The 57,034-nt window shown below is 69.1% G+C and carries 53 protein-coding genes and 2 pseudogenes (2 of these 55 only partly in view); 24 read left to right on the top strand and 31 right to left on the bottom strand.

The genetic code is table 11. The features are described 5' to 3' along the window. On the bottom strand, nt 1-818 hold the 5' portion of the coding sequence (locus Q0653_RS05785) for an MFS transporter (protein WP_298943394.1). The gene continues 574 nt to the left of window position 1, outside the view; only the first 818 of its 1,392 coding nucleotides appear in the window; its start codon is at nt 816-818; its stop codon lies beyond the left edge, outside the window. 148 nt (nt 819-966) lie between these two features. Between Q0653_RS05785 and Q0653_RS05780 the strand changes: the two genes are divergently transcribed. The 6 genes from Q0653_RS05780 to Q0653_RS05755 all read left to right on the top strand — a co-directional run bounded on the left by Q0653_RS05780 (nt 967) and on the right by Q0653_RS05755 (nt 7,227). Further along, on the top strand, nt 967-2,712 hold the full coding sequence (locus Q0653_RS05780) for a DEAD/DEAH box helicase (RefSeq protein ID WP_298943392.1): 1,746 nt from the start codon (nt 967-969) through the stop codon (nt 2,710-2,712). A 17-nt stretch (nt 2,713-2,729) separates the two neighbouring features. Continuing rightward, nucleotides 2,730-3,062, top strand: coding sequence for a hypothetical protein (locus tag Q0653_RS05775; RefSeq protein WP_298943390.1), 333 nt, complete (start codon nt 2,730-2,732; stop codon nt 3,060-3,062). 276 nt (nt 3,063-3,338) lie between these two features. Next, on the top strand, nt 3,339-5,201 hold the full coding sequence (dnaK, locus tag Q0653_RS05770) for a molecular chaperone DnaK (protein ID WP_298943388.1): 1,863 nt from the start codon (nt 3,339-3,341) through the stop codon (nt 5,199-5,201). 9 nt (nt 5,202-5,210) lie between these two features. Further along, nucleotides 5,211-5,795, top strand: a complete 585-nt coding sequence (locus Q0653_RS05765; protein WP_298741231.1) for a nucleotide exchange factor GrpE — start codon at nt 5,211-5,213, stop codon at nt 5,793-5,795. A 14-nt stretch (nt 5,796-5,809) separates the two neighbouring features. Next, a complete protein-coding gene (locus Q0653_RS05760) occupies nt 5,810-6,802 on the top strand; it encodes a DnaJ C-terminal domain-containing protein (protein WP_298943386.1) in 993 nt (330 codons plus the stop codon). A gap of 5 nt (nt 6,803-6,807) precedes the next feature. Continuing rightward, nucleotides 6,808-7,227 (top strand): MerR family transcriptional regulator, encoded by a 420-nt coding sequence (locus tag Q0653_RS05755; protein ID WP_298740872.1) that lies wholly within the window; start codon nt 6,808-6,810, stop codon nt 7,225-7,227. Nucleotides 7,228-7,464: 237 nt separating this feature from the next. On the opposite strand, the pseudogene Q0653_RS05750 reads toward Q0653_RS05755, so the two are convergent. The 13 genes and pseudogenes from Q0653_RS05750 to Q0653_RS05690 all read right to left on the bottom strand — a co-directional run. After that, nucleotides 7,465-7,881: pseudogene (locus tag Q0653_RS05750) on the bottom strand (DUF2252 family protein); the annotation flags it as partial. 338 nt (nt 7,882-8,219) lie between these two features. Next, nucleotides 8,220-9,164: an NAD(P)/FAD-dependent oxidoreductase gene (locus Q0653_RS05745; protein ID WP_298943383.1), complete on the bottom strand. Its 945-nt coding sequence runs from the start codon at nt 9,162-9,164 to the stop codon at nt 8,220-8,222. Further along, a complete protein-coding gene (locus tag Q0653_RS05740) occupies nt 9,161-10,519 on the bottom strand; it encodes an FAD-dependent oxidoreductase (RefSeq protein WP_298943381.1) in 1,359 nt (452 codons plus the stop codon). Before Q0653_RS05740 ends, Q0653_RS05745 begins: the two co-directional genes overlap by 4 nt. A 73-nt stretch (nt 10,520-10,592) precedes the next feature. Next, nucleotides 10,593-11,411 (bottom strand): uroporphyrinogen-III C-methyltransferase, encoded by an 819-nt coding sequence (gene cobA / locus Q0653_RS05735; RefSeq protein ID WP_298943380.1) that lies wholly within the window; start codon nt 11,409-11,411, stop codon nt 10,593-10,595. Continuing rightward, nucleotides 11,408-12,292, bottom strand: a complete 885-nt coding sequence (locus Q0653_RS05730) for an ABC transporter permease (RefSeq protein WP_298943379.1) — start codon at nt 12,290-12,292, stop codon at nt 11,408-11,410. The genes cobA (Q0653_RS05735) and Q0653_RS05730 overlap by 4 nt, the downstream gene beginning before the upstream one ends. Continuing rightward, nucleotides 12,282-13,136, bottom strand: a complete 855-nt coding sequence (locus tag Q0653_RS05725; RefSeq protein WP_298943377.1) for an ABC transporter ATP-binding protein — start codon at nt 13,134-13,136, stop codon at nt 12,282-12,284. Before Q0653_RS05725 ends, Q0653_RS05730 begins: the two co-directional genes overlap by 11 nt. 26 nt (nt 13,137-13,162) lie before the next feature. Further along, nucleotides 13,163-14,458: a GTP-binding protein gene (locus Q0653_RS05720; protein ID WP_298943375.1), complete on the bottom strand. Its 1,296-nt coding sequence runs from the start codon at nt 14,456-14,458 to the stop codon at nt 13,163-13,165. Continuing rightward, entirely contained in the window at nt 14,458-15,375 is a 918-nt protein-coding gene (cysD, locus tag Q0653_RS05715) for a sulfate adenylyltransferase subunit CysD (protein ID WP_298943373.1), read from the bottom strand. Before cysD ends, Q0653_RS05720 begins: the two co-directional genes overlap by 1 nt. Then, complete coding sequence (locus Q0653_RS05710) at nt 15,372-16,115, bottom strand: phosphoadenylyl-sulfate reductase (RefSeq protein ID WP_298740854.1); 744 nt, start codon at nt 16,113-16,115, stop codon at nt 15,372-15,374. The genes cysD and Q0653_RS05710 overlap by 4 nt, the downstream gene beginning before the upstream one ends. After that, nucleotides 16,112-17,812, bottom strand: a complete 1,701-nt coding sequence (locus Q0653_RS05705; protein ID WP_298943910.1) for a nitrite/sulfite reductase — start codon at nt 17,810-17,812, stop codon at nt 16,112-16,114. The genes Q0653_RS05710 and Q0653_RS05705 overlap by 4 nt, the downstream gene beginning before the upstream one ends. A 229-nt stretch (nt 17,813-18,041) precedes the next feature. Next, on the bottom strand, nt 18,042-18,125 hold the full coding sequence (locus tag Q0653_RS05700) for an SHOCT domain-containing protein (protein WP_298741227.1): 84 nt from the start codon (nt 18,123-18,125) through the stop codon (nt 18,042-18,044). After that, nucleotides 18,104-18,412: a DUF6325 family protein gene (locus Q0653_RS05695; RefSeq protein WP_298740852.1), complete on the bottom strand. Its 309-nt coding sequence runs from the start codon at nt 18,410-18,412 to the stop codon at nt 18,104-18,106. The genes Q0653_RS05700 and Q0653_RS05695 overlap by 22 nt, the downstream gene beginning before the upstream one ends. Before the next feature lie 24 nt (nt 18,413-18,436). Beyond that, a complete protein-coding gene (locus Q0653_RS05690; RefSeq protein WP_298943370.1) occupies nt 18,437-19,027 on the bottom strand; it encodes a hypothetical protein in 591 nt (196 codons plus the stop codon). A gap of 115 nt (nt 19,028-19,142) precedes the next feature. Between Q0653_RS05690 and Q0653_RS05685 the strand changes: the two genes are divergently transcribed. From Q0653_RS05685 to Q0653_RS05650, 8 genes are all read left to right on the top strand, one after another. Continuing rightward, entirely contained in the window at nt 19,143-20,339 is a 1,197-nt protein-coding gene (locus Q0653_RS05685; protein ID WP_298943908.1) for a glycosyltransferase, read from the top strand. 1 nt (nt 20,340) lies between these two features. Next, nucleotides 20,341-21,426 (top strand): glycosyltransferase, encoded by a 1,086-nt coding sequence (locus Q0653_RS05680; RefSeq protein ID WP_298943368.1) that lies wholly within the window; start codon nt 20,341-20,343, stop codon nt 21,424-21,426. A 199-nt stretch (nt 21,427-21,625) separates the two neighbouring features. Next, nucleotides 21,626-22,594: a helix-turn-helix domain-containing protein gene (locus tag Q0653_RS05675; protein ID WP_298943366.1), complete on the top strand. Its 969-nt coding sequence runs from the start codon at nt 21,626-21,628 to the stop codon at nt 22,592-22,594. Nucleotides 22,595-22,755: 161 nt separating this feature from the next. Continuing rightward, nucleotides 22,756-25,329 carry a nitrite reductase large subunit NirB gene (gene nirB, locus Q0653_RS05670; protein WP_298943364.1) on the top strand — a complete coding sequence of 858 codons (2,574 nt, stop codon included), beginning with the start codon at nt 22,756-22,758 and terminating at the stop codon, nt 25,327-25,329. Continuing rightward, nucleotides 25,326-25,697 (top strand): nitrite reductase small subunit NirD, encoded by a 372-nt coding sequence (gene nirD, locus Q0653_RS05665; protein ID WP_298943362.1) that lies wholly within the window; start codon nt 25,326-25,328, stop codon nt 25,695-25,697. The genes nirB and nirD overlap by 4 nt, the downstream gene beginning before the upstream one ends. Before the next feature lie 2 nt (nt 25,698-25,699). Then, the gene (gene cobA / locus Q0653_RS05660; protein WP_298740838.1) at nt 25,700-26,935 is read left to right on the top strand and encodes a uroporphyrinogen-III C-methyltransferase; all 1,236 of its coding nucleotides are present in this window, start codon (nt 25,700-25,702) and stop codon (nt 26,933-26,935) included. Next, nucleotides 26,932-28,062 (top strand): uroporphyrinogen-III synthase, encoded by a 1,131-nt coding sequence (locus Q0653_RS05655; protein WP_298943359.1) that lies wholly within the window; start codon nt 26,932-26,934, stop codon nt 28,060-28,062. Before cobA (Q0653_RS05660) ends, Q0653_RS05655 begins: the two co-directional genes overlap by 4 nt. Next, nucleotides 28,059-28,781: a CbiX/SirB N-terminal domain-containing protein gene (locus Q0653_RS05650; protein ID WP_298943357.1), complete on the top strand. Its 723-nt coding sequence runs from the start codon at nt 28,059-28,061 to the stop codon at nt 28,779-28,781. Before Q0653_RS05655 ends, Q0653_RS05650 begins: the two co-directional genes overlap by 4 nt. Nucleotides 28,782-29,148: 367 nt before the next feature. On the opposite strand, the gene Q0653_RS05645 is transcribed toward Q0653_RS05650, so the two are convergent. After that, complete coding sequence (locus tag Q0653_RS05645) at nt 29,149-30,042, bottom strand: formate/nitrite transporter family protein (RefSeq protein ID WP_298943355.1); 894 nt, start codon at nt 30,040-30,042, stop codon at nt 29,149-29,151. 211 nt (nt 30,043-30,253) lie between these two features. Between Q0653_RS05645 and Q0653_RS05640 the strand changes: the two genes are divergently transcribed. Then, on the top strand, nt 30,254-32,461 hold the full coding sequence (locus Q0653_RS05640; RefSeq protein ID WP_298943353.1) for an AAA family ATPase: 2,208 nt from the start codon (nt 30,254-30,256) through the stop codon (nt 32,459-32,461). A gap of 26 nt (nt 32,462-32,487) precedes the next feature. Next, nucleotides 32,488-33,339 (top strand): UbiA family prenyltransferase, encoded by an 852-nt coding sequence (locus Q0653_RS05635; RefSeq protein ID WP_298943351.1) that lies wholly within the window; start codon nt 32,488-32,490, stop codon nt 33,337-33,339. Here the strand turns inward: Q0653_RS05635 and Q0653_RS05630 are convergent. The 4 genes from Q0653_RS05630 to Q0653_RS05615 all read right to left on the bottom strand — a co-directional run bounded on the left by Q0653_RS05630 (nt 33,332) and on the right by Q0653_RS05615 (nt 36,969). Further along, nucleotides 33,332-34,462: an NAD(P)/FAD-dependent oxidoreductase gene (locus Q0653_RS05630; RefSeq protein WP_298943349.1), complete on the bottom strand. Its 1,131-nt coding sequence runs from the start codon at nt 34,460-34,462 to the stop codon at nt 33,332-33,334. The genes Q0653_RS05635 and Q0653_RS05630 overlap by 8 nt on opposite strands. Continuing rightward, on the bottom strand, nt 34,459-35,181 hold the full coding sequence (locus tag Q0653_RS05625; protein ID WP_298943346.1) for a methyltransferase: 723 nt from the start codon (nt 35,179-35,181) through the stop codon (nt 34,459-34,461). The genes Q0653_RS05630 and Q0653_RS05625 overlap by 4 nt, the downstream gene beginning before the upstream one ends. Further along, nucleotides 35,178-36,320: a type III polyketide synthase gene (locus tag Q0653_RS05620; protein ID WP_298943344.1), complete on the bottom strand. Its 1,143-nt coding sequence runs from the start codon at nt 36,318-36,320 to the stop codon at nt 35,178-35,180. Before Q0653_RS05620 ends, Q0653_RS05625 begins: the two co-directional genes overlap by 4 nt. Before the next feature lie 67 nt (nt 36,321-36,387). Beyond that, on the bottom strand, nt 36,388-36,969 hold the full coding sequence (locus Q0653_RS05615) for a nitroreductase family protein (protein WP_298740819.1): 582 nt from the start codon (nt 36,967-36,969) through the stop codon (nt 36,388-36,390). Nucleotides 36,970-37,144: 175 nt separating this feature from the next. On the opposite strand from Q0653_RS05615, the gene rraA reads away from it, so the two are divergent. Further along, nucleotides 37,145-37,609: a ribonuclease E activity regulator RraA gene (gene rraA, locus Q0653_RS05610; protein ID WP_298943341.1), complete on the top strand. Its 465-nt coding sequence runs from the start codon at nt 37,145-37,147 to the stop codon at nt 37,607-37,609. A 100-nt stretch (nt 37,610-37,709) separates the two neighbouring features. Then, a pseudogene (locus tag Q0653_RS05605) lies at nt 37,710-37,832 on the top strand (VOC family protein); the annotation flags it as partial. A 78-nt stretch (nt 37,833-37,910) separates the two neighbouring features. On the opposite strand, the gene Q0653_RS05600 reads toward Q0653_RS05605, so the two are convergent. The 4 genes from Q0653_RS05600 to Q0653_RS05585 form a co-directional block, all read right to left on the bottom strand. Continuing rightward, nucleotides 37,911-39,002, bottom strand: coding sequence for an ABC transporter permease (locus Q0653_RS05600; protein ID WP_298943339.1), 1,092 nt, complete (start codon nt 39,000-39,002; stop codon nt 37,911-37,913). Then, on the bottom strand, nt 38,999-39,883 hold the full coding sequence (locus tag Q0653_RS05595) for an ATP-binding cassette domain-containing protein (RefSeq protein ID WP_298740813.1): 885 nt from the start codon (nt 39,881-39,883) through the stop codon (nt 38,999-39,001). The genes Q0653_RS05600 and Q0653_RS05595 overlap by 4 nt, the downstream gene beginning before the upstream one ends. Nucleotides 39,884-39,979: 96 nt before the next feature. After that, complete coding sequence (locus Q0653_RS05590; RefSeq protein WP_298943336.1) at nt 39,980-40,642, bottom strand: response regulator transcription factor; 663 nt, start codon at nt 40,640-40,642, stop codon at nt 39,980-39,982. Then, nucleotides 40,639-41,898 (bottom strand): sensor histidine kinase, encoded by a 1,260-nt coding sequence (locus tag Q0653_RS05585; protein WP_298943334.1) that lies wholly within the window; start codon nt 41,896-41,898, stop codon nt 40,639-40,641. The genes Q0653_RS05590 and Q0653_RS05585 overlap by 4 nt, the downstream gene beginning before the upstream one ends. A 137-nt stretch (nt 41,899-42,035) precedes the next feature. On the opposite strand from Q0653_RS05585, the gene Q0653_RS05580 reads away from it, so the two are divergent. Beyond that, a complete protein-coding gene (locus Q0653_RS05580; protein ID WP_298943332.1) occupies nt 42,036-43,376 on the top strand; it encodes a hypothetical protein in 1,341 nt (446 codons plus the stop codon). Between the two features lie 13 nt (nt 43,377-43,389). On the opposite strand, the gene Q0653_RS05575 is transcribed toward Q0653_RS05580, so the two are convergent. The 3 genes from Q0653_RS05575 to Q0653_RS05565 all read right to left on the bottom strand — a co-directional run bounded on the left by Q0653_RS05575 (nt 43,390) and on the right by Q0653_RS05565 (nt 47,331). Further along, nucleotides 43,390-44,229 (bottom strand): exodeoxyribonuclease III, encoded by an 840-nt coding sequence (locus Q0653_RS05575; RefSeq protein ID WP_298943330.1) that lies wholly within the window; start codon nt 44,227-44,229, stop codon nt 43,390-43,392. Nucleotides 44,230-44,380: 151 nt separating this feature from the next. Further along, nucleotides 44,381-45,802, bottom strand: coding sequence for a Re/Si-specific NAD(P)(+) transhydrogenase subunit beta (gene pntB, locus Q0653_RS05570; RefSeq protein ID WP_298943327.1), 1,422 nt, complete (start codon nt 45,800-45,802; stop codon nt 44,381-44,383). Continuing rightward, nucleotides 45,799-47,331: a Re/Si-specific NAD(P)(+) transhydrogenase subunit alpha gene (locus Q0653_RS05565; RefSeq protein ID WP_298943325.1), complete on the bottom strand. Its 1,533-nt coding sequence runs from the start codon at nt 47,329-47,331 to the stop codon at nt 45,799-45,801. Before Q0653_RS05565 ends, pntB begins: the two co-directional genes overlap by 4 nt. Before the next feature lie 85 nt (nt 47,332-47,416). On the opposite strand from Q0653_RS05565, the gene pyrE reads away from it, so the two are divergent. After that, a complete protein-coding gene (gene pyrE / locus Q0653_RS05560; RefSeq protein WP_298943323.1) occupies nt 47,417-47,992 on the top strand; it encodes an orotate phosphoribosyltransferase in 576 nt (191 codons plus the stop codon). Between the two features lie 241 nt (nt 47,993-48,233). Here pyrE and Q0653_RS05555 read toward each other — a convergent pair whose 3' ends face one another. Continuing rightward, nucleotides 48,234-48,413 (bottom strand): hypothetical protein, encoded by a 180-nt coding sequence (locus tag Q0653_RS05555; RefSeq protein WP_298740797.1) that lies wholly within the window; start codon nt 48,411-48,413, stop codon nt 48,234-48,236. Between the two features lie 112 nt (nt 48,414-48,525). Further along, nucleotides 48,526-49,335: an HAD-IIA family hydrolase gene (locus Q0653_RS05550; protein ID WP_298740795.1), complete on the bottom strand. Its 810-nt coding sequence runs from the start codon at nt 49,333-49,335 to the stop codon at nt 48,526-48,528. A 41-nt stretch (nt 49,336-49,376) separates the two neighbouring features. Here Q0653_RS05550 and Q0653_RS05545 point away from each other — a divergent pair, with 41 nt between their 5' ends. Beyond that, nucleotides 49,377-50,330, top strand: coding sequence for an SDR family NAD(P)-dependent oxidoreductase (locus Q0653_RS05545; protein ID WP_298943320.1), 954 nt, complete (start codon nt 49,377-49,379; stop codon nt 50,328-50,330). Nucleotides 50,331-50,335: 5 nt separating this feature from the next. Here the strand turns inward: Q0653_RS05545 and Q0653_RS05540 are convergent, their stop codons facing one another. Together Q0653_RS05540 and Q0653_RS05535 are read right to left on the bottom strand one after the other, a co-directional pair. Continuing rightward, nucleotides 50,336-50,974, bottom strand: coding sequence for a metal-dependent transcriptional regulator (locus Q0653_RS05540; protein ID WP_298943318.1), 639 nt, complete (start codon nt 50,972-50,974; stop codon nt 50,336-50,338). 8 nt (nt 50,975-50,982) lie between these two features. After that, entirely contained in the window at nt 50,983-52,275 is a 1,293-nt protein-coding gene (locus tag Q0653_RS05535) for an Nramp family divalent metal transporter (protein WP_298943316.1), read from the bottom strand. A 235-nt stretch (nt 52,276-52,510) separates the two neighbouring features. On the opposite strand from Q0653_RS05535, the gene Q0653_RS05530 reads away from it, so the two are divergent. Next, nucleotides 52,511-53,185 carry an RNA methyltransferase gene (locus Q0653_RS05530; RefSeq protein WP_298943315.1) on the top strand — a complete coding sequence of 225 codons (675 nt, stop codon included), beginning with the start codon at nt 52,511-52,513 and terminating at the stop codon, nt 53,183-53,185. 132 nt (nt 53,186-53,317) lie between these two features. Here Q0653_RS05530 and Q0653_RS05525 read toward each other — a convergent pair whose 3' ends face one another. After that, nucleotides 53,318-54,637: an MATE family efflux transporter gene (locus Q0653_RS05525; protein WP_298943314.1), complete on the bottom strand. Its 1,320-nt coding sequence runs from the start codon at nt 54,635-54,637 to the stop codon at nt 53,318-53,320. A 55-nt stretch (nt 54,638-54,692) separates the two neighbouring features. On the opposite strand from Q0653_RS05525, the gene Q0653_RS05520 reads away from it, so the two are divergent. Further along, nucleotides 54,693-56,498 carry a lipase family protein gene (locus Q0653_RS05520; RefSeq protein ID WP_298943313.1) on the top strand — a complete coding sequence of 602 codons (1,806 nt, stop codon included), beginning with the start codon at nt 54,693-54,695 and terminating at the stop codon, nt 56,496-56,498. Nucleotides 56,499-56,543: 45 nt separating this feature from the next. Beyond that, on the top strand, nt 56,544-57,034 hold the beginning of the coding sequence (locus Q0653_RS05515; RefSeq protein ID WP_298943311.1) for a M13-type metalloendopeptidase. It continues 1,483 nt past the right edge of the window; only the first 491 of its 1,974 coding nucleotides appear in the window; it begins with the start codon at nt 56,544-56,546; its stop codon lies beyond the right edge, outside the window.

Raw genomic sequence — 57,034 nt, 5'->3', positions numbered from 1 at the left:
AGCTTTTTGAGCGTGCCGAACAAGACGCCGTAGGAGGCGAAGAATCCGACCCTGCTCGACCGTGCGCGGGCCGGGATCTCGGGCACCCGGAGAAGCACGGGGATCGCGAAGACGCCGAACCAGACGGCCGAGGCGAGCACAGCGAGGCGGATGTGCAAGCCGCCCTCGGTCGTGATCCCGAGCGGGCCGGGGCTTGTGACGAGTCCGATGAAGCCGACGAGCAAGATGATGAGCAGCACGATGCCGCCGACGTACCCCATCCCCCAGCCGAAGCCCGAGACGCGGCCCATATTCTCGCGTGTCGAGACCTGCACGAGCATCGCGTTGTAGTTGACACCGGCGAACTCGAAGAAGATGTTGCCGACGGCCAGCAGCGTCGCGCCGAGCACGAGGTAGCCGGGGGAGCCTTCGACGAAGAACATCGCGGCCATCGAGAGCACGACGACGCCCGTGTTGATCGCGAGCCAGAGCTTGCGTCGTCCGGAACCGTCCGAGCGCTGTCCGAGGACGGGTGCGAGGACGGCGATCAGGATGCCGGCGTTCATCAGCGCGACGCCGATGAACGAGGCGTTGCCGGCCTGCGCCGCCACGAGGGCCGGGTTCTTCTCGTCATCGCCGGCTGCGGCCACGATCTCGGGATCGATGAAGTACGTGCTCGACAGATACGTGCTGAACACGAACGTCGTCACGACGGCGTTGAAGGCGGCCGATCCCCAATCCCACAGCGCCCACGCCAGGACGCTGGGTCTGCGGGTGACGGTGGCGCGGCCTCCGGTAGCGGCGAGAGCGTCGGGGGCGGGTTGATCGGGCAGCGACATGTTCGTCACGCTAGGTCCCTTCGGTGAACGTCCGGTGCACACGTACCGGGGCTGCGCCGCCACGTCGCGACGCGTCATCAGACTAGAGGCGCGCGGGCGTTTCGCCGCTGAAGCGGTGCCGAGGGGGTCGGACCAGTACCGTGGTGCTATGGCATCTGACAGCACTCCCGACTCCGCCGAGGCCGAAACGACCGGCTTCGCCGACCTCGGGCTCGATCCCGCCGTCCTCAAGGCACTGAAGGACGTCGGCTATGAGACGCCTTCGGCCATCCAGGCCGCCACCATTCCGCCGCTGCTCGCGGGCAAGGACGTGCTCGGCACGGCCCAGACCGGTACCGGCAAGACGGCCGCGTTCGCGCTGCCGATCCTTTCGCGACTCGACTTGGCGCAGAAGACCCCGCAGGCACTCGTGCTCGCCCCCACGCGCGAGCTCGCGCTCCAGGTGTGCGAGGCGTTCGAGAGCTATGCGTCGCACCTGCGCGGCGTGCACGTGCTTCCGGTCTACGGTGGACAGGCCTACGGGCAGCAGCTGTCGGCTCTCCGTCGTGGTGTGCACATCGTCGTCGGCACCCCCGGCCGCATCATGGACCACCTCGCCAAGGGCACGCTCGATCTCACCGAGCTCAAGTACCTCGTCCTTGACGAGGCCGATGAAATGCTCAAGATGGGCTTCGCCGAGGATGTCGAGACGATTCTCGCCGACACCCCCGTCGAGAAGCAGGTCGCGCTCTTCTCTGCGACCATGCCCGCGCAGATCCGCCGTCTGGCAGGCACGTATCTGAAAGATCCGGAAGAGATCAACGTCAAGTCGAAGACCTCGACCGCGACGAACATCACACAGCGCTACCTGATGGTCTCGTACCCGCAGAAAGTCGATGCGCTCACCCGCATCCTCGAAGTCGAGAACTTCGAGGGGATGATCGTCTTCACCCGCACGAAGAACGAGACCGAGACGCTCGCCGAGAAGCTCCGCGCCCGCGGCTACACGGCCGCCGCGATCAACGGCGACGTCGCGCAGGACAAGCGCGAGCGCACCGTCAATCAGCTCAAGGCGGGCAAGCTCGACATCCTCGTGGCGACCGATGTCGCCGCGCGTGGTCTGGATGTCGACCGCATCAGCCACGTCGTGAATTTCGACCTTCCCATCGACACCGAGTCGTACGTCCACCGCATCGGCCGCACCGGTCGCGCGGGCCGGACGGGCGACGCGATCAGCTTCGTCACGCCGCGTGAGCGTCGCATGCTGACCTCCATCGAAAAGGCCACCCGCCAGCCCCTCACCGAGATGCGGCTGCCGAGCGTCGATGACGTCAATGCCACTCGCCTCACCCGTTTCGACGACGCGATCACCGCGGCGCTGGCCGAGACCGAGCGCGTCAACCGCTTCCGCGACATCATCGCCCACTACGTCGAACATCACGACGTGCCCGAGGGGGATGTTGCCGCGGCGCTGGCCGTCGTCGCGCAAGGCGAGACGCCGTTGCTGTTGGATGCCGACGCGCTCAAGGCCGCGGCCCGCGAAGACCGCGATGCCCGCGACCGCGATCGCGCCGAGCGCGGCGACCGTGATGACCGTCCGCGTCGCGATGACCGCCGAACCGGCGGGGGAGCGACCGCAACGTACCGTATCGAGGTCGGACGTCGGCACAAGGTCGAGCCGCGCCAGATCGTCGGCGCACTCGCAAACGAGGGCGGCTTCCGTCGTGAGGACTTCGGCGCGATCCAGATCCGTCCGGACTTCTCCCTGGTGGAGCTCCCCGCCGACATTTCCCACGACACGCTGCGGCGCCTCGAGGGCACACGCATCAGCGGACGCCTGATCGAGCTCAAGCCCGACAAGTTCCAGCGGTCGGCCAAGCGCGTCGAGCGTCCGAACCAGCGCCCCCGCGACTGACGTCGGCAGCGGCGGCGATGGCTGATCCCACCGGGGCGACCCGCCGGATCGACCTCCGTCTGCACAAACCCCGGCTGGCACTGTTCGCGGGCGTCCGCCCGACGCTCGTGGTCGCCGGCCGGGGTCAGCCCGTGCAGTGGGGCGCCGGCACGTGGCAGGTTCCCGCGGGGGAATCCGTCGTCGTCGGCGTCTATCTCTACACGCGCCTGTGGTACTTCGGCCGTGCGGAGGTGACGCTGCGGCCCGAGCACACCGGGGTGCTCGTCTACCGGGCGCCAGTGCTGCCCTTTGGGCGCGGGAGCCTGGTGATTGCCTCGAGCGATCAGCGGACGCTTCCTGAGGAGATGTGAGTTCTTGAGGAGCACTTCGCCGCATCCGGTCCTCGGGTCGCGACATCTCCTCGGCAAGCCACGCGGTGCAAGCGTGCTGTCGTCGAGCGAGGGAGCGCAGCGACCGAGACGAAACGGAGGCGCGCGTGACGGCATCCTGGAAAGTTGATATGAGCCGTATCAACTTCACTTGACACGGCACCCCGACGTGCGTATCTTGGATTTCGGACGAACTTGAGTCACCACGACTCAATGTCCGAAGACTTCTCCAGATCCGTTTCACGAAAGGAAACACACATGGCACGTGCAGTGGGTATCGACCTCGGTACGACGAACTCCGTTGTCTCTGTCCTCGAGGGCGGCGAGCCGAAGGTCATCGCCAATGCCGAAGGATTCCGCACGACCCCCTCGGTGGTCGCGTTCACGAAGGACGGCGAGGTGCTCGTCGGCGAGACCGCCAAGCGCCAGGCCGTCACCAACGTCGACCGCACGCTGACCTCGGTCAAGCGTCACATGGGCACCGACTGGAAGACGCAGCCGATCGACGGCAAGCAGTACACGCCGCAGGAGATCTCGGCCCGCATCCTCCAGAAGCTGAAGCGCGACGCCGAGGAGTACCTGGGCGACTCCGTGACGGATGCCGTCATCACCGTTCCCGCGTACTTCAACGACGCCGAGCGTCAGGCCACGAAGGAAGCCGGCGAGATCGCGGGCCTCAACGTCCTGCGCATCATCAACGAGCCGACCGCCGCAGCCCTCGCCTACGGCCTGGACCGCGGCAAGGAAGACGAGCTCATCCTCGTCTTCGACCTCGGTGGCGGCACATTCGACGTCTCGCTGCTCGAAGTGGGCAAGGACGACGACTTCTCGACCATCCAGGTGCGCTCGACCGCCGGCGACAACCGCCTCGGCGGCGACGACTGGGACCAGCGAGTCGTCGACTACCTGATCAAGCAGTTCAAGGACACGACCGGTGTCGACGTCTCGAACGACAAGATCGCGCTGCAGCGCCTCAAGGAGGCTGCCGAGCAGGCGAAGAAGGAGCTCTCCAGCTCCACGTCGACCTCGATCAACCTCCCGTACCTGTCGCTGACCGACTCCGGCCCCGTCTCGTTGTCTGAGACGCTGACCCGGGCGAAGTTCGAGGACCTCACCAAGGACCTGCTCGACCGCACCAAGAAGCCGTTCGCAGACGTCATCCGCGAGGCCGGCATCAAGGTCGCCGACATCGACCACATCGTGCTCGTCGGTGGATCGACGCGTATGCCCGCCGTCGCTGAGCTCGTCAAGAGCGAGACCGGCAAGGACGCGAACAAGGGTGTCAACCCGGATGAGGTCGTCGCCGTCGGCGCGGCCCTCCAGGCTGGTGTCCTCAAGGGTGAGCGCAAGGACGTTCTGCTCATCGACGTCACTCCCCTCAGCCTCGGCATCGAGACCAAGGGTGGCATCATGACCAAGCTCATCGAGCGCAACACCGCCATCCCGACCAAGCGGAGCGAGACCTTCACGACCGCCGACGACAACCAGCCGTCGGTCGCGATCCAGGTCTTCCAGGGCGAGCGTGACTTCACGCGCGACAACAAGCCGCTGGGCACGTTCGAGCTGACCGGCATCGCGCCGGCGCCTCGCGGCATCCCCCAGGTCGAGGTCACGTTCGACATCGACGCGAACGGCATCGTCCACGTGTCGGCGAAGGACAAGGGCACCGGCAAGGAGCAGTCGATGACCATCACCGGCGGTTCGTCGCTGGCGAAGGACGACATCGAGCGCATGGTGCGCGAGGCTGAGGAGCACGCTGCCGACGACAAGAAGCGTCGCGAAGCCGCCGAGGTTCGCAACCAGGCCGAGACCCTCGCCTACTCGATCGACAAGCTGATCAAGGACAACGAGGACAAGCTCCCCGAAGACGTGAAGACCGAGGTCCAGGCCGACGTCGACGCACTGAAGACCGCGCTCGCGGGCGAGGACGACGACGCCGTGAAGACCGCGTTCGACAAGCTCAACGCGTCGCAGGGCAAGCTCGGCGAAGCGATCTATGCCTCGTCGCAGGCTGAGCAGGCTCCGGATGCCGGTGCCGAGCAGCCCGCCGATGACGCGGCCCCGTCTGACGAAGACGTGATCGACGCGGAAGTCGTCGACGACGAAGACGAGAAGAAGTAAGAGAATCGGATCATGACGAAGGACTTCGAGAACGAAGTCCCCGGTGATGAGGGGTCGGAAGCGAACGCTTCCGGCCCCGACTCGCAGGGGGAGACGAACGGCGACGACGGGCTCACGGTCGAGGACATCCTCGATGCGACCCAGACCGATGAAGCGGCCGTGGCCGACGCATCCGAAGAAGACCGCGATCTGTTGCTGGACCTCAAGCGCCTGCAGGCCGAGTACGCCAACTATCGGCGGCGTACAGAGGAGCAGCGCGAGGTCGAGATCGAGCGCGCCAAGGGCTCGGTTGCAAAGGGTCTGCTGCCCGTGCTCGATGACCTCGACCGCGCCGACAAGCACGGTGACCTGACTGAGGGCTCACCGCTCGCGGTCATGGCGGACAAGCTCCGCGCGGTCGTCGCGAAGCTGGGCGTCGAGACGTACGGCGCGGCGGGTGACGCGTTCGACCCGCAGCAACACGAAGCGATCTTCCAGGCACCGACACCCGGTGTGGAGACCGCGACGATCCTCGAGGTCGTCGAAGTGGGTTACCGGCTCGGTGGGATCGAACTGCGTCCGGCGAAGGTCGTCGTGGCCGTTCCGGCCGAATAGTCGGGAGGAATCACATGGCCAGCCAAGACTGGTTCGACAAGGATTTCTACAAGACGCTGGGCGTCAGCAAAGACATCACCGATGCCGAGTTGAAGAAGACCTACCGCAAGCTCGCGCGCACGTATCACCCCGACCAGACGCAGGGCGATGCGAAAAAGGAAGCGAAGTTCAAAGAGATCAGCGAGGCCTACTCGGTGCTCTCCGACAAGGAACAGCGCGAAGAGTACGACCAGATCCGGGCGATGGGTGCGGGCAATGCACGTTTCCAGGCGCCGGGATCGGCCGGTGGCGGGTTCGAGGACGTGTTCAGCCGGTTCGGTCAGGGACGTGGCGCTCCGGGCGGTCAGCAGGCCGATTTCGACGACCTGTTCGCGATGTTCGGTCAGCAGGGCGGGGGCTTCGGCTCCGGCCGGTTCGGCCAGTCGACCGGCGGCTTCCGAGGCAACGGCGGACCGCAACGCGGCGCCGACGTCACCGCACGGACAACGCTCGACTTCCAGACCGCGGTGCGGGGAGAGACCATCAGCCTCGCGGGCGAAGACGGCAAGCCGTTCAAGGTGAAGATCCCTGCGGGGGTCGCCGACGGGCAGAAGATCCGCTTGCGTGGCCGTGGTCGGCGCTCGCCCGATGGTGGGGAGTCGGGTGACATCGTCGTGAGCGTGTCGGTGCGTCCGCATCCGGTCTTCACACGCGACGGGCTGAACCTGCGGGTGACCGTGCCGGTGACCTTCACCGAAGCGGCGCTCGGCGCCACGATCGAGGTGCCCACGCTCGGCGGAGAACCGGTGAAGCTCCGGGTCGCGCCGGGTACCCCGTCGGGCCGCGTGCTGCGGGTCAAGGGCCGCGGCGTCGAGACGTCCAAGGGCACCGGAGACCTCCTCGCCGAGGTTCAGGTGGCCGTCCCGTCGCATCTGGACGATGCGGCACGCGCCGCTCTCGAGCGGTTCCACGAGCTGGAGCCGGCCGAGAACCCGCGCGCCGACCTGATGGCGAAAGCGCGCGAGTAGTGGTCATGGCCGACGAGGTGGACGAGGAGACGCCGATCTTCGCGATCACGGCTGCGGCCGAGCTGTCGGGGATGCATCCGCAGACCCTCCGGCAGTACGACCGCCTCGGCCTCGTCGTGCCCGGCCGCACGCAGGGCGGATCACGCCGCTATTCGCTGCGCCATGTGAAGCAACTGCGCGAGGTCGCGGCGTTGTCGGCCGAAGGCATGAGCCTGCCGGCGATCTCGCGTCTGATCGAGCTCGAGAACGAGAACCGTGCGCTCCGGCGCCGGATCGCACAGCTCGAGACCCGGGTTCGGGAAGAGCTCGAACAACGGTCACGGGTGTTCGCGGCCGGGGCCAGCGGCTCGGTGGTCTCGGTCCGCCACGGCACGCGCGTGCGCCGGGCGACCGAGGTCGTGCTCTGGCGCCCTGAGCAGGACTGACTCTCGGGAGCGTCCTCGCCGGCCGCCGGGAAACAGGTGGCGCGATCGACGGCATCCGCCGCCCCCGGCGGGCAGAATGTGCCACCTACTCTGGTCGGCCGACGCCCCGGAGCGGGAGATGAGGCTCGCGACGCCGGGTGGGACGTCTTGCCGGCCGTGCTCGACCAGGACGCTCGGCCCCGCCTGCTTGACCTGCAGAAGCAGCGGATGACCGCCGGCATCCTGAAGCACGGTGATCTAGCACCGGGTGCCGACGCTCCCGACGCCGACCACGCGCCGCACGGTGTCGGACGGGGTGAACTGCTGCAGCAGCAGCCGGATATCGGCGTTCGTGGTCAGGCGGTACGCGTCGATTGCCGCCTGCACGCGCGCGGCGAGGTCGGGTTCGAGGTGCGTCATCGTGGGCGGGGTCTCGATGAAGCGCAGGAGGCCATCATCGCCCCGCTCGGTGAGTCTGCGCACGGCGCGCTCGCCGGTGCGCTTCTGCGCATCGCGCAGGGCCGCCTTCACGACGTCACGACTGCGCTTGTCGAGTGCCTTGTTGCGCCCGGTCACTTCGTAGTGCGGGAAGTAGCGTTCGAGGGGGCTCCGCGCGACGGCCGTCGCCATCGCCCGGGCGTAGGTGCTCACGGCGCCGCGAGCGGCCGCATCCGTGACACGTTCATCGCGCGCGGATGCTTGTCACGCGATCACGATGCTCGTCACGAGACGTTTGAGATCCGACCGGCTCGATGAGCTCGCACGCCTGGGATGGCGCGTCATCCGAGTGAACAAGTCCCATCGAGGGCCCGCTCGCACGCGGCAACTTGCCCGCACCCGCGAGGCCCTCCTGGCCCGCGGGTGGCAGCCTGGCACCCCGTCGTCGTGACGGCTCCCCGGGCGCGAGCCGACGCCAACTGCCGTCTGCATCCGGCGCCCACGGCAGACTGCGCCGGCTCGCAGCCACAGGGAAGGAAGGGTGGGAGGGGGAAGGAGGGTGGGAGGGGGGAGGGTCAGTGGGTGGTGCGCACACCGACCATGTCGTGGACCATCACGGCGGCCGCGCGCGCGCCTTGGCCGGCGGCGACGATGAGCTGCTGCGGGCCGGGGGCGGCGGCATCGCCCGCGCCGTACAGTCCCGCGATCGTGGTCCGGCCTGAACGGTCGACCAGCAGGTGGCCATCGCTATCGCGGCGAACGTCGAGCCCGGCGAGGAAATCGAGAGCGGGCTCCCAGCGCGGGCGGACGAAGCCGCCGGCGATCGGAATGCGGGTGCCGTCCGTGAGCAGGATGCCGCTGACCTGGCCGCGGTCGCCCTCGAGGTCTGCAATCGGGCGCCGCTCGACGACGATGCCGGATGCCGCGAGCTCGGCCTCTTCGACGGTGTCGACGACGCCGGCGCCGTTCGTGAAGACCGCGAGGTCGTCGGTCCAGCGCGCGAGGAGCCGGGCGCGGGCCGGAAGGTCGGGAGTCTCGCCGATCAGGGCGAGCGGTCGGTCTTGCAACTCCCACGCGTCACACGCGGCGCAGCTGAACAGAGTCATGCCGTAGAAGGAGCGCAGGCTCGGGACCGCTGGCAGTGTCTCGCGCAGACCTGTTGCGATGAGCACCGAGCGTGCGGACACCACGCGCGGCTCGCGGGAGCGGCCGGATTGCAGAGTGGCGGTGAAGCGGGCGTCGTCCCCGGCATCCGCTTCCGTCAGCGTCGTGACGCTCGTGCGGTCGAGGACCCGCACCGCCGGATACACGTCGAGTTCGGCGCGGGCGAGTTTGCGCAGTTCGATCGGAGAGATGCCGTCGCGCGTGAGGAAGCCGTGCGAGCGCAGCGTGGCAGCGTTGCGTGGCCGTCCCGTGTCGGCCACGAGAACCGAGGTGCGGGCGCGGGCGAGATTGAGGGCGGCCGACAGGCCGGCCGGTCCGCCCCCGATGATCAGCGCATCGACCGAGGTTTCGGTCACGACCGGGCGAGGCTGTCGGCGCGCGAGATGTCGACCTGCTCGTCGCGCGGAACGACCTTGACCCGCTCGCGGGTGTGCCGGTGCGACGAACCGAGAGCGCGCTCGTGCGCATCAAGCGCGAGCCAACCATGCCAGGTCGTGAAGGCGACCTCCCGCTCAGCGAGCACGTCGACCACGTCGTCATCGATGACGGGCGAGGCCAGCACTCCGGCGCTCGCATCGGCGACCAGGTGCGCGATCGTCTCCATCGCGTCGGACTTGGTGTGGCCGATGAGCCCGACGGGTCCCCGCTTGATCCAGCCGGTCGCGTACAGGCCGGGGACGTCGACGACGCGGCCCTCCACATTCGGAATCACCCCGCGTGTGTCGTCGAAGGGTGCATCGATCACGGGAGTGCCGAAGTAGCCGACCGCCCGATAGACCGCCTGCACGGGGATGTCGCGGATCTCGCCGGTGCCGCGCACGACACCGTCGTCGCCGACCGCGGTGCGTTCGAAGCGCAGGGCCTCGACGCGCTGGTCGCCGAGGACGGCAACCGGCGCGTGCCAGAAGTGCAGGTGCAGGCGACGGCGCGCGCCGCTGAGCCCCCGGGTCCGCCACGCCTGGAACGTCCGCAGAATCACCTTGAGTTGGTTGCTGGAGCCGGCGGCGAGTTCGAGCGCCTCGAAGTCTTCGTCGGCGAGGACGATGTCGACGTCCGGCACCTCGCCGAGCTCGCGCAGCTCGATCGGGGTGAACTTCACATCGAGTGGGCCGCGACGGCCGAACACGTGCACGTCGGTGACGGCGGATGCTTCGAGCCCGGCGAGCACGTTGTCGGGCACCTCGGTCGATCGGAGGTCGACGGCGTGCTTGGCGAGCACGCGCGCCACATCGAGGGCGACGTTGCCGTTGCCGATCACGGCGACCTCCGCCGCATCGAGCGGCCACTCGCGCGGGACGTCGGGATGTCCGTCGAACCACGCAACGAAGTCGGCGGCACCGTAGGAGCCCGGCAGATCGATGCCCGGGATGTCGAGTGCGGCATCCCGGATCGCGCCCGTCGCGAGGATGACGGCGTCGTAGCGCTCGCGCAGGTCGTCGAGCGCGATGTCACGGCCGACCTCGACGTTGCCGAGGAAGCGGATGGCGCCGGCATCCAACATCTCGTGCAGCGAGGTGACGATGCCCTTGATGCGCGGGTGATCGGGTGCCACGCCGTACCGGATCAGGCCGTAGGGCGCGGGGAGCGAATCGAACAGGTCGATCGAGACCTGGCCGCCGGTCTCGCGGACCGAGTTGGCGAGGATGTTGCCCGCATAGATGCCGGCGGGGCCGGCGCCGACGATCGCGACGCGCAGGTTCAGAGAAGTCACAGAGGTGTCTTTCGGTGTGAGTGGTTCGAGGGCCAGGTGGTTCGCTCCGGCGGGCCGGATGCGGCCACATCTGTCACGTGGACAAGCGGGTGGCCAGGCCAGCGGTGTGCTGTTCTGACACAGCCAGCGCCGAGGCGGCGAGTTCGGCCGGAGCGAAGGGGCTGAGACGCACGACATCGCCGACGACGACGACGGCGGGGGAGCGGATGCCGCGCGCGGCCGCCTGTGCCGCGATCGTGCCGAGGGTGCCCACTGTGACCCGCTGACGCGGGCCGAAACCGTCTTCGATCACCGCGATCGGGCAGTCCGCGCCGCGCTCGCCGCGGGCGAGAGTCAGTGCGGAGTGGCCGAGCGTGCCGACACCCATGAGGAGAACGACCGTGTGGTCGCTTCCCCCGCCGAGCGCCACGATCTGGTCGTGGCCGGTGACGACGGTGAAGGCCGTCGCAAGCCCGCGGTGTGTCAGGGGGATGCCGGCAAGAGCGGGCACGGAGATCGCGCTCGTGATGCCCGGAACGACGACGACCTCGATGTCTGCCTCTTGGCAGAACGCGAGTTCTTCCGCGCCGCGACCGAACACGTACGGGTCGCCACCCTTGAGGCGCACGACGTTCTTGCCCTCGCGGGCGAGGTGCACGAGGAGCGCGTTGATGCCGTCCTGCGGCACGGCGTGATGACCGGGCAGCTTGCCGACGTCGATGACCTCGGCGCGAAGGTGCACGCCGTCGGCGGCGAGCCCATCGAGGACACCCCGGGCGCCAAGGCGGTCGGCGACGATCACGTCGGCGGCCTCGAGCGCGCGCAGTCCACGCACGGTCAACAGTCCCGCGTCGCCGGGGCCGGCACCCACCAGGGTCACGCGCCCGGTCATGAGAGCGATCGATTGATTCATTGAGTCCCCCCGGGAGTGAGCCCGCGGCGGCGCAAGACGCGCCGTTCGATCGGCGCCAGCACCGCGAGTTCCACGACGATGCCGATGATCAGAATGACGAAGATGGCGGCCAGCACGCCCGCGAGGTTCTCTGCGGCTCTGCTCTCCTGCAGGAGCGCGCCCACGCCCGCGCCGAGCGAGCCGCCGACCGCGATGATCTCGGCGGCCAGCACGCCGCGCCAGGCGAATGCCCAGCCCTGCTTCAGTCCCGCCAGGTATCCCGGCAGCGCCGCGGGGAGCATGACAAGCGTCGCCTGCTGCAGCGGTCCGGCGCCGAGCACGCGGCCCACCCGCCGCAGCTGCGGGGAGACCTGGTCGCATCCCGACAGGAGACCGTTCACGATCGAGGGGACCGCGCCCATCAGTACGACGAAGTAGACGAGCGCATCTGTCATTCCGAACCACAGGATCGCCGCCGGCACCCAGGCGACCGACGGCAGCACCATGAGGCCCGAGACAACCGGTCCGATCGCGCGGCGCAGCGGTCGCACCTCGGCGAGCAGCACGCCGAGGAGGGTGCCGACCACGATCGCGATCGCGAAACCCGCCAGCCCGCGGCCGAGGCTCGTCGTGACCGCGGCCGGCAATACGCCCGATTGCCACGATGCGCCGACGGCGCTCCAGACGGCGCCCGGAGTGGGGAGGACGTCGGGCGGGAGCTGCCACAGAACGACGGCGAGCTGCCAGACCACGAGGAGCGCGACCAGAAAGATCAACGGAGGCAGCACCGAACGCGTTGCGCGTTGGAGGGCGCTCGTGCGCACGGGCTGGTTCGTCTGCAGACGATCGAGTCCCGCTTCGAGGCTGCGCAGGTCGTCGGCGGAGATCGTGTCACGAGGCATTGCGACGGATCTCCTTCCGCAGGTGCGCCGTGATCTCGACGGCGAGAGCCGCCACCTCCGGCGATTCGATGCGGCGGTTCTCGGTTTTCGCGATTCGCCATTCCCGCGCGATGCGACCGGGTCGACTGGAGAGCAGGACGACGCGTTGGCCCAGTCGCGCGGCTTCACGCACGTTGTGCGTCACGAAAACGATCGTGCGGCCGGTGGCACGCCACACGCGCTCGAGTTCGTCGTGGAGGAGGTCGCGGGTGATGGCGTCCAGGGCGGCGAACGGTTCATCCATCAACAGCACGGGGCGATCCTGCGCGAGCGCTCGTGCCAACGCGACGCGCTGGCGCATCCCGCCGGAGAGCTGGTGCGGGCGCCGAGCTGCGGCATCCGCGAGGTTGACGGTATCGAGCAGGGCGAGAGCGCGCTCGCGGCGGTCAGCGCGGGCGACTCCGCGCAGCCGCAGGGCCAGCTCGACATTTTGCTGCGCGGTCAGCCAGGGCATGAGTGCGGACTCCTGGAACATCACCGCGGCGCCCTGGGCGGGAGTAGTGATCGTGCCCGCGGTCGGCGCATCGAGTCCGGCGATCAGGTTGAGCAGCGTCGATTTGCCGCAACCGGAGGCGCCGAGGAGGCAGACGAACTCTCCGGGCGCAATGTCGAGGGAAATGTCGTCGAGGATGACCGGACCGGCGCCGAACCGCTGGGACACGTGCTCGACACGGACGATCGGTGCCGGGGCGGGGGTGGCAGCACGCGCGGGTCCGCTCTCGTCGAAGCTCGGCCCCAATCGCGGCATGACCGGTGCGGCCCTGACTGGTGTGGGTCCCGCCGGAGTGGGGAAAGGAGCGCTCATGGTGGTTTGCCTGCTGAGGTCGATGATCAGTCGCGCACGATACCGGCGGCGAGTGTCGCGCCGTCGGACGGATGGATGACCAGGAACGAGCCGCCGGCGCGGGTGTGGCTGTACCGCTCGAGCGGGAGGTCGCTCGCGAGGCGCAGGCGTGCGTGGCCGATGTCGTTGACGGCCAGGGCGTCTGCGCTCTCGTGGGCCAGAGAGTCGAGGTTGTAGCGTGAGTCGATCTGCGTGACGATCGCCTGCACCGTCGAGGTGCCGTGCTTGATGAGCACCCGGGCGCCGGTGGTGAGCGGGCGGGCATCGAGCTGAAAAAGCTCCGCATCGACCTCACGGGTCGCGACCGGGAGTGTGCCGACCGCCGCGATCACGGTGCCGCGCGCGGCATCGACGTCATCGGCCAGTTGCACGGCAACCGACTGCGGCGCGACGGCCATGTCGACCGGAGCGCCGGCGACCGACAGCCCGGTCACGGTGGTGCGGATGCCGGAGGGAAAGACCTGCACGGCATCGCCGACCCGCACGGTGCCCGATGACACCCGGCCGGCCGAGGCGCGGTAGTCGCGCAGCGACTCGACGTCTGCCTCACTCACCTCGGGTGAGAGCCCGCCCTGCGGGCGCAGCACGAGCTGCACCGGCAGGCGGAAGTCCTCGAGCACGGATTCGAGTTCGTCCTGAGCGGGGAGGGTCTCGAGCAGTTCGAGCAGGGCAGGGCCCTCGTACCAGGGTGTCCGCTCGGAGCGATTGACGATGTTGTCGCCCTCCAGAGCCGACACGGGCAGCACGTGCACGTCGCTGATTCCGAGCTCGGTGGTTACGGCCTCCACTTGAGCGGCGACGCCGGCGAACGCCTCCGCCGAGAAGCCCAAGAGGTCGATCTTGTTGACCGCCACGATGACGTGCGGCACGCGCAATAGTGCCAGCACGGCGAGGTGGCGGCGGGTCTGCTCGAGCACGCCCTTGCGGCCGTCGACCAGCACGATCACGGCGTCGGCGGTGGTGGCACCGGTGACCATGTTGCGCGTGTACTGCACGTGACCGGGGCAGTCGGCGAGGATGAAGCTGCGGCTGCCGGTGGAGAAGTAGCGGTAGGCGACATCGATCGTGATGCCCTGTTCGCGCTCGGCGCGGAGGCCGTCGGTCAGCAGGGCGAAATCGAACGAGCCGTGCGCGAAACCGCGTTCCGCGGACGTCCGGGCGACCTGCTCGAGCTGGTCGGCGAGGATCGCCTTCGAATCGTGCAGCAGCCGGCCGACGAGGGTCGACTTGCCGTCATCGACCGATCCGGCGGTCGCGAAGCGGAAGAGCGTCGGCGTCGTCATCAGAAGTACCCGTCTTTCTTGCGGTCTTCCATCGCCGCTTCCGAGATGCGGTCGTCGGCACGTGTCGCTCCGCGCTCGGTGAGCGTGGAGACGGCGATCTCCGCGACGATGTCGGTGAGTGTCGCGGCCGGCGATTCGACCGCTCCGGTGCAGCTCATGTCGCCGACCGTGCGGTAGCGGACGGTGCGGCGTTCGACGGTTTCGTGGGGCATCGGCGGTGACACGTCGCCGACGGCCCGCCACATGCCGTCACGGGAATACACCTCGCGCTCGTGCGCGAAGTACAGCGGCGGCAGGAGAATGCCCTCGCGTTCGATGTAGCGCCAGACGTCGAGTTCGGTCCAATTCGAGATGGGAAAGGCCCGCACGTGCTGGCCGGTCGTGTGTCGGCCGTTGTACAGGCTCCAGAGCTCGGGGCGCTGGTTGCGCGGGTCCCACTGGCCGAACTCATCGCGGAGCGAGATGATGCGCTCTTTGGCGCGGGCCTTGTCTTCGTCGCGGCGTGCGCCGCCGAAGACGGCGTCGTGCGTGCCGGCGGCGATCGCATCGAGCAACGGAAGGGTCTGCAAAGGATTGCGTGTGCCGTCGGCGCGCTCGTGCAGGCGGCCGTCGTCGATGTAGTCCTGCACGCGCGCGACGTGGAGGCGGATGCCGAGGCGTTCGACCGTCTCGTCACGGAACGCGATGACCTCGGGGAAGTTGTGTCCCGTGTCGACGTGCAGCACCGGGAAGGGGACCTTGCCGGGGAAGAACGCCTTCGCCGCGAGGTGAAGCACGAGGACCGAATCCTTGCCGCCCGAGAACAACAGCACGGGCCGCTCGAACTCCGCGACAACCTCGCGGATGATGTGGATGGCCTCGGCTTCGAGCAGATCGAGGGTGTCGAGGCGTGTGGGGGTGATCGCTGGAGCGCTCATTCGTGCAACCCGCATTCTGTCTTGGAGAGTCCGGCCCAGCGGCCCGAGCGCGGATCGGCCCCCGGCTCGACGCGGGCCGTGCAGGGCTCGCATCCGATCGAGGGGTACCCGTTGCTCACGAGGAGATTGACCGGCACCTGGTGATCGCCGGCGTAGTCGAGCAGGTCATCGAAGGTCCATGCCGCGACCGGATTGACCTTGACGAGCCCGTTGCGCTCATCCCAGGTGACCAGAGGAGTGGTGGCACGCGTCGGCGCCTCCTCGCGGCGCACACCGGTGAACCACACCTCGTATCCGCTCAACGCGTCCTGGAGCGGGGCGACCTTGCGCCGCGCGCAGCACAGGGCCGGGTCGCGCGAATACAGCGCGGCGCCGAAGGTGGCATTCTGCTCGGCCACGGTCTGCTGCGGAAGCACATCGATGATGCGCACATCGAGCGCGCGCTGCACCTCGTCACGGGTGAATCGCGTTTCGGCGAAGTGGTAACCGGTGTCCAGGAACAGCACGTCCACACCGGGAAGCTGTTCGGCCACCAGATGTGGCAGCGCGGCGTCGGCCATCGAGCAGGCGACGGCCGCGGCATCCGAACCGAAGTGGCGGGCGACCCACGCGACGACCTCGGCGGGCGTTGCTTCGCGATCCGTCATCGATCCGAGCTCGATGTTGCCGGCTTCGGCGAGGGCCTCGAGTTCGGCAGTCGAGCGCTTGACCTCGATACGAGGGGCGAGGGAGACGCTCATACCAAGGCTTCTTCCTCGGCGCGATGCGCCCAGTGGGCGAAGGTTTCGTCGGACGCCTCGTCGCGATCAGCGAGGAACCGCTTGACGACGCGTTCGGTGTAGTCGGCGATGCCGTCCGCCGGCACCTTGAGGCCGCGAACCGTCCGGCCGAGTCCAGCTTCGTCGCGGTCGGCGCTGGCGAGCCCGCCGCCCAGGTGCACTTGGTAGCCCGGCACCTGCTCGCCGTCGATCGTGACGAGCTGACCCTTGAGCCCGATGTCGGCGGTCTGGATGCGTGCGCACGAGTTCGGGCATCCGTTGACGTGCAGCGAGATCGGATGCGGGAGCTCGAACTGGTCGAGCCGCTTCTCGAGGTCGACGACCGCTGCCGTGGCATAGGCCTTCGTCTCGACGATGGCGAGCTTGCAGAACTCGATGCCGGTGCACGCGATCGTTCCCCGGCGGATGAGACTCGGTCGCGCCTGCAGCCCGAGCTCGTCGAGCCCGGCGATCAGGGACTCGACGCGATCTTCGGGGATGTCGAGGATGACGAGCTTCTGATGCGGGGTGGTGCGCAGGCGCGTCGAGCCGTGCGCTTCGATCAGGTCGGCGAGCCTGCCGAGGTTCGGCCCCGAGACACGACCGACGATCGGGGTGACGCCGACGTAGAAGCGGCCGTCCTTCTGGCGGTGAACCCCCACATGGTCGCCGTGAGCCAGGGGCTTGGGCGCGGGCGGGCCGTCGGGCAGTGCGTAGCCGAGGTACTCGTCCTGAAGGATCTGGCGGAACTTCTCGGGGCCCCATTCGGCGAGCAAGAACTTCAAACGCGCCTTGTTGCGCAGGCGCCGGTAGCCGTAATCGCGGAAGATCTGCGCGACGCCGTGCCAGGCATCCACCACCTGGTCGGGCGTGACGAAGACGCCGAGGCGCTCCCCGAGTCGGGGAGCGGTCGACAGGCCTCCGCCGACCCAGAGGTCGTAGCCGATGCCGAGCTGAGGATGGTCGACGGCGACGAAGGCGACGTCATTGATCTCGTGCACGACGTCCTGGCTCGGGTGCCCGGTGATCGCGGACTTGAACTTGCGGGGGAGGTTCGCGAGCGACTCGTCGCCGATGAAGCGTGAGGTGATTTCGTCGATCTGCGGGGTCGGGTCGATGAGCTCGTCGGCGGCGATGCCCGCGACGGGGGAACCGAGCACGACACGCGGCACATCGCCGCACGCCTCGGTGGTCCCGAGGCCGACGGACTCGAGGCGCCGCCAGATCTCGGGCATCGATTCGACCTCGACCCAGTGCAGCTGGATGTTCTGCCGATCGGTGAGATCGGCGGTGTCGCGCCCGAACTCCATCGAGATGCCAGCTATCACGCGCAGTTGCTCCGTGGTCAGCTGGCCTCCGTCGATGCGCACGCGGAGCATGAAGTACTCGTCTTCGAGCTCGTGCGGCTCGAGCTGCGCGGTGCGCCCGCCGTCGATGCCCGGCTTGCGCTGGGTGTACAGACCCCACACGCGAAAGCGTCCGTGCAGATCCGTCGGGTCGATCGAGGCGAATCCGCCCTTCGCGTAGATGTTCTCGATCCGGCTGCGTACCGCCAGGCCGTTGTCGACCTGCTTCCACTCTTCGTTGCCGTTGAGGGGAGCCGTGCCGTCGATCTTCCACTGGCCGTTCGGCCGCGATGACGGGCGTGGGGCGCGCGCGCGGGCGCCTTCACTCGCGATGCGCGCGGCGCGAGACGCCGCGGCCTCGCCGGTCGTCGCGTCGTTGATGGTCACATCGCCTCCCGGGGGATCCCGTCTTCCGTGCACGGGCGCAGTGCTGCCCTTCGGAGAGGCTAGGTGTGCACATCGGCCAAGACGCAATGAGTGGTCAAGGGGCGTCACGAACTGTCACGCGGCGTCATCTTGTTGACGCGATGTGCTGCGCGGGTGTCGCCGCGCGGCGGCGGGATCAGCCGAGGAGTTTGGCCTTCGCAGCCGCGAACTCGGCGTCGTCGAGGATCCCGGCATCCTTCAGCGCGGCGAGTTTCTGCAACTCGGCGACGATGCGGCGACGCTCCCGGCGAGGCGGGCGGCCCACGCGAGCTCCAGCGCGACGATCGCGGCAGACGTCCCCGGGTCGATCAGCTCGGCGAACGAATCGATGTCCTCCTGGCCGGTGACACCGATCGCGGCGAACTCGATGTCCTCGAATCCGTACTCCTCGAGGTGGTCTTCGATTTCGATCGAGGTGACCCCGCCCTCGTCGTCCTTGTGGACGATGACGAAGTCGAGCAGGCGAACGGTCCCCGAGGCGATCAGCTCGTGGAGTGCATCGACCACTCCCGGCGCTCCGGATAGTGCGGATCAGGCCGGATCGATGCGCAGCACGGTCTGCTCGCCCACCGTGAGGTCATCGCTCAGCCGCAGCGAGCGAGCGAGGTCGTCGACCGCCCCGATCACGGTGCCGAAGCGCTCGCGGTCGGCGCACACGGCCGTCACCGTGATCAGGTGCGTGCCGGTGTCCCACGTGTACGTCGCGAACGGGGGCGTGGCGGGCGATGCCGGAAGTGGCATGGTGAGCTTCTCGCCGACCCCCAGATAGGTGCCGCGGAAGGTCTCGGTGTCGTCGTACTCGATCGGCATCATCGCGCGCGCCGTGCGCAGCTGCGCCGTGAGCTCCTGGATCTGTGCCATGACGACCAGCAGATCGGGCTCGCTCTTCCACACCCAGACGAGCACGCGACCGGCCGCCTTGCGCATGAGCCACGGTGCCGCCTGACTGACGGCCCACGCGGTGGCCCCGCCGCCCGGTCGCCCCGTGGTGCCCAGAGCGCCACCGGCCTGGGTCAGCAGCATCCGGATCGCCTTCTTCCGCGCGCGGCGCCCCCGGAAGCCGAAGGACTCCGTCACCGGCACCCAGCGAGTCGGGTCTGCATCTGCGTGAAGTCGCTCCATGACTTCAGGCTACGGCGCGCGGGTGCTCCCGGGGGAGCGGAGGGTGCTCGGGTAGACTCGCACCGGCGTGCTCGCGATCCGCGGGACGCCGCCGCACAGATTGGCCTCGTACCCCGTGACCGGATCCGCGACGCACGACCCCGCGCGGGCACCGCTGACGATCGTTATCGCCGCCGACACCTTTGCCCCCGATGTCAACGGAGCCGCCCGCTTCGCCGAGCGCCTCGCCGCAGGCCTCGCCGGCCGCGGACATGACGTCCACGTGCTCACGCCTGGCGTCTCGCTCCGCAAGCACGGAGTGTTCCACGAGATGATCGAGGGGCAGCGGCTCACGGTCCACCGACCGCCGGGATGGCGCTGGTACCCGCACGACTGGTTGCGTTTCGTCTGGCCCTGGCGAGCGAAGCACTACTCGCGCCGCCTGCTGGATGAAGTGCCCGCAGATGTCGTGCACAGCCAGTCGCACATCGTCCTCGGACGGGCGCTCACCCGCATCGCCCATCAGCGCGGCATCCCGGTGATCGCGACGAACCACGTGATGGCCGAGAACATCCTCGACTTCACCACACTGCCGCCGGTGCTCGACAAGATCGTGGTCAAGGCCGCGTGGGCCGACGCGAAGCGCACGTTCGACATGTCGCGCGCGGTGACCACTCCGACGCGCAAGGCCGCGGAGTTCCTCGAGGCGACGATCGACATCCAGGGAGTCATCCCGATCAGCTGCGGCATCGACAAGCGCAACTACACCCCCGATTTCAGCGAGCGCGATCACTACCGCGTGCTGTTCGTCGGACGCCTGACGACCGAGAAGCACGTCGAGGTCACACTCGAGGCGATCGCGAAGCTCGTCACCGACATCCCGAACATCACCTTCGACATCGTCGGTGGCGGCGACCAGCGCCGCAACCTCGAGCAGACCGCGCAGCGGCTGGGCCTGTCGGACCGGATCGTCTTCCACGGGCGGGTCGAGGAGGATCAGTTGCGCGCGTCGTACGCGCAGGCCGACGTGTTCGCCATCGCGTCGATCGCCGAGCTGCAGTCGATCGCGACGATGGAAGCCATGGCCTCGGGCCTGCCGGTCGTCGGCGCGAACGCCGTCGCCCTTCCGCACCTCATCCATGACGGCGAGAACGGCTATCTGTTCGAACCGGGAAACGTCGATGATCTCGCCGACAAGCTGCGTCGCGTCCTGACCGCCGACCCGGTGGAGTACCGACGGATGCAGCAGGCGTCGCTGGATGGCGTGGAGATCCACGACATCGAGAAGACCCTGGACACCTTCGAGAAGCTGTACCGGGGCGAGCCGCTCTGAGATGCGCCTGTTCTTCGATGCGCGCTACATCCGTGTGGATTTCCACGATGGGATCAGTCGGTACTCCACCGAGCTCGCCGCTGCGGTCGCCGCCGCGGCGCCGGACCGCGGCATCGAGGTCACGTACCTGATCTTCGATGAGCGCCAGCGTGCGTTTCTCCCGGCCGGCGCCGAGGTCCTCGTGATCGGGGATCCGACCGCGATCATCGAGCCGCTGGCGGCGCTCGGGCTCAACAAGCAGCATCCGGATGCCGTGTTCTCGCCGATGCAGACGATCGGTTCACTCGGGCGGCATTTCCGGCTCATCCTCACCCTCCACGACACGATCTACTACCGGCATCGCACGCCGCCGAAGGATCTGCCCTGGTATGTGCGCGCGGGGTGGCGCCTCTTCCACCTGTCGTACGTTCCGCAGCGGCTGACACTGAACGCCGCCGACATCGTCGCGACGGTCAGCGAGACCTCCGCGGCCGAGTTCGCGCGCGTGCGGTTGACGAAGCGACCCGTCGTCGTGATCCCGAACGCGCCGCAGCGTCTGGCGGATTTCGGCGTGACGGTGGTGCCCGGCGCCGAGAACCTCGTCTACATGGGCTCCTTCATGCCCTACAAGAACGTCGAGACGCTCATTCGGGCCATCGGGATGCTTCCCGATCGCACGCTGCATGTGCTGTCCCGGATCTCCGATGCGCGCCGCGCGGAGCTGGAGGCGCTCATCGATCCGGCCGGCGGACGCGTCGTCTTCCACGGCGGGGTGACCGATGCCGAGTACGCGGCGCTGCTCGCTGACCGCGCCGTGCTGGTGTCGGCATCACTCGACGAGGGCTATGGGCTGCCGGTCGCCGAGGCGATCGAACTCGGCGTGCCCGCCGTCATCACCGACATGCCGATCTTCCGTGAGGTTGCCGGCGGTGGGGCGCGCTATGCGCCGGGCACGGATGCCGCCGCCTTCGCCGACGCCGTCCGCACGCTCGATGATCCCGCCGCGGTGGCCGCGGTGATCGCCGCCGGGCGGACCCACATCGCCCGGTTCTCCTGGGAGCGTTCGGCCGGCATCCTGCTCGACGCCGTCGAGTCGCTCCTCCGCTGATCCGCGGGTCAGGGGAGGCGCGCGGGGTCGGTCGGGATGCGGCGGTAGCCGTCGACGCGCAGCGCGCGCGCCGTGCCGACCGTGGCGATGGTGGACAGAGTGACGACGAACAGCACAACAGTGATCATGGCGGAAAAGCTACGCCCGCTTGTGTCCTGCCACTAGTGGCAGGACTGCGCGTGAGAGTAGGATTCCTGCCATGCACACTGTCGCCTGCATCGTCCAGCCCGGTTTCGCGCCGTTCGAGTTCGGTCTTGCGTGCGAAGCCTTCGGTCTCGATCGTCGTGACGACGGAGTGCCGCTCTTCGACTTCCGCATCGTGACGCCCGATCCGGGGGCCGTGCCGGCCAACATCGGCTTCTCGATCAACGTCGACGCCGACCTCGCGTTCGCCGACGAGGCGGACCTCGTGGTCATCGCGCCGATCCCGCGCGAATCGTGGGCGCACGTCGACGAGCGGGTGATCGGCGTCATTCAGCGCGCCGTCGCGCGCGGCGCCTGGGTGCTGACGGTCTGTAGTGGCTCGTTCGTGGTCGCGGCTGCCGGGGTGCTCGACGGGCGCCGGGCGACCACCCACTGGCGCTACGCCGACACGATGGCACGGATGTATCCGCAGATCGACGTCGACCCCGATGTCCTCTACGTCCACGATGGGCGCATCATCACGAGTGCGGGCACGGCGGCCGGGCTCGATGCGTGCTTGTATCTTCTCCGACTCGAGCTCGGGGCAGAACTGACCAACACCATCGCCCGGCGCATGGTCGTCCCTCCGCAGCGCGATGGCGGTCAGGCGCAGTTCATTGCCCGCCCGCTCCCGGAGACGAGCTCGCTCTCGCTCGCCCCCGTCACGGACTGGATGCTGGAGAACCTCCGACTCGACCTTCCCGTCGATCAGCTCGCCGCCCGCGCCCACATGTCACCGCGCACGTTCGCGCGTCGGTTCAAGGCCGATCACGGAACGACTCCCGCGGCCTGGCTCGCCCGCCAGCGGCTCATCCACGCGCAGCGTCTGCTGGAGCAGACCGATCTCGGACTCGATGCGATCGCGTACGAATGCGGTTTCGGATCGGCCGCGGTGCTGCGGCAGAATTTTTCGCGCACCCTCGGCACGACCCCGACCGCCTACCGAGCCCGGTTCAGCTGCACGGTCGAGGTCCTGGCATCCTGACGCCCGCCGCCACCACCCTCACACCGCTCCCTGCGGATTGTGAGGAAGACGTTCCCGCGGGGTAACGAAAGCCCGGGCGCGGTGAAACACACGCTCTCTAGCGTCGGAGGTCACTCCACTCGTGTCCGGGTGAGGTGACGTATCGCCCCAGGAGGACTCCCGTGAGCGCACAGAACCCGCAACGCATCGTCGTCGTCGGCGCCGGCATGGTCGGTCACCGTTTCGTCGAGAGCCTTCTCAGTCGCGAAGACCTTCCCGTGCGCGTCACCCTGGTCGGGGACGAGGGCCGGCTCCCGTACGACCGGGTCGGACTCACGGGATACCTCACCGGACGCGACGCCGACGAGCTGACCCTCGACCCGCACGCGCTCGCCGACGAGCGCGTCGAGTTCGTCCCGGCCGACCCGGTGGCCGTCATCGACCGATCGCGGCGCCGGGTGCGGCTCACCAGCGGGCGCTTCCTCGAGTACGACCGGCTCGTCCTGGCCACGGGGTCGTACGCGGCACGGTTGGCCCTCGATGGTTTCGACCTGCCGGGATGCTTCGTCTACCGCACGATCGACGACCTCGAGCAGCTGCGCACGTTCGTGGAGCGGCGCCGCGAGCAGCTCGGACGGCCTCTGCGCGGCTATGTCGTCGGTGGCGGCTTGCTCGGTCTCGAAGCGGCCGAAGCGCTCGGCGGTCTGGAGGTGACGGCCACGGTCGTCCAGTCCAGTGACCGGCTGATGTCGGCACAGCTCGATGTCGGGGCAGGCGGCATCCTCCGCCGGCTGATCGAGGCGCGCGGCATCGGCGTCCGCACCGAGACCGTCACGACGCGACTCGACCCGGACCGGACGGGTCAGCTCTCGCGCATCGCCTTCCGCGACGGCACCGACGCCGACGTCGACGTGGCCGTCTTCACGGTCGGGGTGCGTCCGCGCGACGAGCTCGCCCGCGATGCGCAGCTCGAGTGCCACCCGCGGGGCGGTGTGATCATCGACGACGCCTGCCAAACGAGCGACCCGGCGATCCTCGCGATCGGTGAGGTCGCGAACTTCGACGGGATGGCCGTCGGTCTCGTCGCCCCCGGCTACGCGATGGCCGAGGTCGCCGCGTCTCGCCTCTCCGGGGGTGATGCGACGTTCCCCGGCTTCGATCTGTCGGCCAAACTCAAGTTCTCCGGCATCGACGTCGCGAGCTTCGGCGACGCGATGGCGGCGACCCCTGGCGCCCTCGACGTCGTCTACGCCGACCCGACCGCGGGCATCTACAAGAAGCTCGTCCTCTCGGATGACGCCACGACGCTGCTCGGCGGCATCCTGGTGGGCGATGCCGCCGCCTACGGGTCGCTGCGACCCCTGGTCGGCGGAGCACTCGGCGCGGACCCGGCCGTCTACCTCGCGCCCGAGATCTCGGGGAGCGCGCCGATGGCGGAGCTGCCCGATGAGGCCGTCGTCTGTTCCTGCTCGAGCGTCACCGCAGGACGCATCCGCCGCGCGGTTCACGAGGAGGGCTGCGTCGACGCCGCCGGGGTGAAGGCGTGCACGAAAGCCGGCGCGACGTGCGGCTCGTGCACCGTCATGGTGAAGAAGCTCGTCGGGGTGGAGCTCGCGAAGTCCGGTCAGGTGGTCTCCAACGCGCTGTGCGAGCACTTCGACCTTTCGCGCCGGCAGCTCTTCGACGCTGTGCGGGTCTCGGAACTCACAACCTTCTCGGCGATCATCGAGCGATTCGGGAGTGGTCGCGGATGCGACATCTGCAAGCCGACGCTTGCCAGCATCCTCTCCACTCTCGTGGGCGGACACGTGCTCGATGGGGAGAACGCGACGCTGCAGGACACGAACGACCATGTCATGGCCAACATCCAACGCGACGGCACTTACTCCGTGGTCCCGCGCATGGCGGGTGGCGAGGTGACGCCCGAGGGGCTGATCGTCATCGGCGAGATCGCCCGCGACTACGCGCTCTATACGAAGATCACCGGCGGGCAGCGCATCGACATGTTCGGTGCGCGCCTCGAGCAGTTGCCCGAGATCTGGCAACGACTCGTGGATGCCGGCTTCGAATCCGGCCAGGCCTACGGCAAGTCGCTGCGCACCGTGAAGTCGTGCGTCGGCTCGACCTGGTGCCGATACGGCGTGCTCGATTCGGTGGGCATGGCGGTGCGGCTCGAACTGCGTTACCGCGGCCTCCGCGCCCCGCACAAGCTGAAACTCGGCGTCTCGGGCTGTGCGCGGGAGTGCGCCGAGGCGCGGGGGAAGGATGCCGGGGTCATCGCGACCGAGAACGGCTGGAACCTCTACGTCGGCGGCAACGGCGGCTTCACGCCGCGTCACGCGGAACTGCTGGCCGAAGGGCTCGACGACGATCAGCTGATCCAGGCGATCGATCGCTTCTTCCTCTACTACATCCGCACCGCCGACCGCCTGCAGCGGACCGCGCCGTGGGTGCAGGAGCTGGAGGGTGGGCTCGACGAACTCCGCGCGGTCATCTTCGACGACAGCCTGGGTATCTGTGCCGACCTCGACGCGGCCATGGCGCGCCACGTCGAGACCTACGAGGACGAATGGGCGGCGACGCTGGCCGATCCGGCCAAGCTCGCTCGTTTCCAGTCGTTCGTCAACGCCCCCGATACTCCCGACCCGTCGCTCGGCTACGTCGCCGAACGCGGTCAGGTGCGCCCCGCGAGCGCCGAGGAGCGGCGCGCGGGAGTGGTTCCGATCGCCGGGACGACGCTGGCGGTACGGCGATGACGGCCGTGGCGGCCGACGCGCGGCAGCGCACGCATACCTGGATCCGGTTGTGCGCCGTTTCCGATCTCGAGGTCGAGCGTGGCAGGGCGGCCCTGATCGGTTCGACGCAGATCGCGTTGTTCCTGTTACGCGACGACTCACTGCATGCCGTGTCGAACCTCGACCCGTACAGTGGGGCCAACGTGATCTCTCGCGGGATCGTGGGTACGAGGGCCGATGCGCCGACGATCGCCTCGCCCATGTACAAGCATGTGTTCGACCTGCGGACCGGCATCTGCCTGGACCCCCAGGGCAAGGAGCCCGCACACCTGCGGGTCTGGCCCGTCGCACGGCGCGGCGAGGACCTCTGCATCCGGTGGGAGGAGTGATGATGACGACCATGATCGGTGTGTCGCTCGCGGGGCGCGAGGTGTTGCTGGTCGGTGGCGGTGCCGTCACGGCACGTCGGATGCGGCGACTGCTCGACGATGGCGCGTATGTTCGGGTCGTCGCTCCGGAGCTGTGCGCGGAGGTGCGCGAGCTGGTGCGGCGCAGTGACGTCACGTGGACTCCGCGGCGGTTCCGCCGCAGCGACCTGGCGGGTGCCTGGATGGTGCACACGGCCACCGGGGACGCGCGGGTCGACCTCGCTGTCGCCGCCGCGTGCGAGCGCCGCCGGGTCTTCTGCATCAACGCATCCAGCGCCGGGCACGGCACGGCCCGGCTGACGGCACAGGCCTCGTCGGGCGACGTGCTGGTCGGCGTCGTCTCGGATGCCGGTGTCGACCCCCGGCGTTCTGTGCGCGTGCGTGACGCCATCGACCGCCTCCTGACCGATGGGCGCTTGCCGCTGCGGCGTCGCCGGACGACCGGCATCGGCCGAGTCGACCTCGTCGGCGGCGGCCCCGGCGCGCTCGACCTGCTCACGGTGCGCGGGAGGCGTCTCATCGCCGAGGCCGACGTCGTCATCGCCGACCGCCTCGGGCCCACGGCCCAGCTCCTCGAGGAACTCGACCCCGACACGATCGTCATCGACGTGGGCAAGCAGCCCGGACACCACCCCGTTCCTCAGGAAGAGATCAATGCTCTCCTGGTCGAGCACGCCCGCGCGGGCCGTCGCGTCGTCCGGCTGAAGGGCGGTGACCCCTTCGTCTTCGGTCGCGGCGGCGAGGAAGTGCTCGCGTGTGTGGCGGCCGGGGTCCCCGTGGATGTCGTCCCCGGGGTCTCGAGTGCGATCTCGGTGCCGCAGGCTGCCGGCATCCCCGTGACGCACCGACAGACCGCCTCGGCCGCGCACATCGTCAACGGGCAGGCCGCACTCACGCCCGCGACGCGCGTCGCCCTGGCCGACGCGGACGTGACGGTCGTCGTGTTGATGGGGGTCGCGGCACTGCCGCGCCTCGTCGCCGCGGCGCTCGCCGAGGGTGCGGATGCCGAGCGTCCCGTCGCGATCGTCGAGAGCGGACACACTCCCCAGCAGCGCACGACGCACACGACGCTCGGCGCCGCGCTCGCCGACGCGCACCGCGCCGGGGTCAGCAACCCCGCCGTGATCGTCGTGGGCGATGTCGCCCGTGCCGGCTTCCTCCTGCCCCACCCCGAGCGGACCCTCGAATGGGCGGGGTGACCGGGACTCCTCCGCTCTCTGAGAGCCTGCGAGGCTGCACGATCGTGATCGCCGTCGATCGGCGGGCCGGCGAACTGACGGCCGCGCTCGAGCGCCACGGCGCACTCGTGCAGCAGGCGCCGGCGCTGACGATCGTGCCGCACATCGACGACGAGGCCCTCTGGGCGCGTACACGGGAACTCATTGCGGCACCGCCGGAGATCGTCGTCGTGACCACGGGTGTCGGGTTCCGTGGGTGGATCGACGCGGCCGATGAGGCGGGCCTGGCCGAAGAACTCGCCGCCGCGCTGGCCGGGGCGCGGTTCGTCGCGCGGGGCCCGAAAGCGCGCGGCGCGATCCAGCAAGCCGGCTTCACCGCCGACTGGGTCGCCGAGTCCGAGACCGCGGCCGAGCTCGGTGAGTACTTGGTCGCGCAGGGCATCGAGCAGACGCGGATCGCGGTGCAACACCACGGTTCCGGCGCCGACGGTCTCGACGAGCTGTTCGCCGCGCACGGAGCCGATGTCGTGAGTCTTACCGTGTACCGGTGGGGTCCCCCGCCCGACCCCGACGTCGTTCAGCGCTCGGTCGCCCAGACCGCCGACGGTGACGTCGATGCGGTTCTGTTCACGTCGGCGCCCGGTGCGGCGCAGTGGCTGGCCGAGGCGGATGCCGCGGGATACCTCCCCGAGATCCGCCGCCGCGCAGTCGGTGGTCGCCTCGTGATGGCCGCCGTCGGCCCCATCACGGCCGGTCCCCTCCGAGACGCGGACATCCCGGTGCTGATGGCCGAGCGAGGGCGTCTCGGATCCCTCGTGCGCGGCGTCGTCACCCATTTCGGCGGAGGTTCCGCGCCGTCACTGCCCACCAGCGCCGGTGCTCTCCAGTTGCGCAGCGGGGGCGCGATCATCGACGGACGCTTCATCACGCTCTCCCGCACGGCCGTTCGCCTCCTGGGGGTGCTGTTCGACGCCCGCGGTGATGTGGTGCCCCGCATCCAGTTGTTGGACGTCTTGCCGCGGACGGGCGGGGGCGACCACGCCGTGGAAATGGCTGTCGCGCGGGTTCGCGAAGCGCTCGGTATCTCGGGCGTGATCAAGACCGTCATCAAGCGCGGCTACCGACTCGACGTGGATTCAGCCGCATGAGCGAGATCACTCCGACCACGCTGATCGCGTGCTCCCACGGGACCCGGTTCGCCGAGGGGCGGGCGGTCGTCTCCGCCCTCGTCGACCACGTCGCTCACCTTCTCCCCGACATCGAGGTGCTCCCTGCCTTCGTGGATGTGGAGGAGCCCGCCGTCGCCGACGTCGCCGCTGCGGTGCCCGCCGATCGGCGTGCCGTCATCGTCCCCCTGCTGTTGTCGCGGGGCTTCCACACCGGCGTCGACATCGCTCGGGCCGCAAAGCCCCACGAGCACGTGCACGCCGCGCAGGCCCTCGGGCCGCACTCGCTGCTGGCCGATGTTCTCGTGTCGCGCCTCGCTGAGGTCGGGGAGCTCGATGCTCCGGGGACGCAGGTCGTGCTGGCCGCGTCGGGATCGTCGAACCCCATCGCCGCAACCGATGTCGAGGCGCTCGCCGCATTGCTGCGCGAGCGGCTGACGGTTCCCCTCACGGTCGGGTACGCGGCGGGGTCGACTCCGCTCATCGCCGATGCCGTGGCGGCGGCGCGTGCTGCGGGAGCCACCCGGGTGATCGCCGCGAGCTACGTCTTGGCCCCCGGTCACTTCGCCAACCTCGTCGCTGCGAGCGGCGCCGACGCGGTGAGCGCTCCCTTGGCGGTGACCCCCGGCGGCGGAGTCGAGCGCCGAGTGTCCCGCGTCATCGTGGATCGTTTCCGCGAGGCGCTGGCCGCGGCGTCCTGACGCACCGCGCGCTTCTCGCAGCTGGGACGCCGCAGGTGACCGAGTCGCATGGCCGGTGGTGCAGATGGGGCCGGGTGGGGCTGATGTGGCGCGCCCGGGCGGGTGCGCCATGCGACTGGACTCACGGCGGCGCAATCACCGGCGGCGCAATCACCGGCGGCCGCACAGCGCGGAGGGTGGGCGAGTCGCACGGCCGGTGGTGCAGATGGGGCCGGGTGGGGCTGATGTGGCGCGCCCGGGCGGGTGCGCCATGCGACGGGGATGGGCGGGCTGAACGCGCCGGTCGTGGGGCCGCGCGGAATCGGCCTGGCGCGCGCCCACACACGGATGTGGCCCCACCCGAAGGCGGGGCCACAGTCGTATGCGATCAGACGCTGACGGGAACCGGTGCCGGCTCTTCGTCCGCGGCGACGGCCGGGGCGGCGGGACGCCGCGACGAGCCACCGCGCATCGTCGGGATCCGAGCCGGAGCGGTGCGCCCGTGCGTGATGTACAGGGTGAGTCCGACGAACGTGAGACCGCCGACGAGGTTGCCGATCACGGTGGGGATCTCGTTCCAGAGCAGGTAGTCCCACAGGGTGAAGTCGGCGCCGAGGAGCAGGCCCGAGGGGAACAGGAACATGTTGACGATCGAGTGCTCGAAGCCCATGTAGAAGAAGAGCATGATCGGCATCCACATGCCGATGACCTTGCCGACCAGGCTGTCGCTCATCATCGCCATGACGACGCCGGTGGAGACCATCCAGTTGCAGAGCACAGCGCGGACGAAGAGGGTCAACATTCCACCGAAGCCGTGGTCGGCGTATCCGACGGTGCGGCCGTGACCGATCTCGCCGATGGCGAGTCCGACGGCGCTCGGCTCACTCGTGAAGCCGTACGTGAAGTAGATCGCCATGAGCACGGCGACGAGGAAGGCGCCGATGAAGTTGCCGAGGAAGACGAGTCCCCAGTTGCGGAGGACTCCGCCGGTGCTGGCTCCCGGACGCTTGTCGATCCAGGCGAGCGGAGCGAGTGTGAACACCCCCGTCAACAGGTCGAAGCCCATGAGGTACAGCATCACGAATCCGACCGGGAAGAGGATCGCGCCGAGGAGCGGCTGGCCCGTCTGCACCGACACGGTGATGGCGAACGCGGCGGCCAAGGCGAGGATCGCGCCGCCCATGATGGCGCGGATGAGGGTGTCGCGGGTGGACATCAGGATCTTGCTGGCACCGGCATCCACCATGCGGGTGACCAGTTCAGCGGGTTTCACGTAGGACATCAGGACCTCCGAGGGCGCATGGGGTAGGGGTGAGTGTTGCTCCAGCATGGAGGGCGCGCGTTTCACCGACGCGCGCCGGATGTTGCGGGCCGGAAAAGCCCGGCTCACATCACGCGTGTCCGTCCGTGAGACTGGATCGCCGGGTCACGGTCTGCTAAACTTGAGCCAATGCGACTCAAGTTTGAGCGCACCAGATTTCAGGAGAAGCGACATGAACGCACAACCCGCACCCGGGCAGGAGGACCAGAAGAGCGCCCTCGAACAGTTCGGGATCAACCTCACCGACCGTGCCCGCCAGGGCAAGCTCGACCCCGTCATCGGCCGCGACAGCGAAATCCGTCGCGTCAGTCAGGTGCTCACGAGGCGGACGAAGAACAATCCCGTCCTCATCGGCGAGCCCGGCGTCGGCAAGACCGCCGTCGTCGAGGGTCTCGCGCAGCGCATCGTCGCCGGTGACGTGGCCGAATCGCTCAAGGACAAGCAACTCGTCAGCCTGGACATCTCCGCTCTCGTGGCCGGTGCGATGTACCGCGGCCAATTCGAAGAGCGACTCAAGAGCGTGCTCAAGGAGATCACCGAGTCCGATGGACGCGTGATCACCTTCATCGACGAACTGCACGTCCTGATGGGCGCCGGCGGTGGAGAGGGCTCCGTCGCCGCGTCGAACATGCTCAAGCCCATGCTCGCGCGCGGCGAACTACGGCTCATCGGTGCGACGACGCTCGACGAGTACCGCGAGTTCATCGAGAAGGATGCCGCTCTCGAGCGCCGTTTCCAGCAGGTCTACGTCGGCGAGCCGTCGGTCGAAGACACGATCGCCATTCTTCGAGGGCTGAAGGGGCGGTACGAGGCTCACCACGGCGTCACGATCAGTGACAGTGCGCTGGTGGCATCGGCGGCGCTGTCGAACCGGTATATCCCCAGTCGTCAGCTACCGGACAAGGCGATCGACCTCATCGACGAAGCCATGAGCAGGCTCAAGATGGAGATCGATTCGAGTCCCGTCGAGATCGACCAACTGCGTCGGAGCGTCGACCGGATGAAGCTCGAAGAGCTCGCCCTGAAGAAGGAGAAGGACGACGCCTCGAAGGAGCGTCGGGCGAAGCTGCGCGAGCAGATGGATGTCGCCGAAGCCGAGCTGGCCGTGCTTGACGCCCGGTGGGCACGGGAGCGCGCGGGCCTCAACCGCGTCGGTGAGCTCAAGAAGCAGCTCGACCAGGCTCAGACCGACCTCGAGCGCGCCATCCGTGAAGCCGATTACGCTCGCGCGTCGAAGTTGCAGTACGAGACCATCAAGCGCCTCGAGCAGGAGATCGCCGACGCCGAGCGGGCGGAAGCCGTCACGGCGGATGAACCGCGCATGGTCAACGAACAGGTGACCGACGAAGACATCGCCGCCGTCATCGCGGCGTGGACCGGCATCCCGGTCGGCCGCCTCTTGCAGGGCGAGAGCGAGAAGCTCGTGCACCTCGAGCAGGAACTCGGCAAGCGCCTCATCGGGCAGAAGGACGCCGTGAAAGCGGTGTCGGATGCCGTCCGTCGCTCGCGCGCGGGGATCAGTGATCCGAACCGGCCCACCGGGTCGTTCCTCTTCTTGGGCCCGACGGGCGTCGGCAAAACCGAGCTCGCGAAGGCGCTCGCGGAGTTCCTCTTCGACGACGAACGCGCCATGGTCCGCATCGACATGAGCGAGTACGGGGAAAAGCACTCCGTGGCGCGACTGGTCGGTGCCCCTCCGGGCTACATCGGCTACGAGCAGGGTGGTCAGCTCACCGAAGCCGTGCGCCGGCGCCCGTACGGGGTCGTGCTGCTCGACGAGGTCGAGAAGGCACACCCGGAGGTTTTCGATGTCCTGTTGCAGGTGCTCGATGACGGCCGTCTGACCGACGGTCAGGGGCGGACGGTCGACTTCACGAACACGATTCTGGTGCTGACGAGCAACATCGGCTCGCCGATCCTGATCGATCCGACGATGGCGATGGACGCCAAGCGGGAGCAGGTGATGGCGCTCGTCCGGCAGGTCTTCCGGCCTGAGTTCCTCAACAGACTCGATGACATCGTCATGTTCCAGCCGCTCAGCCACGATGACCTCGCCCAGATCGTCGAGCTCTCGGTCGATGCGCTGCAGCGCCGCCTGCACGAGCGCCGTCTCACGCTCGCCGTCACCCCGGATGCTCGTTCGTGGCTGGCCGAACGCGGCTACGATCCGATGTTCGGGGCGCGGCCGCTGCGGCGTCTGATCCAGTCCGAGATCCAGGATCGCCTCGCGATGGCTTTGCTCTCGGGGGGCGCCCGCGACGGACACATCATCCGGGTGGATGTGGCCGCCGACGGCAGCCAGTTGGTACTCACGAGCGCCGCGGCGACCGAGGGGAGCGATGACGACGACGTCGTCGAGGCAGAACTCCTCGACGAGTAGTCGGGGGTGGCGGGTACGGTCGGAGCATGCAGCTCGCACCTCTCGGCCGCACCGCCGGTGCACTCTGGCGGTGTAGCCACCCCGGACCGACACTTGTCGTGACGGTCCTCGCGCTCGTCCTCGGTGTGGCCGCGGGGGTGGATGCCGGACGGCTCGCGCTGCTGGGTGCGGCGGTCATCGCCGGGCAGCTGAGCGTCGGATGGTCCAACGATGCGATCGACGCGGCGCGCGATCTCATCGTTGATCGTCGCGACAAGCCGATCGCGCGCGGCGAGATCACAGCGAGGACCGTCTGGGTGGCAGCCGGCATCGCGGTCGGGCTCGCCGCAGCGCTGTCGGCGTTCCTGGGTCCGGTCTTCCTCGCCGTCCATGGGCTCGCGCTGGCTTCCGCGTGGGCGTACAACCTCGGACTGAAGAACACGGCGCTCTCGGTCGCCCCCTTCGTGCTGAGTTTCGGGCTCTTTCCTTCGCTCGCCACGCTGGCGCTCGCCACCCCGGTCGTCGCGGCGCCGTGGGCCACTCTCGCGGGCGCGACTCTCGGCATCGCCGTGCACTTCTCGAATGTCCTTCCCGACCTTGAAGACGATGCGCAGACCGGGGTACGGGGGCTCCCGCACCGGTGGGGAGCGCGGGCGAGTGCCGTGTGCGCCTTCGTCGCCGTCGAAGTCGGCGCGGTGATCGTGCTCCTCGGCCCCGTGGTGGGCGGCGAGCCTGTGCGACCGGCATCCCTCGGGGGAATCGTGCTCGTCACCGCCGTGGCCGTGATCGGCACCGTGCGCGCGCTGCGGCGCCCCGATCGCGCAGTGTTCCGACTGGTCATGTTGGCGGCGCTCCTGCTGGTCGCCCAGCTCGCGGTGACCGGCGTCGGCGTCAGCTGAACTGGCGCGCGGCGGGATCGAAGCCCATCGCGTAGGCGTGCGCGAGGAGGCGCTCCGCCGGGGTGGCCAGGGCGATCGCCACGGCTGGCGCGCCGCCCGCGCGCGACGGTCGTCCGAGCACCGTGTTGATCGCGCCGATGCGCGCCGCCCGGTCGGCGGCCCGCAGCCGGTCGCGCTCCCAGCCGCTGAGCTCCGCGGGGCCGGAACCCGAGCGCACGGCCGATGCCAGCAGCGGCGCAACGGTCACCGCATCGATCAAGCCCAGATTCATCCCCTGCCCGCCGATCGGACTCACTTCGTGTGCGGTGTCGCCGACCGCGAGCACGCGGCCGCGGCGCATCGCCACCAGGCGGGATCGTGCGACACCGAACGCCGACGCCGTCTCGACGGATGCTGCCGCCGCGTCGGACCCCGTGCGCCTCGCCACGGCCTCGCGCAAGCGCTCGGCATCCGTGCGCCCGTCGCCGCGCGGCGGCATCCAGGCGACGAATCGGCGACGACCACCGGGCAGGGGGAAGGACTCGAGCACGCCCGCACGATCCAGATACACGACCGCGCGCTCGCCGTCATGACCGGTATCGGCGCAGTCGGTCATCAGGTAGCGGTCGGGGTATCGGCGCCCCCTCACCGGTTGCCCCAGAAGAGTGCGCGCACGCAGTCCCCCCGCGACGACCACGACCCGCGCCGTGACGACGTCATCGCCGACGTGGATGTCCACGGCATCCGCCCGTGGGACGAGTGCGGTCACCCGGGCGCCATACCGCACGGGCGGCGCACCCCAGCGGGTAGCAGTGTGGGCGAGGGCGTGTTCGGTCGCGGATTGCGGCAGGGTCGCCACGAACGGATGCCGGCGGTGCAACCGGTCGAAGTGGACTTCTCCGAGGGAACGCCCCGCCCGCCGCGCCTCGCCCACGCTCACCCGGACAGCGTCGGCGAGAAGGCGCGCGGTCGCCCCGGAGTCTTCCATCGCGGAGAGCGCGGTGGCATGGAGGCCCACCGCACGTGCACCGGCACCGGCCTGGGTCCGCGCCTCGAAGCGGGTCGCCTCGACGCCGTGCCGTGCGAGTTCGGCCGCGAGGAGCGTCGCGACCGGCCCGCCGCCGACGATCGCGATATCGATCACGGCCGCTCCCCGCGCACGGCGAGCAAGCGGAAGGGACCGGGACGCAAGACCTGCCACCCCGAGGGAAGAGCGGGGGCGAGTTCTTGCGGCGTCCAGCTTCGACGGATCGAGCGGAGCCCGTCCGTCCGGAGGAAGCTGCCCGGTGCGAGCGGCGTGATCCCGACGGCGTAAGCCGCGTACGCGACGGGGGAGCGGGCGATGTCGGAGTGGACGACGAGCGCGCGCGCGAGTGCATCCGAGTCGTGGAGCACGCTCGCCAGCTCGGTGTCATCCAGGTGGTGCAGGACGTGGTTGGAGATCACGACATCGAAGCGGGGCGCACCGGTCGCGAGCTCGGCGACCAGATCGGAGCTGTGGGCGCGGCGGTACTGAGCATGATGGCCTTCTCGTGCCTGTGCGACGGCGAGCGAGCGGGGGTCGGGGTCGATGCCGAGGGCCTCGACCCCGGCACCGTCCGCGCGCGCCAGCGCGATGAGGCGCTCGAGCACATCGCCCCCGCCGCAACCGATATCGAGCATCCGCAGGGCGGTGCCCGCCGCTGCGCTCCGTCGGGCGAGAGGCCTGATGTGCTCCCGGTAGACGCCGCCCCACCCGGAGACCAGCCGATTGACCACCGCGAACCGTTCGAGCGTGCGCCGAAGCCGGGTCGGATCGCACGCGGGGTCGTCCATGAGCTCACGCAGCGCCGTGTCGCGCCGCGCGAATCCGACGGCACTCATCGTGCGGGAATCGATGTCGCGCTCTCGGGCGTGGGTGTGTGTGGACCGGTGGGCGCCGGGGCGCGTACCGTCATCAGAGCCGATTCGACCGTGAGGCCCGGCGCGAAGGCGAGGGCCAGCATCCGTGCGCCGTCCGGAGTCGCCGGGTCGACCAGCATCCGCTGCAGGATGAACAGGATCGTGGCCGACGACATGTTGCCGTAGGTGCGCAGAACGTCGCGTGAATGCCGGAGAGCATCGCCCTCCAGCCCGCACGCCGCCTCGACGCGGTCCAGGATGCTGCGCCCGCCCGGGTGCACCGCCCAGAGGTCGACCGGGCCTTCGCCGAGCAGCGGACGGAGCGCGTTTTTCACCTCACGTCCGACGATGCGGGGGACTTCGGCCGTCAGCGTCATCTCGAAACCGTGGTCACCGATCGTCCAGCCCATCGCCGACTCACCGTCGTCGGTGATCGCCGTGGCGAATCGGTCCAGTTGCAGGTGGGGGATGCCGGCTGACGGCGACGCGGTCACGATCGCTGCCGCCGCGCCGTCGGCGAAGACCGCCGACGACACGATCTGGTCGGGGTCAGCTGACGAGCGCAGGTGGATCGTGCAGATCTCGGCGCACACCACGAGAACGAGTGCGGACGGGTCGGTGGCGCAGATCCGCGCCGCGGAGCGCAGGGCGGGGAGCGCGGCCGCACACCCGAGGAACCCGAGGTGCTCGCGCGACACCGTCGGCGTGAGGCCCAGATCCCGGACGAGGCGAAACTCCGGACCCGGGGCGAAGAACCCTGTACACGATGCGGTGACGATGTGGGTGACCTCGTCCGCGCGCACTCCGGCACGGTGCAGGGCGTCGCGGGCGGCGGCGGCGAAGAGCCCCGGCGCTTCGCGCGCATAGACCGCGTTGCGCACGCCGGTCGCCGGCATCCCGATACGGCGCGTGTCGGCGTCGACGAACGCCGACCCGCCAGCGACGAGTTCGGGCAGGACGGTGTGACGGGTCTCAATGGCCGAATGATCGAACGCGGCGGCGATGATCCGCCGGGTGACCCGGTCGAGACTCGGCTGCGCGGCGAACAGATCGCGGACGTCCTCCTGCGTCAGCCGGGTGTCTGGAACGGCGGTGCCGATGCCGATGATCGATGCGCTCATCAGCGCAGACTAAGCCGCTTTCCATGCACCGCGATACCCGTTGTCGTCAACGGAGATGTGTGCTGTGTCAGGCGTTGACGACGAGCGACTCGGCGATGGGCCTGCGAGTGCGGGGGGTGAGCTCACGCTCGCGCAGTTGCTCGGGCGCACTGTCGATGTCACCGAGCGCGCCGACCGCCATCACGGTGACAGCGGCCAGCTCGTCGCCGAAGGCGAAGGACTCGGCGACGGCATCACGGTCGAATCCGCCCATCTGGTGGGTGAACAGGCCGGAGGCGTGCGCCTGCACCGTGAAATGCGCGGCTGCCTGACCCGCGTCGTACGCGGCCCAGGCGAGCGGCTTTCCGTCGAGCGAGCTCATGGTCGCGAAGACCACCAACGCGGCGGCATGAGCCGCCCAGCTCTGGTTGAAACCCACCAGCGCATCGACGATGGCCGCGTGTTCGGCGGTACCGCGCCGCGCGACGACGAAACGCCAAGGCTGGGTATTGTTCGCCGAGGGCGCCCAACGGGCTGCTTCGAGTGCACTCGCGAGTGCCGATTCGTCGATCGGTGTGCGGGGGTCGAAGATCCGTGTGCTCCAGCGTTCGGCCAGCACGTCGAGGATCGGCGCGTCGGTCTGGGCGGTGTGGTCGGCGATCATGCTCATGGCGTCTCCTTGCAGATGGTGCGGCAGGGACACCGTCGGCCCATTCCCATTCAACTGTATGCACCCTCATGGTGTTCCGGCTGAGTGGTCCGATTTCTTGCATCCGCAGAAGTCGGACCGATCTTCTTTCCCGCCTCGCCGGCGATCGCGTCGACGCCGGCTCTACCGTGAGGACATGATCTCCACTGCTGACCTCTTCGACGAGCGTGGCGACGAGGTCGCCTCGCTCGCTCTGCAGCTGCACGACCTGGGCGGACGCGTCATTTTCGACGGGCCGATCCGCACCGTCCGGTGCCACCGTGACAACGCGCTGGTGAAGCAGATCCTCGCCACCCCGGGAGAGGGTGCCGTCCTGGTGGTCGACGGGGGTGGATCGCTCGAGTCCGCGCTCGTGGGTGACCTGATCGCGGCATCCGCGGTCGCCCACGGCTGGGCCGGGATCGTCGTGCACGGCGCGATCCGCGACCGTGCCGTGATCGCGACCCTGCCGCTCGGGGTCAAGGCCCTCGGCTCGAATCCCCGCCGGAGCGCGAAGAGCGGTGTCGGGGAGGTCGATGTGCCGGTCGTGATCGCGGGTGTCCGCTTCACGCCCGGGCGCCATCTCTGGGCCGACGCCGACGGCATCCTCATCGAGCAGTGATGAGGCCCTCGACAGCGTCACCCTGCGGGCCGATACTGATCGGATCGGCCGCGTGCGCGACCGGGATCGGATGTGATCATGGTTCTGATCGCGGGTGAAGATCTACACCGATCCCGACTTCGGGACGGATGGGCGAGGCATCTCTCGGGGATCCGGTGGACCCGACATCGCCTGGTTCCGTGACCCCGCGGGCAACATCCTCTCGGTGATCGTCGATAGCTGAGAAGCCGTCATTCTCGTCGGCGACAGCCACACGCCGCCGACGAGAGGCTCCTCATCGGCGGCGTGATGACCCGGCTCGTCAGCCGGCGAGAGCCTCGGCGAGCTTGACGCGGGCGCCCATACGCAGGATCGAGTTCTCGTAGATCTTCGCGCCGACCCAGATCGCCGCGGCACACGTGATGAGCAGGATCGCGAGCGACAGGAGCGGCTCCCACCACTCGGCCTCACCGAGGAAGACGCGCACCGGCATGCCCACGGGAGCCGAGAACGGCACGTACGACATGATCGTGAGCAACAGCGAGTTGTCGTTGAAGAAGACGACGAGCAGGTACGGCGCCATGACGAGGAAGGTCAGCGGGGTCGTCGTCGAGCCGATGTCCTCCTGGCGCGAGACCATCGCACCGGCGGCCGCGAACAGCGCCGCCAGCAGAATGAACCCGAAAAGGAAGAACACGGCGAACCACACCAGCGGCGCGCCGAGGCCCGTGAGCAGCTCGCTCTGCCCGGTGACGGTGAGCCCGACGATCGCGATCGCGGCGAGGCCGATGATCTGGCCGACCGCGAGCACGGTGTTGCCGATCACCTTTCCGGCCAGAAGTGCGCGCGTCGGAATCGCCGAGATCAGCAGCTCGACAACGCGGGTCTGCTTCTCCTCCACCACGGACTGCGCGATGGTCGACCCGAAGGTCAACGCGGCCATGAAGAAGATGATCCCGAACCCGAAGCTGACGATGTAACGGAGGAACGGATCGGTTCCTTCCGTGGTCAGCAGCTCCACCGGCGGGCTGGCGCTCAGCAGCGGCATGAGGCCGGACGGGATCTCGGTGTCACCCACGAGTGTGAACGAGAAGTCGCCGGTCCCACCGGGGACGAGGGCCGCATCGACATCGCCGGAGCGGACGAGGTCGCGGGCGGCTTCGGCATCGGCGGCTTCGGTGACGTCGAGTGCCTGGTCGAAGTCGGCCACGACCGCGGCGGTGTCGGGGGTGACAGCGACCGGGATGCGGGAGTCGCTCTGGGCCGTGAAGCCGCCCCACAGCACCCCGACGAGAGCGATCGCGAACAAGATGCCGGTCGAGATCAGAAAAGCCTTGCTGCGCAGCTTCGAGCCGACTTCACGCTCGGTGACCAGCCACACGCTCTGGGCGAAGGTGGGGGTGGACGCGTTCACTGGATGACCTCCTTGAAGATCTGGGCGAGGGACGGGCGGCGGGGCGCGAAGCTGGCGACATCGCCGCCGTCGACAGCGCGACGGAGCACCCGCTGGGCGGTCTGGTCGGAGTCGACGTCGAACAGGGCGTAGCCGCCGTCGAAGTCGACGACCTCGACGCCGGGCTCGTCGCGGAGCCAGCCCGCGTCACCGGCCGAGACGAGTTCGAACCGACGCTGGGAGTGCTGCGTGCGCAGTGACTCGCGGTCGCCGGTGGCGCGGATGGTGCCCCCGGCGATGATGACCAGATCATCGCAGAGGCGCTCGACGACGTCGAGCTGGTGCGAGGAGAAGAGCACGGCGACACCGTTGGCAGCCCGCGCCTGGAGAACGCCGGCCACGACGTCGACAGCCAGAGGGTCAAGACCCGAGAACGGTTCGTCGAGAATCAACACCTGAGGGTCGTGCACGAGCGCTGCGGCGATCTGTGCGCGCTGCTGGTTGCCGAGCGACAGCGTCTCGATGTTGTCGTTCAGCCGCTCACCGAGCCCCAGCTCATCGAGCAGCGCCGTCGCGCGGACCGTGGCATCCGCCTTTGAGAACCCGTGGAGGCGTGCGAGATACACGATGTGCTCGAGCACCCGCATCCGTGGGTAGAGCCCGCGCTCCTCCGGCATGTAACCGAACCGGCGTCGGTCGGTTGCGGTCACGGGCGTGCCGTTCAAGGTGACCTCGCCGCCGTCGCGGGCGAGCACGCCGAGGACGATCCGCATCGTGGTGGTTTTGCCGGCGCCATTGCCGCCGACGAAGCCGGTCAGGCGGCCTTCCGCGACGCGAAAGCCTACGTCATCGAGCACACGGCGCCCGCCGTAGCTCTTGGTGATTGCGGTCAGTTCGAGCATCAGAACTCCCTTTCGTCGTCTCTCCACCGTACGAAGCGGCCGCGCGCGGCGCCTCCACCGAGCGAGGGAGATCCGGCGCCCCGTGCGGGGGAGTGCTCAGGTGAGCCCGTGCTGGTGGGCGTAGACGACCGCCGCGACGCGGTCGCGGGCGCCGAGCTTCTGCAGCACGTTCGAGACGTGCGTCTTCACGGTCGCTTCACCGATGAACAGCTCGCGGGCGATTTCTGCGTTGCTGCGCGCTTGCGCGAGGAGGCGCAGCACCTCGCTCTCGCGCTCCGTGAGGTCCAGAGCCGGGCTGTCAGGCGCGGGCTGCGGCGGTGCGGGGCGCGCATCCGGAGCAGACGTGAAGCGCTCGATGACCCGTTTGGTGACGGCGGGTGCGAGCAATGCGTCGCCCGCCGCGGCAACGCGCACGGCGGCGATGAGTTCTTCGGGACCGGCGTTCTTCAAGAGAAACCCGCTGGCTCCGGCCGCCAGCGCCTGGAACAGGTAGTCGTCCCGGTCGAAGGTCGTGACGATCACAACGGATGCCGCATTCCCCGCTCCGGACACGATCCGGCGCGTGGCTTCGAGCCCGTCCATGTCGGGCATCTGGACGTCCATGCAGATGACGTCGGGGGTCAGATCGCGGACGGCGGCGATCGCGTCGACGCCCGTCGCAGCTTCGCCGACGACCTCGATGTCCCCGGCGGTGTGCAGGATCATCCGAAAGCCGGCACGCATGACGGCGTGGTCATCGACCAGCAGCACGCGGATCATCGGGCGACTGCGCTCTGCAGCGGAACGCGGGCGCGCACGAGGAAGCCTCCGCGTTCGCGGGGCCCGGCATCCAGCGTGCCGCCGGATGCCGCCGCCCGCTCTCGCATGCCGACGAGTCCGAGGCCCGCGCGCCCGCCGAGCGGCCTTCGGCCGACATTGACCACCTCGAGTTCGAGGGCATCGGGCGTGTACCGCAGACGGAGATCGGCGGCCGCACCGGGGCCGCCGTGGCGGCGAGCATTCGTGAGGGCCTCCTGGGCGATGCGGTACAGATTCACCTGCACGAGTTCGGGAGCATCGACCGGCTCACCCACGATGGTGAGGGTCGTCGGCAGGCCATTGCTGCTGGCGTGTTCGACGAGTGCGGGAAGCGCCGCGAGCTGGATGGTCGATCCGGTCGGCGCGTCGGCGTCGGTGGTCGACGGTGTGCGCAACGTGTCGAGGAGCTGGCGGAGTTCGGTCAGCGCGTCGCGCGCCGATTGCTCGACCGCCGAGAGCGCGACCTCCGCAGCGGCGGGGTCCCGCGCCAGCACAGCGCGTGCGGCGCCGGCTTGCACCCCCATCGCCGAGACGTGGTGGGCGACGACGTCGTGGAGCTCACGGGCGATCTGCACGCGGTCGAGGGCGACGGCTTGCGCCGCCGACAACTCGCGCTCGCGTTCGAGTTCGGCGGTCCGCTCGTGGAGGGAGATGTGAGAGCGCGCCTGCGCGTACGCCCGCTCGCCGAAGAAATAGGCCCCGCCGAAGAAGGCGGCGTTCACGAGAAACTGGATCACGATGTACGCCGCGTACGGCGAGAACAGCCCGGCGCGCGACAGCCCGTCGTCATCGGGCGAAGTCGCGGCCTGGAAGGTGGTCACGAGCAGCCAGGCGAACATGCCGACCACGACGGCGACGCGTGCGATGGTCGCTCGGCGACGATCGTCGACCCAGGCGCCGACCGTGTACATCGCGATGAACAACGACACGTTGCCGACGTACACCTCGGGGATGCGTGCGGACACACCGATGAAGAACACGACGGCGATGATCAGCAAAACCGTGACGGGGTAGCGGCGACGGGCGGCGATCGGCAGGGTGAGGCCGGCCGCGTACAGCAGCGCCCACGCGAAGTTCGGCGTCGTGTCGCCGTAGAAACCGGCGACCTGGCCGAGCCACGCGCTGATGATCGCCCCGACGAACAGGGCGATTGCGAGCCAGATGTCGCGCCGAATCTCGATCGGAGTCGCTCCGGGGCGCATGACGGCAGTGCTCATTCCTCAAAACTACGCGGGGCTCTTCCCGCGGGCCTCCCCCGCACGGCGGAGCCGCGGCATCCGTGTGCACCCGATTGACAGAGAACGGACAGCCAACGGAAACCTTCTCTTCCGGCATCCGTCCTAGCGTCGGTGAGGTGACGAGACTCGACGGGGGCACGCGTGTGCCCGAACGGCTGACCGTGCTCTCTCAGCGGCTCGGCGCGTGGGGCATGACTCGTCGCGGATTGCTGTGGGGATTCGCCGCCGTGCACGTCGTGTACCTGATCGGCCTGCTGCATGTGATCCTCTTCGGTGGCACGCAGGGGGATCTGCCGCTCTACCGGTTGTGGGCCATGCAGGCGCTCCACGGGCAATGGCCCGTGATCGACGACCCGTGGGTGTACCCGGCCGGCGCGCTCGTGCCGATCGTCGTGCCGATCGTCGCTGGCGCGTACAACTACCAACTCGTGTGGCTGGTCCTGGTCGCCGCCGCCAACATACTCGCGATCCTTGCTCTCACCGGTGGAATGCGTCGCTTGTCCGGCTATCCCGCGGCCTGGTACTGGCTGCTGATCCAGATCTTGCTGGCGCCGGTGTCGATGCTGCGCCTCGAGGCGTTCTCAGCGCCGCTCGCGATCGCAGCCCTCGTGTACGTCGCGCGGCGACCCGCGGTGGCCGGTGCCCTGATCGCCGCCGGCGCGTGGATCAAGGTGTGGCCGGTGGCTCTCGCCGCCGCCGCCGTCACGGTGTCGTCACGCCGACGGGGGATCATCTTCGGCGGGATCGGCGTCTCGGCAGTCGTGGCCGGGGTCGTCGTGGCGTTCGGTGGTGCCTCGAATCTCTTCAGCTTCATCACGATCCAGAGTGATCGCGCGGTCCAGTTGGAAGCACCGGTTGCGACCCCGTGGGTGTGGGCGACGGTGCTGGGGATTCCCGGATCGCAGATCCGGAACAACATCGAGCTCGCCACGCGCGAGGTCACGGGGCCCGGCGAACACCTCGCCGGGCAGCTCGTGGGTGTAGCCATGCCGATCGCGTTCGCGCTGATCGTGGTGCTGCTCTGGCACGCGCGTCGTGCCACGATGCGTGCCGGCCGACTGACGCCGGGCTTCGAGCAGCGGCTGATCGTGCGGGGATCGTTTGCGCTCGTGGGGGCCCTCATCATCTTCAACAAGGTCGGTTCACCGCAGTACATGCTGTGGCTCACGCCGATCGTCGCTGTCGGGCTGGCCGTCGAGCCGGACGCGTGGCGTTCGGTCGCGTGGTGGATGGCCGGAATCTCGGTGGCCACGACCATCGTCTTCCCGATCCTCTACATGCCGCTCGTCGACGCCGATCCCGTCGCGGCCTCTGTGCTGTTGGCGCGCAACGTCATGCTCGTCGGCGTCTTCGCGGTCAGCGTCGCCGGCCTCTGGCGGATGGGGGCGGTCGCTCCGACGCGTGCGCTCGCTCCGGCATCCCTCGCCGTGACGGGTGCTGTCGCGACGCAGGTGTGAGGGCTCGGCGCGGCTACCAGATCATCGGGCGGTCGTCGTCGTCCGGACCGGTGAGGTCGAGATCGACGACCACGGGAACGTGGTCGCTCGGGATCTCGCCCTTGCGTTCGTCGCGGTGGATGCCGGCGCCCACGACCGCATCCGCGAAGGCGCGCGAGCCCAGGATGAAGTCGATGCGCAGGCCCTCGTTGCGGGGGAAGCGCAGCTGCTTGTAATCCCAGTAGGTGTAGCCGGTCGGCACGAGGGGGCGCACGGTGTCGGAGAGCCCGGCATCCAGCAGCGACTGGAATGCTGCGCGCTCGGGCGGTGAGACGTGCGTCGAGACGCCCTCGACCAGCGTCGGGTCGCCGTTGTCGGCGTCCGTCGGGGCGATGTTGAAGTCGCCGGTCAGGGCGAGCGCGAGGTCGGGGTTCGTGCGGAGGCTGTCGGCCGTGTAGCCCCGCAGGGCCTCGAGCCAGGCCAGCTTGTACGTGTAGTGCGGATCGTCGAGCGAACGCCCGTTCGGGACGTACAGGCTCCAGACCGTGACCCCGCCGACCGTCGCGCCGATCGCGCGCGCCTCCTGCGGCGCGTCGGGGCCGTCGTATCCCTTCTGGAATCCGGGCATACCGGGAAAGCCGATCTGCAGGTCCTCGAGCGGTTCACGACTCGCAATCGCCACGCCGTTCCATTGGTTCAGTCCGTGCGCCTCGACCGTGTACCCCGCCGCCTCGAACTCGGCGTAGGGGAACTGCTCGGGCTTGCACTTGATCTCCTGCATCGCGAGCACGTCGATGTCCTCGCGCACGGCGAATTCGACGGTGCGCGCGACCCGCGCGCGGATGGAGTTGACGTTCCAGGTGGCCACACGCATGCCTCCCAGCGTATCCGCCGGTGCCTCTCCCACCCGCCGCCGCGAGACACCATCCGTGCACCGAGACATCTGCTGGCGTGCGGTGTCTCGGTGCACCACCGGTGTTTCGCGGCCGGGCGACGGGCCGGGCGACGCGGCGGGGCGACGCGGGTCAGAGGGCGCGGAGGATGTCTTCCACGCGCTGTTTCGCGTCGCCGAAGAGCATCTGGGTGTTCTCGCGCCAGAACAGGGGATTCGCGACACCGGCGTAACCGGAGGCCATCGACCGCTTGAAGACGACGACGTCAGTGGCATCCCAGACGTGGAGCACCGGCATCCCGGCGATCGGCGAGGAGGGATCGTCGGTGGCGGCCGGATTGACGGTGTCGTTCGCGCCGATCACGAGCACGACATCGGTGCCGGCGAAGTCGTCGTTCACCTCATCCATTTCGAACACGATGTCGTACGGCACGCGCGCTTCGGCGAGGAGCACGTTCATGTGTCCCGGCAGACGCCCCGCGACGGGGTGGATGCCGAAGCGCACAGCGACTCCGCGATCGCGCAGCCGCTGTGTGAGATCCGCCACCGGGTACTGCGCCTGCGCGACGGCCATCCCGTACCCCGGCGTGATCACGACCGACCGGGCGGTGCGGAGGAGCTCGGCGACGCCCGCGGCATCGATCTCGCGGTGCACGCCGTGGTCTTCGGCATCCGCCCGTGGAGCCTCGATGCCGAACCCGCCCGCGATCACCGACAAGAATGACCGATTCATCGCCCGACACATGATGTAGCTGAGGTAGGCGCCGGATGATCCCACGAGCGCGCCGGTGACGATCAGCAGATCGTTGTTCAGCAGGAAGCCGGCCGCGGCCGCCGCCCAGCCGGAGTAACTGTTGAGCATCGAGACGACGACCGGCATGTCGCCGCCGCCGATCGAGGCGACCAGGTGCCAACCCAGCGCGAGCGCGAGGACCGTCACCGCGATCAGCAGACCGAGCGTCGGCGTGATGACGTACCAGACCGTGAGCGCGACGAAGAGGGCCAGGGCGCCGATGTTCAGGGCGTTCTTGCCCGGGAGGACGAGCGGCGCCGACGACATACGTCCCGACAGCTTGAGGAACGCGACGATCGACCCGGTGAAGGTCACGGCGCCGATGAAGACGCCGATGAACACTTCGGCGTGGTGGATGCCGGCCAGCTCCGGTGCGACGCCCTCGGCGTACAGGTGACCGTTCCAGCCGACGAGTACGGCGGCCAACCCCACGAAGGAATGCAGGAGGGCGATGAGTTCCGGCATCCCGGTCATCTCGACCACCCGTGCGCGCCACAAGCCGATCCCGCCGCCGACGAGCACGGCGGCCAGGAGGAGGCCGACCCCGAAGAACGCCGTCGTGTCGTCAGGGACGAGCGCGCCATTCGCGATCACGAGGGCGAAGGTCGCCACGAGCGCGATCGTCATGCCGGCGACGCCGTAGGTGATGCCGCGGCGTGCGGACTCCTGCTTGCTGAGTCCGCCGAGCGCGAGGATGAACAGCAGTGCCGCGACGATGTACGCCGCCGTCGCGACGGACTGCGCGAGGGCGATGCCGTTCACGAGCGGTCACCCTTCTGGAACATCGCGAGCATCCGCCTCGTCACGGCGAACCCGCCGAAGATGTTGATGGATGCCAGCAACACCGCGACGGCCGCGAGTACCTGCACGAGCGGATCGGCCACGACGATCTGCGTCATCGCGCCGACGATGATGATGCCGCTGATGGCGTTCGTCACGCTCATGAGCGGCGTGTGCAGGGCGTGGGCGACCTTGCCGATGACGGAGAAGCCGATCACGACCGACAGCGTCAGCACGAGGAAGTGCTGGGGGAGCGGCGCCGGCGCGAACGCGCAGACGAGGAAGAGCACCGTGATCCCGAGCGAGATCAGCCCGGTCTTCACACGCGAGGACATCTTCTTCCTCGCGGGAGCCGGTTCTACGGCGGCGGCCGGGGCGGCGGGTGCCGATACCTGCACGGGCGGGGGCGGCCAGGTGACCTCACCGCCACGGGTCACCGTCACGGCGCGTTGGACGATGTCGTCCTCGTCGAGGGTGAGCACCCCATCCTTCTCGGGCGTGAGCAGGGTGAGGAGGTTCACGAGGTTTGTGCCGTAGAGCTGCGACGCCTGCTGCGGGAGGCGTCCGGCGAGATCGGTGTACCCGAGGATCACGACGCCGTTCGCGGTCACGACGCGCTCTCCGGCGCGGGAGCCTTCGACGTTTCCGCCCTGCCCGGCGGCCATGTCGACGATGACGCTGCCCGATTTCATGCTGGCGACATCGGCCGCCGTCAGCAGGCGCGGCGCTGAGCGGCCCGGGATGAGCGCCGTCGTGATCACGATGTCGACGTCGGTCGCCTGCTCGCTGTAGATCTCAGCCGCGCGGCGGTCGTACGCCTCGCTCGTGGCTTTCGCGTACCCGTCGGCGGATGCCTCGACCGCCACATCGACGGGCAGATACGTGCCGCCGATCGAGGCCACCTGGTCGGCGACCTCGGGTCGCGGGTCGATGGCGCGGACGATCGCGCCGAGACTCGAGGCCGCGCCGATCGCCGCGAGACCGGCCACTCCGGCTCCGGCGACGAGCACTTTCGCCGGCGGCACTTTGCCCGCGGCCGTGACCTGCCCTGTGAAGAAGCGGCCGAACTCGTGCGCGGCCTCGACGACAGCGCGGTAGCCGGCGATGTTCGCCATCGAACTCAGGACATCCATCGACTGTGCACGCGAGATGCGTGGGACGGCATCGAGGGCGAGTGCCGTGATGCCCTGGGCAGCGAGCCGCTCGAGCAACTCGGGATGCAGCGCCGGACTCAGCAGTGCGATCACGGTCGCGCCCGGACGCAGGAGCGTGCTCTCCGCGTCTGTCGGCGCGTTCACCTTCAGGACGATGTCGGCAGCCCACACCTCGCTCCGAGGAGCGACCGTCGCGCCGGATTCGATGTAGGCGGAGTCGGCGAACGAGGAGCGGGCGCCGGCATCCGTTTCGACGAGGACGTCGTAGCCGAGCCCGCGGATCTTCGCGGCCGTCACCGGAGAGACGGCGACGCGGTTCTCGCCGGGCTGCTCAGCGACGATGCCGATGCGGGCCATGGTGCTCCTCTGCTCGCGTCCGACACTAGCGCGACGATGTGGTCAGGCCACAAGGCTAGCGGATGCGGCGTCCTAGAATCGACGCATGACCCTCGCCTCCACTCCCGCTCTCGAGAACGACCGTCAGACGCTGATCGGGCTGATCCAGGACGAGGCCGTCTTCCATGGCGACTTCACCCTGTCGAGCGGCAAGAAGGCGACCTACTACGTCGACATGCGCAAGCTCACGCTCGACCACCGCGCGGCCCCCGCGATCGGACGGCTCGTCCTCGACGTGGTGCGCGATCTCCCGGTGGATGCCGTAGGCGGTCTCACGCTCGGTGCCGACCCGATCGCGAATGCTGTGCTGCACGCCTCGGTGCAGACCGGTACCCCGGTGGATGCGTTCGTCGTCCGCAAGGAGCCGAAGGACCATGGCCGTGGCCGGCAGATCGAGGGTGCCGAGGTCGCGGGAAAGCGTGTCGTGATCGTCGAGGACACCTCGACCACCGGACAGTCGCCGCTGAAGGCCGCGGAGGTCGCGCGCGCGGCGGGCGCCGAAGTCGTTGCGGTCGTCACGGTCGTCGACCGGAAGACCGGCGCTCAGGCCGCGGTCGAAGCTGCCGGATACACCTGGCGTTCGGTCATCGACCTGGCCGACCTGGGCCTCGCCCCGCAGTGATACGAGCCGGGTCAATGCCGCGGAGCGGCGTTGAGGCGGCTGCGTATCAGGTTGAGTAGCGGCGCGAAGCGCCGCGTATCGAAACCTCGCGCCCACGCACACACCCACCCACCCACGCACCACCCACGCGAGCCGACACCTTGTGCGCGAGCCGACAGGCTCTGGGCGCGCAAAAGGTGTCGGCTCGCGCACATCTATGCGGTTCGGTCGCGGTGGTGGCGGCAGTTGCGCGCCGGGCAGCTCAGCGGAAGGCGGGCAACTGCGACGCGAGGGCGAGCATGAGCCCCAGCAGGGTCAACAGCACGAGCGCGCGCCCGTTCGGCAGGGGCGTCCCCTGCGGAGCATCGCGCCGCGCGCGCAGGAACAGTACGAGCGTGATGAGCAGGACCGCGAGCGCCGACACCGCGAGGAACAGCGCCATCAGCTGTCGTCCCCGCGTCCGCGACCACGGAAGTACTGGATCGCGAAGGCGACCATCGTTCCGACGAGGACGACACCGGTCGCGGCGAACAGGAGCGTCTGCTCGAACTCGGTCACAGCCCCTCCGGCATTTCCGATTCGAGGGGCACCTCACGCAGGAGATCGGCCACGGAGTCGAGGATCTCGTCGGGGCGGAACGGATACCGCTCGATCTCGGCGTCATCCGCGATTCCGGTGCGCACCAGAATCGTGTGCAGGCCCGCTTCGATCCCCGCGACGACATCGGTGTCCATGCGGTCGCCGATCATGCCGGTGTTCTCGGAGTGCGCGCCGATGCGGTTCATCGCCGAGCGGAACATCATGGGGTTGGGCTTGCCGACGACGTAGGGGGCTTTGCCCGTCGCGTGGGTGATGAGGGCGGCAAATGACCCGGTCGCCGGGACGACACCCGACGGGGTGGGCCCGGTGGCATCCGGGTTCGTGATGATGAAACGCGCGCCCGCGTTGATGTACCGGATCGCCTGAGTGATGCGGTCGAACGAGTAGTTGCGGGTTTCGCCGATGACGACATAGTCGGGATGCGTCTCGGTCATGACGTACCCCGCTTCGTGGAGCGCCGTCGTCAGTCCCGCTTCACCGATCACGAAGGCGGTGCCGCCCGGATGCTGCGACTTCAGGAACTCGGCGGTCGCCAGCGCCGACGTCCAGATGCGATCCTCTGGCACCTCGAGTCCCGAGATCCTCAGGCGGGCGCTGAGATCGCGCGGTGTGTAGAACGGGTTGTTGGTGAGCACGAGGAACGGGATTCCCTCGCTGCGCCATTGCGCCAGCAACTCTGCAGCGCCGGGGATGGGCTTGTTCTCGTGGACGAGAACCCCGTCCATGTCGGTCAACCAGCATTCGATATCGGCGCGTGTCCGCATGGGGCCCAGCCTAGTGCCGGTGTGCGCCGTAGTCTCGAGCCGTGACACGTGAGAAATGGGACCCCCGGCAGCTGCCCGACCTCAGCGGTCGGCGTTACCTGGTCACCGGTTCCACGGCGGGTCTTGGATTCTTCTCGTCACTGCAGCTGGCCGGCGCCGGTGCGCATGTCGTGATGACGGGCCGGAACCCCCACCGGCTTTCGACGGCGCGTGCAACGGTGCTGCGACAGCATCCGTCGGCGTCTCTGGAAACCCTCATCCTCGACACCAGCAACCTCGGCTCGGTCCGCTCGGCCGCCGCGACCGCGCGCGGTCGCACCGGCCTCGACGGACTGCTCCTCAACGCCGGCATGGTTCACCCGCCGGCGGAGCGCGAAACCACGGCGGACGGGCACGAGATCGTCTTCGCCACGAATGTGCTCGGCCACTTCGCGCTCGCGGGGGAGCTGCTCACCTCCCTCGCGATGGAGCGCGGGAGGATGGTCTGGCTCGGCTCGATGTCGACATCGATGTGGAAGTACGACCCGGTCGACCCGGAGCTCGAGAACGGGTACACCCCGTGGCGCGCGTATGTGCAGTCCAAGGTCGGGGCGACCGCGCTCGGGCTCGAGGCCGACCGGCGACTGCGGGACGAAGGTGTCCCCGTGGACAGCCTGGTCGCGCACCCGGGGTACTCGACGAGCGGGCGCACGCGCGGCATCCTCGGGATCAACGAACCGTCTCGCAGCACTCGGTTCTTCGACAATCTGCAGGCGCCGATCACTCAGTCCAAGGAGCACGGCGCCTGGTCGCTCGTGCGGGCTCTGGTTGATCCGAATGCGCGTGGCGGATCGTTCTGGGGTCCGTCGCGGGTGGCCACCGGGCTTCCCCGCGAAGGGACGCCGGCAGCCATCACGCGCGACACCGAGATCGCCGCGCGGCTGTGGAACTATTGCGCGCACGCGACGCGCACGCCATGGCCGTACGAGAAGGCCGCGAAGGCCCGCCGCCGCTGATCTGCTCAGGCGGTGAGCCAGACCGCCTCGGCGGCATCCGCGGGAAGCTCGACCGAGGCCCCGCCGTCGATGCGCACCGCGGCGCGCCCGGTGACCGCCACGGCGTGGCCCACGTCGAGGCCCGTTGCCTGGAGCGCCCGCAGGAGCGCGGGATCGCGGTCGCTGACGCGCAGCACCCGGCCGGTATGGCCGACGCGCGCCGCGCCGAGCAGCACGAACGGCTCGCGGACGACATCGCCGTGCGCGTCGGGGATCGCATCGCCGTGCGGATCGAACCGCGGGTGACCGAGCCGGCCATCGATGCCGCCCAGCAGTCGATCACTGATCGTGTGCTCGAGCACCTCGGCTTCGTCGTGGACTTCGTCCCACGCATACCCGAACTCGCGCACGAGCCACGTCTCGATGAGGCGATGCCGGCGGATGATCGCCGCGGCGCGCAGGCGCCCGGCATCCGTCAACGAAATCGGCCCATACGGGCGGTGGGAGACGAGGTCCTGCGCCGCGAGCTTCTGCACCATCTCGGTCACGGTCGAGGGGGCGAGGCCGAGTTCGGCGGCCAACTGCGACGGCGTGATCGGGGCGGTCTGCCACTCGGTGTGGTGGTAGATCGTCTTCAGATAGTCGTCGACCGCGGCGGAGGGCACGCTTCAGGCTATCCGCCTGTGAACACGAGCCACAGAAGCAGGGCGTTGAGTGACACGAGAAACACGGATGCTGCCCCTCCCGCCGCGGTCGTCCACCAGCGGTTGCGGTAGCCGCCGAGCACCTCACGCTTCGCCGTGAGGACGACCAGCGGAATGAGCGCGAACGGGATACCGAAGCTCAGGACGACCTGGCTGAGGATGAGGGCCTGCGTCGGATCGGCGCCGACGGCGAGGAGGGCGAGGGCGGGGAGGAGAGTGACAAGGCGTCGGGCGAGGAGGGGGATGCGCACCCGCAGGAGACCGTTCATGATCTCCGCGCCGGCGTAGGCGCCGACGGCGCTGCTCGCGAGCCCACTGGACAGCAGGCCCACCGCGAACAGGGTCGCGACCACACCACCGAGGCCGGTGTGGAGTGCGGTGTAGGCGCCCTCGAGGCTGTCGGTGCCGGGCACGCCGACCAGGTTCGCCGCGGCCAGCAGCAGGATGCAGAGGTTCACCGTGCCGGCGATGACGAGTGCGATTGTGACGTCCCACCGGGTGGCGCGGAGGAGCCGCGGGGTGCTGTGTCCGCGGTCGTCGACGCGCGCGGTGATGGCGGTGAAGCGGTCGCGGGCGAGGGCGGAATGCGCGTAGATCGCGTGCGGCATGATTGTCGCGCCGAGGATCGAAGCCGCGAGGAGCACCGACTCGGCGCCATCGAAGCGAGGCAGGAGCCCGCCGGCGATGGCTCCGGCATCGGGAGGTGCGAGAAAGACGCCGTAAGTGAATCCGACCGCGATGATCACCACGAGACCCATCACCACGAACTCGAACGGGCGCGCGCCGCGGCGCGACTGGATCGCCAGAAGCGCGATCGAGACGGCTCCGGTGATCAGCCCGCCCCACAGGAGCGGGACGCCGAAAAGCAGCCAGAGCGCGACGGCGCCGCCGATGATCTCGGCGACGTCGGTGGCCATCGCGACGAGTTCGGCCTGGACCCAATAGGCGCGCCGGCCCCAGCGGCTGCGGATGCGCTCGCCGAGGACGTCGGCGAGACTCCGGCCGGTCACGATGCCGAGCTTCGCGGAGAGGTACTGGATGAGACATGCCATGGTGTTGCCGAGCACGACGACCCACACCAGGAGATAGCCGAAGCGGGCGCCGGCGGTCATGTTGCTCGCGACGTTGCCGGGATCGAGGTAGGCGACACCGGCGACGAGCGCAGGGCCGAGCAACCACGCGGCGCGCCCCGTTCCGCGGCGGCGCTCGCCGCGAGCTGCGGGCGACGCGACGGCGAGGCCGGTATCCGGGTATTTCGGCATACCGAAAACTCTAGCCGGTCTTTTCGGCCTACCGAAAAATTGATTCCGTCGCGCCGCCGCATCGCGCGCCCCGTGTCGGGTCTCCTCACGTGCGCCTGTTCCGCCGTACCGCGCGTCCCGTATTCAGTCTGCGTGGATGGGAGGTACACGCCCACCCGCGGATTCCCGGGCCTCCGCTGGCCGCCGCGCGCGGCGCAGACTGAATACGGGGCGACGGCCGCACTAGCCTGGACCAATGCGTCAGCCCGTAAGCCCGGATGAGAGCCCGGAGCCGGAGCCGGAGCCGGAGCCTACGCCGGAGCAGGAGCTCACCGTCGGGGTGGGGCCATGGCCGGGTGGGCCGGAGGCCTGGCCGGAAGACCCGCGCTTCGATCCTGAGCTTCTCGCGCAGGGCGATCGCCGCAATGTCGTCGACCAGTACCGCTACTGGACCATGGCAGCGATCGTGGCCGACCTCGACGAGCGTCGGCATCCGTTCCACGTCGCGATCGAGAACTGGCAACACGACATGAACATCGGCTCGATCGTCCGCAGTGCCAACGCCTTCGGTGCAGCGGAGGTGCATATCATCGGCAAACGCCGGTGGAACCGTCGGGGTGCGATGGTCACCGACCGTTACCAGCACGTCCGCCATCACGGGGATGTCGCCGCGTTCCAGCGGTGGGCCGGGGCGGAGGGCATCCCGATCCTGGCGATCGACAATGTCGACGGCTCGGTGCCGGTCGACCGCGCCGACCTCCCCGAGCGATGCGTACTGCTGTTCGGGCAGGAGGGGCCGGGTCTCTCACCCGAGGCCCTCGCGGCGGCGAGCAGCGTGATCGAGATCACCCAGTACGGCTCGACGCGTTCGATCAATGCGAGCGCGGCCGCCGCCGTGGTCATGTACGACTGGTGTCGCCGCTACGCCTGAGTCGCGACTCGCTCCCGCTCCCCGTGAGACGGCACATCGACGGTGAGACGGGGTGCGCCGCGTGGCGTCTCACCACGGATGTGCCGTCTCGGGGCTCCGGCGCGGGGCGCGGCGACGCGGCGGGGGAGAAGGTCACGCGCCGGCGGTGAGCCAGTGCGCACCGCGCACGCGCCAGGCGAGTGTGCCCAGGCGGGCGAGCATGTACACGCCGAAGAAGCACACCGCGAGCCAGGTGAGTCCGGCTGCGCCGGTCGGTTGCACGAGCCATACCGCGAGCAGCGCCGGCACGTAGGGCACGAGGTTGAGGCCGCCAGCGATCGCCAGGTAGCGGGTGTCGCCCGCGCCGATGAGCACGCCGTCGAGGACGAACACGATTCCGCACACCGGCTGAGCGACCGCGAGCACCAGAAGCGCCGGCTGGATGACCGCGGCGACCACGGGGTCGCCGGTGAACACGATCCCGATCACGCCCGACAGCGCCGCGATCAGACCGCCGACGGCGACCCCGAACCACGCTCCCCAGGCAAGGGTGCGGCCGAGCACTCGGCGCACGAACGGCTCGTCTCCCGCCCCGAGCCCCTTGCCGATCAGGGCCTGCGCGGCGATCGCGAGGGCATCCAGCGCGAACGCCGCGGCCCCGAAGATCGTGAAGGCGATCTGCCAGCCGGCGAGCTCCTCGGTGCCGAGCGCCGTCGCGACGCCGACCGTCGCGAGCAGCGCGACGCGCAGCGACACGGTCCGTAGGAAGAGCCACCCGCCCGAGCGTGCCGAGCCCCGCACGCCGTCACGCCGCGGGCGAAGGGATGCCGCATGCCGCCGCGCGAGGCGGCCCACGACGAACGCGTACGCGCCCACCATCGCCCATTGCGCGACGACGGTCCCGGCGGCGGAGCCGGCGATCCCCCATCCGAACCCGTAGATGAACATCCCGTTCAACAGGGCATTCAGGGTGAAACCGATCCCGGCGATCCAGAGCGGCGTGACGGTGTCCTGCATGCCGCGGAGGAGACCGGTGGCGGCGAACACCACGAGCATGGCCGGGAGTCCCCACATCGACAGCCCGAGGTAGATCTCGGCTTGCTCGGCGACCTCGGCCGGAGCCCCGAACAGGGCCACGAGCCACGGGGTCGTCAGTGACCCGGCGATCGCGAGGATCGCGCCGAGCCCGAGCGCCAGCCAGAGACCGTCGACCCCGGCGCCGACAGCGCGGGTGTGATCACCGGCACCGAACCTGCGGGCCACGGCGGGCGTGGTGGAGTAGGCGAGGAAGACCATCAACCCGACGATGGTCTGCAGCACCGCCGACGCAATGCCGAGGCCGGCAAGGGGCACGATCCCGAGGTGCCCGACGAGGGCCGCGTCGACGATGAGGAACAGCGGTTCTGCGACGAGTGCGCCGAGGGCCGGCACAGCCAACCGCAGAATGTCGCGGTTGAGGGTCGGTGTGGCCATATCCCCGAGCCTAAAGGCGCACCGGAGCGTCCCCGGCGGAACGTAGCCTGGAGGAGTGGCGGATACCGGGATCCTCAGCAGACTCCCGTTGGGGAGGCTGCTGGCGCGCATGCCCGCGTGGGTGCGGATCGTGCTCTCGCTCGCATCGATCGTGCTCGGCGCGGTGATCGTCCTCCGCCCGACGACCGCACTCGACATCCTCGCTCTCCTCCTCGGCGGGGGCATGATCCTCACCGGAGTCCTCGAAGCGACCGGCCGGGTGGAGGAGGGGGAGCGCCGCTGGCGGGGGGCGCTCTCCGTCGGCTGGATCGTGCTCGGCGTGTTCGTGCTCACCTGGCCGGGCCTCACGGTCCGCGCCGTCGCGGTGATCGCCGGCATCCTGCTGCTCCTGAACGGGGCGGCCGGCCTCGGTTCGGCCTTCCTGAAGGGTCGCGGCTGGGACGACCGCATCGCGGATGCCGCCTTCGGCGCGACGGGGATCATCTTCGGCGTCCTGGCGCTCGTCTGGCCGGACATCACACTCTTGGTGGTCGCGGTCGTCTTCGGCGCGTCGCTGATCATGCGGGGAATCGCCGATCTGTGGTCGTCGCTGCGCCGGCGGCGAGAGGAACACCGTCCGCCGTCGCAGGTCACCCCGAAAAAGCGGTGGGCCCGGACGGCCGTCGCGCTACTCTCGGTCGTCGTCGCGGTCGTCGCGGTCATCGGCACAGCGCCGCTGCGCGAAGGATCGACCGTCGTCGACGAGTTCTATGCCGCACCGCGCACGATCCCCGACCAACCCGGCAAGCTCGTGCGCGCCGAGCCCTTCACCCGCGAAGTGCCCAAGGATGCCGTCGGCTGGCGCATCCTCTACACGACCACGGGTCAGGACGGCGAGATCCGCGTCGCGAGCGGGCTGGTCGTCGTTCCCGCCGGGGGCGAGCCCGGGGAGCGCTGGCCGGTGATCGACTGGAACCACGGGACGACCGGCTTCGCCCAGCACTGCGCGCCTTCGTTGCAGGAACGGCCCTTCTGGGCGGGCGGCATGTACGTGATCAAGAAGGTCATCGCCGAGGGCTGGGCGATCGTGGCGACCGACTACATCGGTCTGGGCACGGAGGGGCCGCACACGTACCTGTTCGGCGAGTCGAGTGCGGTCGCCTCGTTGGATGCCGTGCGCGCTGCGCGCGAAATCTCCGAGGCGAACCTCAGCGCGAGCACGGTCGTGTGGGGGCATTCGCAGGGCGGCGGCGCGGCACTGTGGACCGGCGCGCTGGCGCGCGAATACGCCCCGGACGTCTGGGTGCGCGGTGTCGCCGCCTTCGCGCCGGCCGCCGATCCCCCCGCGCTCGTCGACAACGTCTCCAACGTCACGGGCGGGCTCATCTTCGCCTCGTACGCCTTCGCCGCGTTCGATCAGGTCTATCCCGACATCACATATGCGCGGTACATCAGGCCGGGCGTGCAGCCCGTGCTCCGCGCGATGGCGGAGCGGTGCCTCACGGATCCCGCGATCGCGCTGTCGGTCGTCGCCGTCGTCGGGACGACGATCGATCCCGAGCTCTTCTCGACCGACCCGTCCTACGGACCTTTGGGTACGCATCTGCGCGAGAACATCGCGCCCTCCTGGATCGGACCACCGCTGTTCCTCGGGCAGGGGGGCAGCGATTCGATCGTGCCGCAGGCCACGCAGGATGCCTATGTCGAGGACGTGTGCGCGCGCGGGCAACGCGTCGACTACCGCCGCTATGCGCTTTACGAGCACGCCGAAGTGATGGAGACCTACTCGCCGATGGTGGCCGACGCGATCGCGTGGACACACGCGCGGTTCGCCGGCGAGCCCGCGAACGCGCAGTGCGCGACCACCGACGTGCCGCGCTGAGCTCACCCGGCATCCACCGCGGTCACGGCGCGTATCCTGGACGGCATGACCGAGACCACCCCCCGCTCGGGTATCGAGCTGTCCGAGCTGAGCGACACCATCCGCCCGCAGGACGATCTGTTCCGTCACGTCAACGGCGCGTGGATCGACCGCACCGAGATCCCCGAGGACAAAGCCCGCTGGGGCTCTTTCCACCTCATCGCCGAGCAGGCGGAAAAGGATGTCCGCGTCATCATCGAGGAGTCGACCGAGGCTGAGCCCGGCACCGAGACCCGCAAGATCGGTGACCTGTTCGCGAGCTTCATGGACACCGAGCGCATCGACGCGTTGGGTGCCGCCCCGATCCTTCCGCAGCTGGAACGTGTCGAGGCGATCAGCTCGTTGCCCGAGTTCCTCCGCGTCGCGGGTGAGCTCGAACGCGAGGGCGTCGGCGGCATCGTCGGAACCTACATTGAGCCTGACCCGGGCAACCCGCAGCGCTATGTCGTCTTCTTCGTCCAGAGCGGCCTGTCGCTGCCGGATGAGAGCTACTACCG

Origin of the sequence: uncultured Microbacterium sp. (assembly GCF_947488465.1) — a bacterium.
GTDB lineage: Bacteria > Actinomycetota > Actinomycetes > Actinomycetales > Microbacteriaceae > Microbacterium.
The sequence above is the reverse complement of the archived record's forward strand: the minus strand, read 5'-3'. Positions and strand labels throughout refer to the sequence as shown.

What these genes read in the sequence shown, in the direction of transcription:
- Q0653_RS05780 (WP_298943392.1), top strand. Translation starts at nt 967, where the DNA reads ATGGCATCTGACAGCACTCCCGACTCCGCCGAGGCCGAAACGACCGGC.
- Q0653_RS05775 (WP_298943390.1), top strand. Translation starts at nt 2,730, where the DNA reads ATGGCTGATCCCACCGGGGCGACCCGCCGGATCGACCTCCGTCTGCAC.
- dnaK (WP_298943388.1), top strand. Translation starts at nt 3,339, where the DNA reads ATGGCACGTGCAGTGGGTATCGACCTCGGTACGACGAACTCCGTTGTC.
- Q0653_RS05760 (WP_298943386.1), top strand. Translation starts at nt 5,810, where the DNA reads ATGGCCAGCCAAGACTGGTTCGACAAGGATTTCTACAAGACGCTGGGC.
- Q0653_RS05755 (WP_298740872.1), top strand. Translation starts at nt 6,808, where the DNA reads ATGGCCGACGAGGTGGACGAGGAGACGCCGATCTTCGCGATCACGGCT.
- cobA (WP_298943380.1), bottom strand. Translation starts at nt 11,411, where the DNA reads ATGAATCAATCGATCGCTCTCATGACCGGGCGCGTGACCCTGGTGGGT.
- Q0653_RS05730 (WP_298943379.1), bottom strand. Translation starts at nt 12,292, where the DNA reads ATGCCTCGTGACACGATCTCCGCCGACGACCTGCGCAGCCTCGAAGCG.
- Q0653_RS05725 (WP_298943377.1), bottom strand. Translation starts at nt 13,136, where the DNA reads ATGAGCGCTCCTTTCCCCACTCCGGCGGGACCCACACCAGTCAGGGCC.
- Q0653_RS05720 (WP_298943375.1), bottom strand. Translation starts at nt 14,458, where the DNA reads ATGACGACGCCGACGCTCTTCCGCTTCGCGACCGCCGGATCGGTCGAT.
- cysD (WP_298943373.1), bottom strand. Translation starts at nt 15,375, where the DNA reads ATGAGCGCTCCAGCGATCACCCCCACACGCCTCGACACCCTCGATCTG.
- Q0653_RS05710 (WP_298740854.1), bottom strand. Translation starts at nt 16,115, where the DNA reads ATGAGCGTCTCCCTCGCCCCTCGTATCGAGGTCAAGCGCTCGACTGCC.
- Q0653_RS05690 (WP_298943370.1), bottom strand. Translation starts at nt 19,027, where the DNA reads ATGGAGCGACTTCACGCAGATGCAGACCCGACTCGCTGGGTGCCGGTG.
- Q0653_RS05680 (WP_298943368.1), top strand. Translation starts at nt 20,341, where the DNA reads ATGCGCCTGTTCTTCGATGCGCGCTACATCCGTGTGGATTTCCACGAT.
- Q0653_RS05675 (WP_298943366.1), top strand. Translation starts at nt 21,626, where the DNA reads ATGCACACTGTCGCCTGCATCGTCCAGCCCGGTTTCGCGCCGTTCGAG.
- nirD (WP_298943362.1), top strand. Translation starts at nt 25,326, where the DNA reads ATGACGGCCGTGGCGGCCGACGCGCGGCAGCGCACGCATACCTGGATC.
- cobA (WP_298740838.1), top strand. Translation starts at nt 25,700, where the DNA reads ATGACGACCATGATCGGTGTGTCGCTCGCGGGGCGCGAGGTGTTGCTG.
- Q0653_RS05650 (WP_298943357.1), top strand. Translation starts at nt 28,059, where the DNA reads ATGAGCGAGATCACTCCGACCACGCTGATCGCGTGCTCCCACGGGACC.
- Q0653_RS05645 (WP_298943355.1), bottom strand. Translation starts at nt 30,042, where the DNA reads ATGTCCTACGTGAAACCCGCTGAACTGGTCACCCGCATGGTGGATGCC.
- Q0653_RS05640 (WP_298943353.1), top strand. Translation starts at nt 30,254, where the DNA reads ATGAACGCACAACCCGCACCCGGGCAGGAGGACCAGAAGAGCGCCCTC.
- Q0653_RS05635 (WP_298943351.1), top strand. Translation starts at nt 32,488, where the DNA reads ATGCAGCTCGCACCTCTCGGCCGCACCGCCGGTGCACTCTGGCGGTGT.
- Q0653_RS05625 (WP_298943346.1), bottom strand. Translation starts at nt 35,181, where the DNA reads ATGAGTGCCGTCGGATTCGCGCGGCGCGACACGGCGCTGCGTGAGCTC.
- Q0653_RS05620 (WP_298943344.1), bottom strand. Translation starts at nt 36,320, where the DNA reads ATGAGCGCATCGATCATCGGCATCGGCACCGCCGTTCCAGACACCCGG.
- Q0653_RS05615 (WP_298740819.1), bottom strand. Translation starts at nt 36,969, where the DNA reads ATGAGCATGATCGCCGACCACACCGCCCAGACCGACGCGCCGATCCTC.
- rraA (WP_298943341.1), top strand. Translation starts at nt 37,145, where the DNA reads ATGATCTCCACTGCTGACCTCTTCGACGAGCGTGGCGACGAGGTCGCC.
- Q0653_RS05595 (WP_298740813.1), bottom strand. Translation starts at nt 39,883, where the DNA reads ATGCTCGAACTGACCGCAATCACCAAGAGCTACGGCGGGCGCCGTGTG.
- Q0653_RS05590 (WP_298943336.1), bottom strand. Translation starts at nt 40,642, where the DNA reads ATGATCCGCGTGCTGCTGGTCGATGACCACGCCGTCATGCGTGCCGGC.
- Q0653_RS05585 (WP_298943334.1), bottom strand. Translation starts at nt 41,898, where the DNA reads ATGAGCACTGCCGTCATGCGCCCCGGAGCGACTCCGATCGAGATTCGG.
- Q0653_RS05575 (WP_298943330.1), bottom strand. Translation starts at nt 44,229, where the DNA reads ATGCGTGTGGCCACCTGGAACGTCAACTCCATCCGCGCGCGGGTCGCG.
- Q0653_RS05565 (WP_298943325.1), bottom strand. Translation starts at nt 47,331, where the DNA reads ATGGCCCGCATCGGCATCGTCGCTGAGCAGCCCGGCGAGAACCGCGTC.
- pyrE (WP_298943323.1), top strand. Translation starts at nt 47,417, where the DNA reads ATGACCCTCGCCTCCACTCCCGCTCTCGAGAACGACCGTCAGACGCTG.
- Q0653_RS05555 (WP_298740797.1), bottom strand. Translation starts at nt 48,413, where the DNA reads ATGGCGCTGTTCCTCGCGGTGTCGGCGCTCGCGGTCCTGCTCATCACG.
- Q0653_RS05550 (WP_298740795.1), bottom strand. Translation starts at nt 49,335, where the DNA reads ATGCGGACACGCGCCGATATCGAATGCTGGTTGACCGACATGGACGGG.
- Q0653_RS05535 (WP_298943316.1), bottom strand. Translation starts at nt 52,275, where the DNA reads ATGCCGAAATACCCGGATACCGGCCTCGCCGTCGCGTCGCCCGCAGCT.
- Q0653_RS05530 (WP_298943315.1), top strand. Translation starts at nt 52,511, where the DNA reads ATGCGTCAGCCCGTAAGCCCGGATGAGAGCCCGGAGCCGGAGCCGGAG.
- Q0653_RS05525 (WP_298943314.1), bottom strand. Translation starts at nt 54,637, where the DNA reads ATGGCCACACCGACCCTCAACCGCGACATTCTGCGGTTGGCTGTGCCG.